Origin of the sequence: Pseudomonas sp. NPDC089534 (genome assembly GCF_044749305.1) — a bacterium.
Lineage (GTDB): Bacteria > Pseudomonadota > Gammaproteobacteria > Pseudomonadales > Pseudomonadaceae > Aquipseudomonas > Aquipseudomonas ekonensis.
Genome location: NZ_JBIVHR010000048.1, coordinates 1 through 46,359, shown reverse-complemented (window position 1 = coordinate 46,359; position 46,359 = coordinate 1). Strand labels below are relative to the sequence as shown.

Here is a 46,359-nt window from a genome sequence, read left to right as displayed (position 1 = left end):
CGCAACCGTAAGGTGTGCGGGGGCTTTTTCTTGGGGCGTGTTGCGATCACTCGGCGGCGGACCGAACTTCGGCTGGACGTTCTACGCGCCGCTGTCCACCACCTACGCGCCGGAAAGCGTGACGTTCTTCATCTTCGCCATCCACCTGATGGGGATCAGCTCGATCATGGGCGCAATCAACGTGATCGCCACCATCCTCAACCTGCGCGCCCCCGGCATGACCCTGATGAAGATGCCGCTGTTCGTCTGGACCTGGCTGATCACCGCGTTCCTGCTGATCGCGGTGATGCCGGTGCTGGCCGGCTGCGTGACGATGATGCTGATGGACATCCACTTCGGCACCAGTTTCTTCAGCGCCGCCGGAGGCGGCGACCCGGTGCTGTTCCAGCATGTGTTCTGGTTCTTCGGCCACCCCGAGGTGTACATCATGATCCTGCCGGCCTTCGGCGCCGTCAGCGCGATCATCCCGACCTTCGCGCGCAAGCCGCTGTTCGGCTACACCTCGATGGTCTACGCGACGGCGAGCTTCGCGTTCCTGTCGTTCATCGTCTGGGCGCACCACATGTTCGTGGTGGGCATCCCGCTGGTGGGCGAGCTGTTCTTCATGTACGCCACCATGCTGATCGCGGTGCCGACCGGGGTGAAGGTGTTCAACTGGGCCAGCACCATGTGGCAGGGCTCGATGACCTTCGAGACGCCGATGCTGTTCGCGGTGGCGTTCGTGATCCTGTTCTCCATCGGCGGCTTCTCCGGCCTGATGCTGGCCATCGCCCCGGCGGACTTCCAGTACCAGGACACCTACTTCGTGGTCGCCCACTTCCACTACGTGCTGGTGCCGGGGGCGATCTTCGGGATCTTCGCCTCGGCCTACTACTGGCTGCCGAAGTGGACCGGCCACATGTACGACGAGACCCTCGGCAAGCTGCATTTCTGGCTGTCCTTCATCGGCATGAACCTGACGTTCTTCCCGATGCACTTCGTCGGCCTTGCGGGCATGCCCCGGCGGATCCCGGACTACAACCTGCAGTTCGCCGACTTCAACATGGTGTCGTCGATCGGCGCGTTCATGTTCGGCGCCACGCAGATCTTCTTCCTGTTCATCGTGATCAAGACCATCCGCGGCGGCGCGCCGGCGCCGGCCAAGCCTTGGGACGGGGCGGAAGGCCTGGAGTGGAGCGTGCCGTCGCCGGCGCCGTACCACACCTTCACCACGCCGCCGGAAATCAAATGAACATACGGCCGAGCCCCTGTGGCGAGGGAGCTTGCTCCCGCTGGCCCGCACGGCGGGCCCGTCGCCGTCAGGGACGCTTCGCGCCCCGGCGGGACGGTGCGACGATTCGACAAGCGCCCTCGCCCCGGGGGTTCAGGCCTGCACGGCTGGAGGACATCAGTCATGGCTGACTCGGTCTCGATGAAAAAACTGGTCACCCGCCTGCTGAGCGTGGTGGTGGCGATGTTTGTCTTCGGCTTCGCCCTGGTGCCGCTCTACGACGTGATGTGCAAGGCCTTCGGCATCAACGGCAAGACCGCCGGGCAATACGAAGGCGAGCAGACCGTCGACACCTCGCGCCAGGTGCGCGTGCAGTTCCTGTCGACCAACACCGCCGACATGCCGTGGGACTTCTACCCCAAGCATGACGAGCTGACGGCCAACCCCGGTGCGGTCAACGAGATGATCTTCATCGCCCGCAACCCCACCGACAAGCCGATGAGCGCCCAGGCCGTGCCGAGCATCGCGCCGAGCAACGCGGCGGCGTATTTCCACAAGACCGAATGCTTCTGTTTCACCCAGCAGGTGCTGCAGCCCGGTCAGCAGATCGAGATGCCGGTGCGCTTCATCGTTGACCGCGACATGCCCAAGGATGTGAAGCACCTGACGCTGTCCTACACGCTGTTCGACATCACCGCCCGTCATCCACCGGTGGCCGCAAGCACTGGCGGTTAAGCGTGCCCGATAAGGAGAACAATAAATGGCGACTCATGAGCACTATTACGTTCCGGCCCAGAGCAAGTGGCCGATCGTGGCGACCGTCGGCATGGTCACCACGGTGTATGGCCTGGCCACCTGGTTCAACGACCTGAAGGCCGCACGCCCGGAATCCCACGGCCCGCTGATCTTCTTCATCGGCGGCCTGCTGCTGGCGTACATGCTGTTCGGCTGGTTCGGCGCGGTGATCAAGGAAAGCCGTGCGGGGCTCTACAGCCCGCAGCTGGACCGCTCGTTCCGCTGGGGCATGAGCTGGTTCATCTTTTCCGAGGTGATGTTCTTCATCGCCTTCTTCGGCGCGCTGTTCTACGTGCGGCACATCTCCGGGCCGGCGCTGGGCGGCGAGGGCACCAAGGGCATCGCCCACATGCTGTGGCCGAACTTCGAGTTCGTCTGGCCGCTGCTGAACAACCCGGACTCCAAGCTGTTCCCGCCGCCCAAGGAAGTCATCAGCCCCTGGGGCCTGCCGCTGATCAACACCATCCTGCTGGTGAGCTCCAGCGTCACCGTGACCATCGCCCACCATGCCCTGAAGAAAGGCCACCGCGGCGCACTGAAACTGTGGCTGGCGGTCACCGTGCTGCTGGGCTGCGGGTTCCTCGCGCTGCAGGCCGAAGAGTACATGCACGCCTACCACGAACTCGGCCTGACCCTGGGCTCGGGCATCTACGGCGCGACGTTCTTCATGCTCACCGGTTTCCACGGCGCCCACGTGACCATCGGCACGATCATCCTGTTCGTGATGCTGGTGCGCATCATGCGCGGGCATTTCGACGCCGAGCACCAGTTCGGCTTCGAGGCGGCGAGCTGGTACTGGCACTTCGTGGACGTGGTGTGGATCGGCCTGTTCGTGTTCGTCTACGTGCTCTGAAGCCGCAGGCGCACAGCATCAGGCCGCAAGAGGGCGCCCGGCGCATTCACCAGGGCGCATGTGAAACGAGCTGGCCGCTCCAGAAGCCCCAGGCGATCAGGCCGACGGTGGCGGCGGCCAGGGTGACCCGAATGCTCAAGGCGATCACCAGACGGTTCGAGCCGCTGTCGTCCTTGACCAGAAAGAACAGGCCGCTGAACAGGCTGATGACCGTGGCGATCAGCATCAGGACGATGGCTGCCTTGAGCATCATGGCAAGACTCCGGGGGGACAGGCGATGCAATTGAGTATAGCGGTCGCGCGCACCGGCTCCGGGGCACGGTCATGAAGCGCTTCCGGCCCGGCGTCGTGCCGACGGTGGCGGTGGTCCTGCTGCTGCCGCTGATGGTGTCGCTGGGTTTCTGGCAGCTGGGTCGCGGCGCGGAGAAGACGGCCTTGCTCGCCAGCTACGCCGAACGCCGCGCCGCCGAACCGATGGCCGCCGCCGAACTGCTGCACAGCGCCGACCCGGCCTTCCGACGGGTGCACCTGCACGGCCGCTTCGATGCCGCCCACAGCCTGCTGCTCGACAACCGCCAGCGCGACGGCCGCGTCGGCGTCGAGCTGCTGCAACCGTTCCAGGACCGGCGCACCGGCCAGTGGCTGCTGGTCAACCGCGGCTGGCTGCCGTGGCCGGACCGGCGCGTTGCCCCGCAGTTCGCCACCCCGGCCGATGCGGTGGATCTGGATGCCTGGGTCTACGTCGCCCCCGGCGCGGCCTTCCAGCTGCATGCCGATCCGGTCAGCGACGCCTGGCCGCAGACCGTCACCGCCGTCGAACCCGCCCGGCTGTGGAAAACCCTCGAGCGCGACGGCTTCGCCTACGAATTGCGCGCAGAACCCGGCCCCGCCAGCTACCGGAGCGACTGGCCGGTGGTGGCGATGGGCCCGGAAAAACACCTCGGCTACGCCGTGCAGTGGTTCGCCATGGCCACCGCCCTGCTCGGTCTCTATCTGTATCTCGGCTGGCACAACGCAAAGGAGAAACACCATGGGAGCGGCCATGAATCCACCCAGCATGTCTGAAGCCAAGCCGGCGGCCGGTCGCCGCCGCGGGCGCATCCAACTGCTGCTGATCGTGCTCGGGGTGGTCGGCCCGATGATCCTCGCCACCGGCATGTACAAACTGCAGTTCTGGGTGCCGGAAGGCCGCAGCTACCACGGCGAGCTGATCGGCAACGGCCAGACCCGCGCCGACCTCGGCGTGGCGGCCGACGAGGAGCGCTGGCAGATGCTGGTGACCGCCCCCGGCGACTGCGCGGCGGACTGCCAGCAACTGGTGTACCTGGCGCGGCAGATCCAGATCGGCCTGGGCCGCGACGCCGGACGCGCCAGCCACGCCCTCGCCGCCGCGCAGCCGCTCGGCGCCGACTACGAAGCCCGGCTGACCCGCGACTACCCGCAACTCAAGCGCTACCCGCTGGACACCGCCGGCCTGCGCAAGACCGCCGGGGACACGTCCGCACCGCAGCTGTGGATCATCGACCCCCACGGCAACCTGGTGCTGCGCTACGGCCCGGACGTCAACGGCAAGGATCTGCTCAACGATCTGCGCCACCTGCTGAAACTGTCGAACATCGGATAGGGACATCGTCATGGCCAAACCCGGATTTCGCCTTGCGCTGTTCGCCACCCTGCTGGCGCTGATCGTGGTGCTGCTCGGCGCCTACACCCGCCTGACCCACGCCGGCCTCGGCTGTCCCGACTGGCCGGGCTGCTACGGCTTCATCAGCGTGCCCAAGAGCGAAGCCCAGCTGGCCCATGCCGAGCTGCACTTCCCGGACTCGCCGGTGGAGGCGCACAAGGGCTGGAACGAGATGATCCACCGCTACTTCGCCGGCACCCTGGGCATGCTCATCGCCGTATTGGCCGGGCGGGCGTGGGTCGACCGCAAGCATCCTGGGCAGCCGCTGAAACTGCCGCTGTTCCTGCTGGCGGTGGTGTTCGCCCAGGCCGCGTTCGGCATGTGGACGGTGACGCTCAAGCTATGGCCGCAGGTGGTCACCGGGCACCTGCTGGGCGGGTTCGCGACCTTGAGCCTGTTGTTCCTGCTGACGTTGCGACTGTCCGGCGTGCTACCGGCCCTGAGCGTACCGCGTCGCCTGCAATATTGGGCGACCGCCGGGCTGGTGCTGGTGATCGGCCAGATCGCCCTCGGCGGCTGGGTCAGCTCCAACTACGCGGCGGTGGCCTGCATCGACTTCCCCACTTGCCACGGCCAATGGCTGCCGCCGGCGGACTTCGCCAACGGCTTCCACCTGACCCAGCACATCGGCCCCAATTACCTGGGCGGCCAACTCGACAGCGACGCCCGCACCGCCATTCACCTGACCCACCGCATCGGCGCCCTGCTGGTGACCCTGGTGCTGCTGGGGCTGGCCTGGCAACTGAAGACGGTGGGCATGACCCGCCTCGCCGGTCTGGTGCTGACCGCCCTCGCCGCGCAGATCACCCTGGGCGTCAGCAACGTGCTGTTCCATCTGCCGCTGCCGGTGGCCGTGGCGCACAACGCCGGCGGCGCCGCGCTGCTGCTGACGATGGTGCTGGTCAACTATCACGCGCGCACCGGCCTGGTGCGGGTCAAGCGGCCGATGCCGGTGGGCTGGCGCCTGAGCCCGCGTAGGCACCCGGCCGCGCCGGCCACCCTCAAAGGAGAGACGCCATGGCGATTCTGATCGGCGAACGCCCTGCCCAAGCGCTGTGGCGCGACTACCTGGAGCTGACCAAACCGAAGGTGGTGGTGCTGATGCTCATCACCTCGCTGGTGGGCATGTTTTTGGCGACCCGGGCCGGCGTGCCGTGGACGGTGCTGGTGTTCGGCAACCTGGGCATCGCGCTGTGCGCCGGCGGCGCGGCGGCGGTGAACCATGTGGTGGACCGGCGCATCGACGCGGTGATGGCCCGCACCCACAAACGGCCGCTGGCCGTGGGGCGGGTGGCGCCGGCGGCGGCGCTGACGTTCGCGTTGGCGCTGGCGCTGGCCGGCCAGGCCCTGCTGCTGGCCTTCACCAATGCGCTGACCGCGTGGCTGACCCTGGCTTCGCTGCTCGGCTACGCGGTGGTCTACACCGGTTTCCTGAAGCGGGCGACCCCGCAGAACATCGTCATCGGCGGCCTCGCCGGCGCCGCCCCGCCGCTGCTGGGCTGGACCGCCGCCACCGGCCACGTCAGCGCCGAACCCCTGCTGCTGGTGCTGATCATCTTCGCCTGGACGCCGCCGCACTTCTGGGCCCTGGCCATCCACCGCAAGGAGGAATACGCCAAGGCCGACATCCCGATGCTGCCGGTCACCCACGGCGAGCACTACACCAAGGTGCACATCCTGCTGTACACCTTCGCCCTGCTGGCGGTCAGCCTGCTGCCTTACGTGATCCACATGAGCGGACTGCTGTACCTGATCTGCGCGCTCGGGCTCGGCGCCCGGTTTCTGCAATGGGCCGTTGTGCTGTACCGTGGCACTCGGCCGCACGCGGCGATCAACACCTTCAAGTACTCTATTTATTACTTGTTCCTGCTGTTCATCGCCCTGCTCGTAGACCACTACCTATTGTTGAACCTATGACTCGAACCCAGAAAACCGTCTTCATCCTCGTCGCCGTGATCGCGCTGATCCTCGGCCTGACCGTCAACAAGGTGCTGAGCGGCAAGGGCCAGGGCGACCCCACCGCGCTGATCGACGCCGGCATCATCCTGCTGCCGCAGAGCCGCAGCCTGCCGGACGTGACCATGACCGACCAGGACGGCAAGGCCGTCACGGTCAACGAGCTCAAGGGCAAATGGAGCCTGCTGTTCTTCGGCTACACGTTCTGCCCGGACATCTGCCCGACCACCCTCGCCCAGCTGCGCCAGATCAAGAGCGAGCTGCCCAAGGACGCGGTCGACAAGCTGCAGATCGTCCTGGTCAGCGTCGACCCCAACCGCGACAACCCGAAACAGCTCAAGCAGTACCTGGGCTATTTCGATCCGCAGTTCATCGGCCTGACGCCCAAGTCGGTGGAGGAACTGCAGAAGGTCGCCAACGCGGTGAGCATCCCGTTCATCCCGGCCGACACCAGCAAACCGAACTACACCGTCGACCACAGCGGCAACCTCGCGGTGATCGGCCCGGACGGCACCCAGCGCGGCTTCATCCGCGCACCGCTGAACAACGCCAAGCTGGTGGCGCAGTTGCCGGTGATGCTCAACCGGCAGTGATGCAAGGCATTGCGGTCAGGGAGCTTGTCGAATCGTCGCACCGTCCCGCCGGGGCGCGTAGCGGCGCCCGTTCCTGAAGGGCAAGGCCTGCTGCGCAGGCCAGCGGGAGCAAGCTCCCTCGCCACAGAAGCAGGCACAAAAAAAGGGACGCCCGAGGCGTCCCTTTTTTCATTGCCGCAGCGTTCAGAACGCCGGCAGCACCGCGCCCTTGTACTTCTCGGTGATGAATTGCTTCACCTCCGGGCTGTGCAGGGCGGCCGCCAGTTTCTTCATCGCGTCGCTGTCCTTGTTGTCCCCGCGGGACACCAGGATGTTCACGTACGGCGAGTCGTTGCCTTCGATCACCAGCGCGTCCTTGGACGGATCGAGCTTGGCTTCCAGCGCGTAGTTGGTGTTGATCAGCGCCAGGTCGACCTGGGTCAGCACGCGCGGGATGGTCGCGGCTTCCAGTTCACGGATCTTCAGGCCTTTCGGGTTCTCGGCGATGTCCTTGACGGTGGACAGGATGTTCTTCGAGTCCTTGAGCTTGATCACGCCGGCCTTGTCCAGCAGCAGCAGCGCACGGCCGCCGTTGGTGGCGTCGTTCGGGATCACCACGTTGGCGCCGCTCGGCAGCTCGTCGAGCTTCTTGTACTTGCTGGAGTAGGCGCCCAGCGGCTCCAGGTGCACGCCGGCCACGGACACCAGGCTGGTGCCCTTGGCCTTGTTGAACTCATCGAGGTACGGCTGGTGCTGGAAGAAGTTGGCGTCCAGGCGCTTCTCGGCCACCTGCACGTTCGGCTGAATGTAGTCGGTGAACACCTTCACCTTCAGGTCCACGCCTTCCTTGGCCAGCGCCGGCTTCACGAACTCGAGGATCTCGGCATGCGGCACCGGGGTCGCAGCCACGGTCAGGGTTTCGGCGGCGTGGGCCGAGAAAGCGGCGGCGGCAGCGAGGGCAACGAACAGTCTTTTCATTCAGCTAACTCCTTGTGGGTATCCGCCGGCGGCGCCTTAGCGCCTGCCGGGGAAGGCCGGCTCATGTTTTTCTGTGACAGGATCGATTATTTGCGCGAGAAGTGGACGACCAGCCGGTCGCCCGCCATTTGCAGCACTTGCACCAGAATCAGCAGCAGTACGACGGTCACGACCATCACGTCGGTCTGGAAACGCTGGTAGCCGAAGCGGATCGCCAGGTCGCCCAGACCGCCGGCGCCGACCACACCGGCCATCGCCGTGTAGGACACCAGTGTAATCGCTGTCACCGTAATCGCCGCGAAGATGCCCGGACGGGCCTCCGGCAGCAGGGCGTTGACGATGATCTGCCGGGTGGTCGCGCCCATCGACTGGGTCGCTTCGATGATGCCGCGGTCCACCTCGCGCAGGGCGGTTTCCACCAGCCGCGCGAAGAACGGCGTCGCGCCCACCACCAGCGGCGGAATCGCACCGGCCACGCCCAGCGAGGTGCCGGTGATCAGCACGGTGAACGGGATCATCACGATCAGCAGGATGATGAACGGCAGCGAACGCAGGATGTTCACCACCAGCGACATGATCGCGTAGACGCCGCGGTTCTCCAGCAACTGGCGCGGGCTGCACAGGAACAGCAGCACGCCCAGCGGCAGGCCCAGCAGGACGGTGAACAGCAGCGAGCCGCCGAGCATCATCAGGGTGTCGCCGGTGGCCAGCCAGATTTCCAGCCAGTCGATGTTTTCGAACAGGGTCTTGAGCAGTTCCATCAGCGGAGCACCTCCATGTGAACGTCGGCGGCGGTGAAGCGGGCGAACGCCGCGTCCATGTCGCCGCCGGTGACGGCGAGGGTCAATTGCCCGTAGGGAACGTCTTTGATGCGGTCGATGCGGCCGGCCAGGATGCTGTAGTCCACGCCGGTCTCCCGGGCGACGGTGCCCAGCAGCGGCGCGTAGGTCGCATCGCCCTGGAAGGTCAGGCGCACGATGCGGCCCGGCACGTGGGCGAAGTCGTCGCGCTGCTCGTTTTCGTCGATCTGCTCGTCTTCCTGGACGAAACGCTTGGTGGTCGGGTGCTTCGGATGCAGGAACACGTCGGCCACCGGGCCCTGCTCGACGATCGTGCCGGCGTCCATCACCGCCACCTGGTCGCAGACGCGGCGGATCACGTCCATCTCGTGGGTGATCAGTACGATGGTCAGTTTCAGCTCGCGGTTGATCTCGGCCAGCAGTTGCAGCACCGAGGCGGTGGTCTGCGGATCGAGGGCGCTGGTGGCCTCGTCGCACAGCAGGATCTTCGGCTTGGTCGCCAGGGCGCGGGCGATGCCGACGCGCTGCTTCTGGCCGCCGGACAGTTGCGCCGGGTACTTTTTCGCGTGGTCGGACAGCCCGACCCGCGCCAGCAGCTCGTCCACACGGCGGTCGATCTCGCTGCGCGACAGTTCGCCGGCCAGGGTCAGCGGCAGCGCGACGTTGTCGGCCACGGTCTTGGACGCCAGCAGGTTGAAGTGCTGGAAGATCATCCCGACCTGCTGACGGAAACGGCGCAGGCCGTTGGCGTCCAGCGCGGTGATCTCTTCGCCGTCGACGGTGATCTTGCCGCCGCTGGAATCCTCCAGGCGATTGATCAGACGCAGCAGGGTGCTTTTCCCCGCGCCGGAATGGCCAATCAGGCCGAACACCTGACCGTTCTCAATCGACAGACTGGTCGGGTGCAGCGCAGTGATGTCCTTACCGGCGACGCGGTAAGTCTTATGGACGTTTTGAAACTCGATCACGTAGCGAACCTTGTGGGGCGCGTTGAAAAGGGTCAGCGGTTAGCCGGGCGCGCATTTTAGCCTGTCCGTATAGAGGTTCTTAGCATTTATTTCGCAAACAACCTTTCTTTTGGCAATAACGCGATCAAAGGTCATCGAAGAACGGGGGGAGCGCCAGGCTGAAGGCCGCCGCTCCCGCAGGACTCGCGCCTTGCCCGCGTCGCCTTACGGTTTGCGCGGGCTCAGCACCATCTGCGCGGGCACGGTGCGCACGGTCTGCTTGCGGATCTGCAGGTCGAAGTCCGGATCGAGCTTCTTCACCCGCTTGGTCAGCAGGGTCGCCAGCCACGGATAGTCGTCGGTGCGCGGCGCCTGGAGGGTCACCGCGCAGTCGTAATTCACCACATCGGCGGCGATCGCATCCAGTTGCCGACGCAGTTTGCGGCTATCGGTGATGTTCAGCGCGACGGTGGTGCTCTCGGCGGCCGGGTCGATCACTCGGGCCTTGGGTTTGGATTCTGCGGCCTGCAACGCCGCTTCAGCCTTTTCCAGCTCGGCCTTGCGGGCCTCGGTGATGGCGCCGTTGACGCCGCCGGTCAGGGCCGGGGCCTTGGGCATGAGGGCGCGGGCACGGCTCAGGGCCATGGCGGCAGCGTTCACGTCGCCCTTCTGCAGCACGATCTGGCTGCGGCGCAGATAGGCTTCGGCCAGTTGCCGCTGGTACTGCTCGAGGGACTGGTCGTTGGGGGTTTCAGCCTGCAAGGCCGCCAATTGGTCTTCGGCGGTGGCCAGTTCGCTGCTGGCCAGGCTTTGCTCCAGTTGTGCGATGGCCGTGGCCCGCGCGTCGGGGGCTTCGGCCACCGGCGGCGTGCTTTGGCAAGCGCCCAGCAGCACGGAAAATGCGACAAGGAGCAGATAACGGGAGGCGAACGGCTTCATTCCTGCGACTCTCTAATTGCGCAAAAAGCGAGCAAGTCTACACCCCTCGACGGGGCAGGACAAAACTGAGCAGAAACAGTGCGGCCGCCGTCACAACGATCGAAGGGCCGGCCGGCGTGTCCTTGAACCAGGACAGCGCCAGCCCGCCGCACACGGCCAGCATGCCCAACAGGCTGGCGCCCAGCGCCATCTGCTCCGGGGAGCGGGCGTGACGCTGTGCCGCAGCCGCCGGGATGATCAGCAAGGAGGTGATCAGCAGCACGCCGACGATCTTCATCGCCACCGCGATCACCACCGCGATCAGCAGCATCAGCGCCATGCGCAGCCCGGCCACCGGCAAGCCTTCGACCTTGGCCAGCTCTTCATGCACGGTGATCGCCAGCAGCGGCCGCCACAGCGTCACCAGCAACGCCAGCACCGCCGCGCTGCCGCCGAGGATCCAGGCCAGGTCGGTGGGGCTGATCGCCAGCAGGTCGCCGAACAGATAGGCCATCAGGTCGATCCGCACTTCATGCATGAAGCTTAGTACCACCAGGCCGAGGGAGAGCGTGCTCGGCGCGAGAATTCCCAGCAGCGTGTCGGAGGCCAGCGGCTGACGCTGCTGCAGCGTCACCAGCACCACCGCCAGCAGCAGGCAGCCGACGGTGACCGCCACGGTCGGGCTGACATCCAGCAAAAAGCCCAGCGCCACGCCCAGCAGGGCGGCATGGGACAGGGTGTCGCCGAAGTAGGCCATGCGCCGCCAGACCACGAACGAGCCGAGCGGCCCCGCGACCACCGCCAGCGCCAGACCTGCAAGCAGGGCGTAGAACAGAAAATCAGCCATGCTTGCAGCCATCTCCGTGAACATGGGGTTGGCCCGCCGGGGCCGCCTTGACCACCGAGCCGTGCAGGTCGTGGGCGTGGTCGTGATGGTGGTGATAGATCGCCAGGCTCGGCGCGTTGTTGCCGAACAGCTCGACGAAGGCCGGGTCGCCGCTGACCTGCTCGGGATGCCCGGAGCAGCAGACGTGGCGGTTGAGGCAGACCACCTGGTCGGTGGTGCTCATCACCAGGTGCAGGTCATGGGAGACCATCAGCACGCCGCAGCCGTGGCGGTCGCGCAGGCGCGTGATCAGGCTGTACAGCTCGGCCTGGCCGGCCACGTCGACGCCCTGCACCGGTTCGTCCAGCACCAGCAGCTCGGGCTCGCGCAGCAGCGCCCGGGCCAGCAGCACGCGCTGCATCTCGCCGCCGGAAACGCTTTGCACCGGGCTGTCGATGACGTGTTCGGCGCCGACTTCCTTGAGCGCCGCCAGGGCCCGCGTGCGGTCGACGCCCGGCACCAGGCGCAGGAAACGCAGCACCGACAGCGGCAAGGTCGGATCGACGTGGAGCTTCTGCGGCATGTAGCCGACCCGCAGCTTCGGCTTGCGCCAGACGCGGCCGCTGTCCGGCTTGAGCAGCCCGAGCACGGCGCGCACCAGGGTGGTCTTGCCCGCGCCGTTGGGGCCGATCAGGGTGACGATCTGGCCCGGCTCGACGCTCAGGTGAATGTTGTCCAGCACGTTCTGCCCGGCGAACCGGACCGCCACCTGCTCGAGACGGATCAGCGTGTCGCTCATCAAGCCCCCCGGCAGCCGGAGCAGAGGCCGACCACTTCGACGGTCTGGGCCTCGACGACGAAGCCGACATCCTTGGCGCCGTGGATGATCGCGTCGCTGATGGCCTTCTGTTCAAGCTCGATGGCGGCGTGACATTGGCGGCAGATCAGGAACTGGCCCTGATGCGCGTGTTCCGGGTGGACGCAGCCGATGAAGGCGTTGAGCGAGGAGATGCGGTGCACCAGGCCGTTCTCCAGCAGGAAATCCAGCGCCCGGTACACGGTCGGCGGCGCGGCGCGGCGGCCGTCCTGCTCGCTCAGCACCGCCAGGATGTCGTAGGCGCCCAGCGGCTTGTGGCTCTGCCAGACCAGCTCCAGCACCCGCCGGCGCAGCGCGGTCAGGCGCAGGCCCTTGCGTGCGCACAGGGCGTCGGCCTCGGACAGAGCGCTGTGCACGCAATGAGAGTGGTCGTGGGGGCGGCTGGCAATCGGTGTAATGGGCATGAGCGGCGACGAGTTTGGCTAGAGACGTTATTATGTTACCCGTTCTCGCCTCCCTGAGTGGTCATCGTGTCCCGACTTTTTTCTGTTTTTGTCGCATTCGTCACCGGTTTCCTGCTGAGCGGCCCGGCCCAGGCCGAGGTCAAGGTGCTCACCAGCATCAAGCCGCTGCAACTGATCGCCGCCGCCGTGCAGGACGGCACGGCGATTCCCGAAGTGCTGCTGCCGCCCGGCGCCTCGCCGCACAACTATGCCCTGCGCCCGTCAGACGTGCGCAAGGTGCAGTCGGTGGATCTGCTGTACTGGATCGGTCCGGACATGGAAGGTTTCCTGCCCCGCGTGCTGAAGGGCCGCACGCTGCCGAGCGTCGCGGTGCAGGATCTGCCCGGCCTGAAGCTGCGCCGCTTCGCCGAGGACAGCCACTCCCACGCCGAAGAGGCGGACGAGCATGACCACGATCACCGTCCGGGCACCCTGGACGCGCATTTGTGGCTGTCTCCGGTGAACGCGCGGGTGATCGCCGACAAAATGGCCGCCGACCTGAGCGCCGCCGACCCGGCCAACGCCCAGCGCTACCAAAGCAATGCCAAGGCGTTCGACGGGCGCCTCGATGCGCTGGACGCACGCCTGAAGAAACGCCTGGCCGGCATCGAAGGCAAACCCTACTTCGTGTTCCACGAAGCCTTCGACTACTTCGAGGACGCCTACGGCCTCAAGCACGCCGGCGTGTTCAGCGTCGCGGCGGAAGTGCAGCCGGGCGCGCAGCATGTCGCCGCGATGCGGGCGCGGCTGCAGGAAGTCGGCAAGACCTGCGTGTTCAGCGAACCGCCGCTGCGCCCGCGCCTGGCGGAAACCCTGGTGGCCGGCCTGCCGGTGAAACTGGCGGAACTGGATGCGCTCGGCGGGTACACCCCGGCGACCGCCCAGGGTTATGAGCAGGTGCTTGAAAAGCTGGGCAATGACCTGGCGGGCTGCCTGGAGTCGCTGTAACGACCGGCATCCGCAGGAGCCGGCCGCCCCATCCGACATCAAGGGCAGCCGGCCCGCCGCTTCCGCGCCACCCTGCGGTGGCTCAAGGCAACAGAATGGTCGAGCCGGTGGTGCGCCGCGCCGACAGCTCGGTCTGCGCCTTGGCGGCGTCCGCCAACGGATAGCGCTGGCCGATCTCCACCTTGAGCTTGCCGGCGGCGATCATCCCGAACAGTTCGTCGGCCATGCGCTGCAGGTTCTCGGCATTGTTGGCGTAGGTCGCCAAGGTCGGCCGGGTCACGTACAGCGAACCCTTGGCCGCCAGGATCCCCAGGTTCACGCCCTCCACCGCGCCGGACGCATTGCCGAAGCTCACCACCAGCCCGCGCGGGGCCACGCTGTCCAGCGAGGCCGGCCAGGTGTCCTTGCCGACGCCGTCGTACACCACCGGGACTTTCTTGCCGTCGGTCAGCTCCAGCACCCGTTGCGCGACGTTTTCGTGGCTGTAGTCGATGGTCGCCCAGGCGCCGTTGGCCTTGGCCAGTTCAGCCTTTTCCTTCGAGCTGACGGTGCCGATCAGCTTCACGCCCAGGGCCTTGGCCCACTGGCAGGCGAGCAGGCCGACGCCGCCGGCCGCCGCGTGGAACAGAATGGTTTCGCCGCCCTTGAGCTCGTAGGTCTGGCGCAGCAGGTACTGCACGGTCAGGCCCTTGAGCATCACGCCGGCGGCGGTCTCGAAACCGATGGCGTCCGGCAGGTGCACCAGGTTGGCTTCGGGCAGGACATGCACGTCGCTGTAGGCCCCCAAAGGGCCGCTGCCGTAGGCCACGCGGTCGCCGACCTTGAACCGGGTCACGGCGCTGCCCACCGCCTCGACGATGCCGGCGCCCTCGGCGCCGAGCCCCGACGGCAGGGCCGGCGGCGAATAGAGGCCGCTGCGGTAGTAGGTGTCGATGAAGTTCAGGCCGATGGCCTTGTTGCTCACGCGGACCTGCTGCGGGCCGGGCTCGGCGGGCGAGTAGTCGACGTACTCGAGCACGTCGGGGCCGCCGTGGGCGCGGAACTGGATACGCTTGGCCATCTGCCTGCTCCTTGAGACATTCGGGAAGCCTGCTATCGAACCCCCAAGCTTGATCTTCGTCAACTGCGGCAGGTTCGCCTGCGATGGTATGCTGTGCGCCCATTTGCGCGGCGTCCCCTGTTTGCGGGGGCCGCGCGCTGTTTTGCCCGATCCAAGGTGATGCCATGACGACCCGCACCGACGCCGTAAAGGCGTATCTGCTCGACCTGCAAGACCGCATCTGCGCCGCGCTGGAGACCGAAGACGGCGGCACGCGCTTCGTCGAAGACGCCTGGTCCCGCCCGGCCGGCGGCGGCGGTCGTACCCGGGTGATCGAGAACGGCGCGGTGATCGAAAAGGGCGGCGTCAACTTTTCCCACGTCTTCGGCAGCGGCCTGCCGCCGTCGGCCAGCGCCCACCGGCCGGAGCTGGCCGGACGCGGCTTCGAGGCCCTGGGCGTGTCGCTGGTGATCCATCCGCACAACCCGCACGTGCCGACGTCCCACGCCAACGTGCGCTTCTTCATCGCCGAAAAGGAAGGCGAGGAGCCGGTCTGGTGGTTCGGCGGCGGCTTCGACCTGACCCCGTACTACGGCAACGAAGAAGACTGCGTGCACTGGCACCGCATCGCCGCGCAGGCCTGCGCGCCGTTCGGCCCGGACGTCTACCCGCGCTACAAGGCCTGGTGCGACACCTACTTCCACATCAAGCACCGCCACGAGCCGCGCGGCATCGGCGGCCTGTTCTTCGATGACCTGAACGAGTGGGACTTCGACACCAGCTTCGCCTTCATGCGCGCCATCGGCGATGCCTACATCGACGCCTACCTGCCGATCGTCCAGCGCCGCAAGCACGAGGCGTTCACCGCCAAGCAGCGCGAGTTCCAGGAGTTCCGCCGCGGGCGCTACGTCGAGTTCAACCTGGTCTACGACCGCGGCACCCTGTTCGGCCTGCAATCGGGCGGGCGCACCGAGTCGATCCTGATGTCGCTGCCGCCGCAGGTGCGCTGGGCCTACGACTGGAAAGCCGAGCCCGGCAGCGAAGAGGCGCGCCTGACCGACTACTTCCTGCAAGACCGCGACTGGCTGGCCCAGGCCTGAGGAGTGTCGATGGACCGTTACGTCGTTTTCGGCAACCCGATCGGCCACAGCAAGTCGCCGATGATCCACAGCCTGTTCGCCGGGCAGACCGGCCAGCAGCTCGACTACAGCACCCTGCTGGCGCCGCTGGACGGCTTCAGCGACTGCGCCAAGGCGTTTTTCCGGGAGGGTCGCGGCGCCAACGTGACTGTGCCGTTCAAGGAAGAGGCCTACCGCCTGGCCGACAGCCTGACCGCCCGCGCGCAACGGGCCGGCGCGGTGAACACCCTGAGCCGGCAGGCCGACGGCAGCCTGCTGGGCGATAACACCGACGGCGCCGGACTGGTGCGCGACCTGACGGTCAACGCCGGTTTCAGCCTGACCGGCAAACGCATCTTGCTGCTGGGGGCCGGCGGTGCGGTGCGCGGCGCGCTGGAGCCGTTGCTGGCCGAGCGGCCGGCGTCGGTGATCATCGCCAACCGCACGGTGGACAAGGCCGAGCTGCTGGCCGAGCTGTTCTGCGACCTGGGGCCGGTGTCGGCCAGCGGTTTCGACTGGCTGCAGGAGCCGGTGGACGTGATCATCAACGCCACCTCGGCCAGCCTCACCGGCGACGTGCCGCCGATCGCCCCGAGCCTGATCGAGCCGGGCAAGACCCTGTGCTACGACATGATGTACGGCAAGGAACCCACCGCGTTCTGCCGCTGGGCCAGCGAACACGGCGCCGGGGTGGTGATGGACGGGCTGGGGATGCTCGCCGAGCAGGCGGCGGAAGCGTTTTTCCTGTGGCGCGGGGTGCGCCCGGATACCGCACCGGTGCTGGCCGAACTGCGCCGCCAATTGGCGCAGTGACCCCACTGCCTGTGGCGAGGGAGCTTGCTCCCGCTCGGGTGCGAAGCGCCCGCCAACAGGCATGGGGCTGCTGCACAGCCCGGCGGGAGCAAGCTCCCTCGCCACAGGGGCGGGTCAGTCCTCGAAGCGGATCGGGCACTTCTGCGGCCCTTCCAGCTTGAGCAGCTCCTCCACCACCTGCGGCCGGGCCCGGCGCAACGTCAGGCAACGGTCCTGGCTCAGCAGGCGCCGCGCTTCCTGGTGCAGCATCTCCACCCCTGAGTAATCGATGAAGTTGATCTGCTGCGCCTCGATCACCACCCGCGCGCCGTGCAGGCGTTGCAGGCGCACCTGCAGGTAGTGGCTGGCGCCGAAGAAGATCGAACCGCCGACCCGCAGCACATCGTCCTCGCCGTCGCGCCAATGCTGCACCCGCGGCTGCGAGGTGCGCTTGAGGTAGAAGAACAGCGACGCCAGCACCCCGGCGTAGATCGCCGTCTGTAGCTCCAGCAGCAGCGTGGCGGCGCAGGTCAGGGCCATCACCGCGAACTCGGCGCGGCTGACCCGCAGCAAGGCGCGCAGGCCGCGATGGTCCACCAGCCCCCAGGCGATCAGCAGGATGCTGCCGGCCATGGCCGGAATCGGGATGTGCGCGATCAGCCCGGCGCCGAACAGCGCGAACAGCGCCACCCACACCGCCGAAAACACCCCGGCCAGCGGCGAGCAGGCGCCGGCCTCGTAGCTCAGCCCCGAGCGGGTGAACGACCCGGCGGACAGCGAACCGGAAAAGAACGCACCGACGATGTTCGACAGCCCCTGGGCGCGGACTTCCTGGTTGGCGTCGAGCAACTGCTGCGAACGGGCGGCGATGGACCGGGCGATCGACAGGCTGGTGACCAGCCCGAGCATGCCCACCGCCACCGCGCTGGGCAGCAGGCGCAGGATCAGGTCCAGATCCAGCGGCAACGCGCTGAACGGCGGCAGGCTGCCGGTGAACGCGCTGACCAGTCGCACATGGCCGAACATCGCCGGCCACAGCCACACCAGCAGGCTGCCCAGCGCCAGGGTGATCAACAGGGTCGGCCAGCGCGGCAGCAGGCGCTTGAGCGCGGCGCCCACCCCCACCGTGGCCAGGCCCAGGGCCAGCGACGGCTTATCCACAGCCCCCAGGTGGCCCAGCAGGTCCGTCAGGCTCGCCAGTGCCGTGGCCTTGGCCGGCAGGTCCAGGCCCAGCAGATTCGGCAACTGGCCGACGGCGATCACCACCGCCGCGCCGAGGGTGAAGCCGAGCACCACCGAGTGCGACACGAAGTTCACCAGGGCGCCGAAACGCAGCAGGCCGAGCAGCCACTGGAAGATCCCGGCCAGGAACGTCAGCAGCAGGATCAGGGTGATGTAGTCCTGCGAGGCGGGGACGGCCAACGGGCTGACGCTGGCGTACAGGACGATCGAGATCGCCGCCGTCGGCCCGCAGATCAGGTGCCAGGACGAGCCCCACAGGCAGGCGATCAGCACCGGGACGATCGCCGCATAAAGACCGTACTCGGGCGGAAGACCGGCGATCAGGGCGTAGGCGATCGACTGGGGCAACGCGAGGATCGCGCCGCTGAGGCCGACGATCAGGTCGCGTCCGACGCTGGCGCGGGTTTGCCGGGGCAGCCAGGTCAGGAAGGGCAAGAGTGAGCGGCGGCTGGGGAGGGCCATGGATCCTCTCGGATGGAATTTTGCGCAAGGGTATCAGGCACACACCCTTACGGGTGGCTTGTGGCTTGTGGCTTGTGGCTTGTGGCTTGTGGCTTGTGGCGAGGGAGCTTGCTCCCGCTGGAGTGCGCAGCGCTCCCAAATCCGGCAGCCCGGCCTTCAGGCTTCGCAACCATTGCGCAGCCCGACGGGAGCAAGCGCCCTCGCCACAGGGTTCAGAGCCGGGCCTTGACCGCAGGCAGCGCGTCTTTGCCGTCCACGGTCTTCACCCCGTCCAGCCACTTCTCCAGCACCGCCGGGTTGGCCTTGATCCACGCCTTGGCCGCGTCGGCGTTGCTGATCTTCTTGTTCACCACCTCGGCCATGATGCTGTTCTCCATCTGCTGGGTGAACGACAGGTTGGTCAGCAGCCGGCCCACGTTCGGGCAGGCCTCGGCGTAGCCTTTGCGGGTCAGGGTGTGCACGCTGCCGGTGTCGCCGAAGTACTTCTCGCCGCCCTTGAGGTAATGCATTTTCAGCTGCACGTTCATCGGGTGCGGCGTCCAGCCGAGGAAGGTGACGAACTTCTGTTTCTTCACCGCCCGCGACACTTCGGCGAGCATCGCCTGTTCGCTGGACTCGATCAGCTTCCACTGGCCCATGCCGAAGTCGTCCTTCTTGATCATCTCCTGCAGGGAAATGTTGGCCGGCGCGCCGGAGCCGATGCCGTAGATCTTCTTGTCGAACTTGTCGGCGTACTTGTTCAGGTCGGCGAAGTCATGCACGCCAGCGTCCCACACGTAGTCGGGCACGGCCAGGGTGAATTCGGTGCCGTCGAGGTTCTTCGCCAGTTGGGTGACGTCGCCGGTGGCCACGAACTTGTCGTAGAACCCCTGCTGCGCCGGCATCCAGTTGCCGAGAAACACATCGACCTGGCCGTCCTTCAGGCCGCCGAAGGTGATCGGCACCGCGAGGGTGTCGACCTTGGGCTTGTAGCCCATGCCGTCCAGCAGGAACCCGGTGATGGCGTTGGTGGCGGCGATGTCGCTCCAGCCGGGGTCGGCCATTTTCACGGTTTCGCAGCTTTGCTCGGCCCAGGCCTGGGCGCTGCCCAGCGTGATCAGGCCGACCGTCACGATTGTGGATAACTTGACCATGGACTTCCCCTTTGCGTTATTGGTTTTGGCAGGGTTGTGGATAACGGGCCTTGCGCTCCAGGTCATCGAGGTCGATGTGGTTGCGCATGTACTGCTGGCTGGCGTCCACCAGCGGCTGGTGATCCCAGCTCTTGAGTGCGCCGAGGGTCAGCGCCCCGGCGACGAAGCGCCGCCGCCGCTGGCTGGCGAGCACGTCCCGCCGGATCGCCGGGACGTCCCAGCGGGCCCGCGCTTCGGCGAGAAAATCGTCGAACAGCTGGCGATGCTGCGGTGAATGGCTGAGTTCTTCCTGTTCACGCGGGTCGTTGTCCACGTCAAACAGCAGGCAAGGGTCGTCTTCACTGTAGATAAACTTGTAGGCACCGCGCCGGATCATCATCAGCGGGCCCACCGTGCCTTCGGCCATGTACTCGCCGAACACTTCGTCGTGCCCGCCCTGCCCTTGCAGGTGCGGCACCAGCGACCGGCCGTCCAGCGGCAGGCCCGGCTCCAGGCTGCCGCCGGCCAGTTCGACGAAGGTCGGCAGCAGGTCGGCGGTGGACACGGCGGCGCTGACGCGGCGGGCGCCGAACCGGCCGGGGGCGCTGATCAGCAGCGGCACCCGGGCGGCCATCTCGAACCAGTGCATCTTGTACCAGAGCCCGCGCTCGCCGAGCATGTCGCCGTGGTCGCCGGAGAACACGATGACGGTGTCGTCGACCAGACCGGTTTCCTCCAGGGTCTGCAGGAGTTTGCCGACGTTGTCGTCGATGTAGCTGCACGCGCCGAAGTAGGCGCGACGGGCGTCGCGGATCTTATCCACAGGCAGCGGCTTGTCCCACAGGTCGTAGACCTTGAGCAGGCGCCGGGAATGCGGATCGAGCGAATGTTGGTCCGGCGTGGCCGGAAGCGGGATGTCGGCATCGTCGTACAAGTCCCAGAAAGCCTTGGGAATCGTGTACGGGTCGTGCGGATGGGTCATCGACACGGTCAGGCAGAACGGCCGGTCGCCGTCCTCGCGGACATGGTCGTACAGGTACTGCCGGGCCTTGAACACCACTTCTTCGTCGAAATCGAGCTGGTTGGTGCGCACGCACGGCCCGGCCTGGAGCACCGAGGACATGTTGTGGTACCAGCTGGGGCGCACGTCCGGCTCGTCCCAGTTCACCGCCCAGCCGTAGTCGGCGGGGTAGATGTCGCTGGTCAGGCGTTCCTCGTAGCCGTGCAGCTGGTCCGGGCCGCAGAAGTGCATCTTGCCCGACAGCGCGGTGCGGTAGCCGAGGCGACGCAGGTAGTGGGCGTAGGTCGGGACGTCGGCGGGGAAATCGGCGGCGTTGTCGTAGGCGCCGATCTTGCTGGGCAACTGGCCGCTGACCAGGGTGAAGCGCGACGGCGCGCACAGCGGGCTGTTGCAGTAGGCGGCGTCGAACACCACGCCTTGGTCGGCGAGACGGCTGAGGTTCGGCAGCTTGACGGGCGACGGGCCGTAGAACGGCAGCATGGGCGCGGCCATCTGATCGGCCATGATGAAAAGAATGTTCTTGCGCTTCATGTGATCGCGGCATTCCATAGTGGAGAGTTATGCGACATTGCTGCGATTGAGCATGGATTCCATGCCCGGTTCGGTAAAGCCCGCGCCGAACAATGACTAGGATAAGCACCGCTTATGTATGAAGCCCTTGGCGACCTTTCGCTGGACCTGCTGCGCGCCTTCGAGGCGGCGGCCCGCCACCGCAGTTTCACCGCTGCGGCGGTGGAGCTGGGCACCACGCAACCGGCCGTCAGCCAGCAGATCAAGCGGCTGGAGGAACAGCTCGGCGCGCGGCTGTTCGACCGGATCTACCGGGGCATCGGCCTGACCGAGGCCGGCGCGTTGCTGTTCGAGCAGGTTGCCCTCGGTTTGCAGAACATCGATGCAGGATTGAGCGCGATCAGCGCACAACAGCAGCATGAAGTGTTGCAGGTCGCCACCGATTTCGCCTTCGCCGCCTATTGGCTCATGCCGCGCCTGCACCGTTTCCACGCGGCCAACCCGCAGGTGGACGTGAGCCTGGTCACCAGCGAGCGCAGCCACAACATGCTGCGCACCGACATCGACGTGGCGGTGCTGTTCGGCGACGGGCGCTTCAAGCAGGGCGAAAGCCACTGGCTGTTCAGCGAGGAAGTGTTTCCGGTGTGCAGCCCGCAACTGCTCAAGGACCGCACCCTGCCCCTGTCGCCCACGGCGTTGCTGGAGTTTCCGCTGCTGCACCTGCGGGGCGAGAACAGCAGCCGCTGGTTCGACTGGAGCGGGCTGTTCCGCGAACTCGGCCTCACCACTCCGCCGGCGCCGGGGCAATTGCGCTTCGACAACTACACGCTGCTGATCCAGGCGGCCATCGGCGGCCAGGGCGTGGCCATCGGCTGGCGCCACCTTGTGGATAACTTGCTGACCCAAGGCTTGCTGTGCCGGCCGATCGCCGAGACCACCCTGTCGCGGCTCGGCTATTACGTGGTGCTGCCCCCGCGCAAGCGACGCGGGGCATTGATTCAACGGTTCGTCGACTGGCTGATGGCCGAGCAGGCCGGCAGCGCGCAGTCGTTGAACGGACTGCCGTTGCCTTCGGTGGCGGTGTGAGCGGTTTTCAATTTCGATGCAGAGGATTGCAGATGCAACAGATCAAGGGTTATCACGCCCATGTCTACTACGATGCCGGCACGATCGAGCAGGCCCGGGCCTTGTGCGAACAGGCCGCGCAACGGTTCCCCCTGACGATGGGCCGGATGCACGAGCGCCTGGTCGGCCCGCACCCGGACTGGAGCTGCCAACTGGCGTTCGGCCCCGAGCTGATCGGCGACGTGCTGCCGTGGCTGGCGCTCAACCGAAAAGGGCTGGTGGTGTTCCTGCACCCTGACACCGGCGACGACCTGCTCGACCATACCGAGCACGCGATCTGGATGGGCGCGGTGCGGCCGCTGGACCTGTCCATTTTCTGATCAGAGGGTTTCTTCCGGTTCCCCCGGCAGGTGCTCGTCCAGGTGCAGCCACGGCAGCCGGCTGTCGGTCCAGATGTGCCGGTCGGCCGGCGCCTGCTCCGGGTGGTCGAGGGTGGCGACGGTGACGTCGATGCTCTCGGGGCTCAGCCGCGTCGCCAGCGCCAGCTGCGCCCCGCAGCGCGGGCAGAAGAACCGCGTGCAGGTGTCCGACGACGCATAGCGCGACGGCGCGCCGGCCAGCCAGCGGAAATCCGCCGCCGGCGCCGTCAGCCACGTGGTGACGATGCCGCCGCTGACCCGCCGGCAGATCGAGCAGTGGCAGTGGGCGATGTCATGCAGGGGCCCGCTGATCTGATAGCGGATGTGTCCGCAGTGGCAGCCGCCGTGGTGCAGTTCGTTCATGACCCTTCCCTCCCGTTCCCGGATCCATTGACTCTAGCCGCATCCGACGGCCGGTTGGCCGTTCGCCCGAAGCTTTCGGCGGCGAAAGCTGGCTGAAAGCTTCCCCGATTAGGATCGCCCCCACTGCCGGCACCAGACCGGCTGGCCAATGCGTGCGCAACGTCGCCCGCCCGGCCCAATTAACAACAACAATGGTGATTCCGATGTCCTCTGCAACCCGCCTCTTCGCTGTCACTCCGCCCGTACGTTCCGTGCTTCCCGTTCTGCGCTGATCCCCCAAGGTCCGCCCATTCCCTAGCCGCGCTACGCCTGGAGTATTCCCATGCTGACTTTCCTTGGCTTCGCCATGGTCATCACGTTCATGTTCCTGATCATGACCAAGCGCCTGTCCGCGCTGATCGCCCTGATCATCATCCCGATCCTGTTCGCGCTGTTCGGCGGCTTTGCGCCGAAGATCGGCCCGATGATGCTCGAAGGCATCACCAAGCTCGCGCCGACCGGCGTGATGCTGATGTTCGCCATTCTGTATTTCGCCCTGATGATCGACTCCGGCCTGTTCGACCCGGCCGTGCGCAAGATCCTCAAGCTGGTCAAGGGTGACCCGCTGAAGGTGTCGGTCGGCACTGCCGTCCTGGCGCTCGTCGTGTCCCTGGACGGCGACGGCGCGACCACCTACATGATCTGCGTGGCCGCCATGCTGCCGCTGTACAGCCGCATCGGCATGAGCCCGCGGATCATGGCCGGCCTGATCATCCTCGCCGGCGGCGTGATGAACATGACCCCGTGGGGCGGCCCGACCGCCCGTGCCGCCAGTGCGCTGCACGTGGACCCGTCGGACATCTTCGTGCCGATGATCCCGGCCATGGCCGCCGGTGTGGTGGCGATCCTGGTCATCGCCTACTTCTACGGCAAGCGTGAACGTGCGCGCCTGGGCGAGCTGCACCTGGTCGGCGACGAGATCGACCACAGCGAGATCAGCGTGTCGCAGTTCCCGGACGCCCGCCGTCCGAAGCTGATCTGGTTCAACGGCCTGCTGACCCTGGCCCTGATGTGCACCCTGATCGCCGGCCTGCTGCCGCTGCCGGTGCTGTTCATGGTGGCGTTCAGCATCGCGATGATCGTCAACTACCCTTGCCTGCAGCAGCAGAAGGACCGTGTCGCGGCCCACGCCGGCAGCGTGCTGTCAGTGGTCAGCCTGATCTTCGCGGCGGGTATCTTCACCGGTATCCTGTCGGGCACCGGCATGGTCGACGCCATGTCCAAGAGCCTGCTGGCGGTGATCCCCGATTTCCTGGGGCCTTACCTGGCGGTGATCACGGCGCTGGTGAGCATGCCGTTCACGTTCTTCATGTCGAACGATGCGTTCTACTACGGCGTGCTGCCGGTGCTGTCCGAAGCGGCCAGCCATTACGGCATCACCGCGGTGGAAATGGCCCGTGCCTCGATCGTCGGCCAGCCCGTCCACCTGCTCAGCCCGCTGGTGCCGTCCACCTACCTGCTGGTGGCCCTGGCCGGGATCGAGTTCGGCGACCACCAGCGCTTCACGCTCAAGTGGGCAGTGCTGGTCTGCCTGTGCATACTGGCGGCCGCGCTGCTGTTGGGGACTTTCCCGCTGTTCAGCACGCTGTAACGGCACCACACTTCCACGTCGCCAGCGCCATGCTGGCGTCGTGGTTTAACACTCGCTCAAAGGAATACACATGGAATGGCTGACCAACCCTGAGATCTGGGTTGCCTTCTTCACCCTGACCGCCCTGGAGATCGTCCTGGGGATCGATAACATCATCATGATTTCGATCCTGGTCAGCCGCATGCCCAAGCACATGCAGGCCCGCACCCGGATCTTCGGCCTGGGCCTGGCCATGATCACCCGGATCCTGTTGCTGCTGTCGATCACCTGGGTCATGCGCCTGACCGCCGACCTGTTCGTGGTGTTCGGCCAGGGCATCTCCGGCCGCGACCTGATCCTGTTCTTCGGCGGCCTGTTCCTGCTGTGGAAAAGCTCCCAGGAGATGTACCACGCGCTGGAAGGCGAAGACGAAAGCGACGACGCGCCTTCGGGCAAGGGCGGCAACTTCCTCTACACGATCATCCAGATCGCGATCATCGACATCGTGTTCTCGCTGGACTCGGTCATCACCGCCGTGGGCATGGTCTCCCACGTGCCGGTCATGGTCGCCGCGATCGTCGTGGCCGTGCTGGTGATGATGCTGGCCTCGGGCAAGATCAGCGAGTTCATCGACAAGCACCCGTCGCTGAAGATGCTCGCGCTGTCGTTCCTGCTGGTGGTCGGCACCGTGCTGATCGCCGAAGCGTTCGACGTGCATGTGCCTAAAGGCTACGTCTACTTCGCCATGGCGTTCTCGCTGGCCGTCGAAGCGGTCAACATCAAGATGCGCGGCGCGATCGCCCGGAAGAAACAGCAGCAGGAGCCGGTGAAGCTGCGCAAGGACATTCCGGGCCAGTAACCCGTCAGGTCATGCGCCACACCCTGTGGGAGCGGGTTTGCCCGCGATGGCGGTCCGTCAGTCGACCCAACGGTCGAACGTGACGGCCCCATCGCGGACAGGCCCGCTCCCACAGTCTTTTGGCGGTGGGCCATTGCTCTGTTTTCATGACACTTTTGTTTCAATCGACGCTTGGGCTGTGCGATGCTGGCGCCCAGACCGTTAGCCGACTACAGCTTAAGTACAACACGTAGAAAACGCGCGGCACCGTTCACTTGCCCCACTGGGGCGCCGTCATCACAGGGGGCCTGCAATGCTCACCCTGCTCAATCTGCTTTCCGCCGTGGCCCTGCTGATCTGGGGCACGCACATCGTCCGCACCGGGATCCTGCGGGTCTACGGCTCCAACCTGCGCCACGTCATCGGCCAGAACATGTCCAAGCGCTGGCTGGCCTTCATCGCCGGCATCGTCGTGACCGCCATGGTGCAGAGCAGCAACGCCACCGCCATGCTCGTCACCTCGTTCGTCGGCCAGGGCCTGATGGCGCTGACCCCGGCGCTGGCGACCATGCTCGGCGCCGACGTCGGTACGGCGCTGATGGCGCGGGTGCTGACCTTCGACCTGTCGTGGCTGTCGCCGCTGCTGATCTTCATCGGGGTGATCTTCTTCCTGTCGCGCAAGCAGACGCGGCTGGGCCAGATGGGCCGGGTCGCCATCGGCCTGGGGCTGATCATTCTGGCGCTGCAGCTGATCGTCGAAGCGGCCACGCCGATCACCCATGCCCAAGGGGTGAAGGTGATCTTCGCCTCGCTGACCGGCGACATCCTGCTCGACGCCCTGGTCGGCGCCCTGTTCGCGATGGTTTCCTACTCCAGCCTCGCCGCCGTGCTGCTGACCGCGACCCTGGCCGGCGCCAGCGTGATCAGCCTGCCGGTGGCGATCGGCCTGGTGATCGGCGCCAACATCGGCAGCGGCGTGCTGGCGTTCATGAGCGCCAGCATGCAGAACGCCGCCGGCCGGCAAGTGGCGCTGGGCAGCCTGCTGTACAAACTGATCGGGCTGCTGCTGATCATTCCGGTGCTCGACCCGTTGGTGCACTGGCTGGACAGCCTGGATTTCAGCGCCCAGGAAATGGTCATCGGCTTCCACCTGCTCTACAACAGCGTGCGCTGCCTGATCCTGCTGCCCAGCGTCGGGCCGATGGCGCGGCTGTGCGCCTGGCTGCTGCCGGAGCGCGAACAGGCCAACGGCACCGCACGGCCCCGCCATCTCGACCCGACGGCGCTGACCACGCCGAGCCTGGCCCTGGCCAACGCCGCCCGGGAAACCCTGCGCATGGGCGACCTGATCGACAACATGCTCGACGCCGCCCTCGATGCGCTGCGCGGCAAGCAGACCGCCGTCACCCAGGAAGTGCGCCGGCTGACCGATGACGTCGAGGCGCTGTACAGCGCGATCAAGCTGTACCTGGCGCAGATGCCCCGGGAGGACCTGGGCGAACAGGACAGCCGCCGCTGGGCAGAAACCATCGAGCTGGCGATCAACCTCAAGCTGGCCGCCGACCTGATCGAACGCATGCTGCGCAAGGTGCAGCAGCAGAAGACCTCGCAGCGCCGTTCGTTCTCCGACGACGGACTGGAGGAGTTGGCCGGGCTGCAGGGCCAACTGATCGCCAACCTGCGGCTGGGCCTGTCGGTGTTCCTCAGCGGCGACAAGGAAAGCGCCCGCCAACTGCTGCGGGAAAAGCGCCGGTTCCGCGCCCAGGAGCGGCGCCTGGCCCATGCCCACGTCAGCCGCCTGCAACGCAAGATCGTGCAGAGCATCGAAACCAGTTCGCTGCACCTTGAACTGATCGCGGACATGAAACGGCTCAATTCACTGTTCTGCGGCAGCGCCTATGTGGTACTGGAGACATCGGACACCGGCGCGCTGGCGGTGGACGACATGACGGACATCACGCATTCGCCTTGAACGTCTGCGGCCGTGGCCAGTCAGTTACAGTGGTTCGGCCTTCAGGCCCTCATCTGAAATGCATGCCCCGGCTGGCGATGAGGGCCTCGCAGACGCCCCGGATCCCCCTTCAGCCTTACGGAAACTCGTTATGCGTTGCCTGCTGTTCGCCTGCCTGCTGCTCGGTTCCCTGCCCGCCCTGGCCCTGGATCGCTTCCAGGTCGAAGGCTACGCCCTGCCCAACGGCCTGCAGGTGCTGCTCAAGCCCGGCACCGAACGCGGACATGTGGCGATCCGGCTGGTGGTCGGGGTCGGCATCGACGATTTCGGCTGCGACGAAAAGGAGCTGCCGCACCTGCTCGAACACCTGCTGTTCAGCGGCACCGACGCCACCGGCGAAGGCGGCCTGGAGGAACGCATGCAGGCACTGGGCGGCGAATGGAACGCCTTCACCAGCAACGCCGACACCACGTTCGTCATCGAGGCGCCGGCGAAGAACCAGCGCAAGGTGCTCGACCTGCTGCTGGACCTGCTGACCCGCACGCGCATCGACGACAACGCGATCAACGCGGCCAAACGCGTGGTCGAACGCGAGGACGGCGGCCATTACACGCACCTGCGCCGCTGGCTCGACCGCCAGGACCTGGGCCACAGCGCGAGCAATCAACTGGCGGTGGAACTGGGGCTCAAGTGCCCGCAGCGGGCCGAGGTCGACGGCCTGACCCGCGAGCAGCTGGAGAAAGTGCGCAAGGCCTGGTACGCGCCGAACAACATGACCCTGATCGTGGTCGGCGAGCTCGACCGGCTGCTGCCGGCCTATCTGGAACGGGCCTGGGGCGCGCTGCAGGCGGTCGACCCCAGCGAGCACCGGCCGTTGCCGGACATCAGCGCCAGCGCCGCCCACGAGCGCACGCTGATGCGCGGCTTCATCGGCAACGGCGCCAAGCTGCACTGGCTGGTGCCCGAGCCGGTGCTGGAAGACCAGTACGACGAGACCTTCGACCTGCTCAAGGAATACCTGGACTGGGCGCTGTACCGCCGCCTGCGCCTGACCCATGCGCTGTCCTACGGCCCGTGGGCCGAGCGCGAGGTGTTCGGCGGCGTCGGCTTCATGAGCCTCAACGCCGACGTGGACCGCGACGACATCGCCGAAGCCGAGCGCGAACTGGAAGGGCTCAAGGCCGACCTGCTCAGGGACGGCCTCGACCCCGACACCTTCGCCCGCCTCAAGCAGGCGGCCATCGCCCACCAGGCCTGGGCCGTGCAGGGCAGCAGCGCGCTGGCCGACTATTACTGGAGCGCCCTGGGCGACTACGAGGACGGCCGTTTCGCCGACCCCGCCCGGGAGCTGCAAGGGGTGACGCTGGAAGCGGCGAACAAGGCCATGCGCGAACTGCTGCTGCAACCGGGCTACCTGCGGATCGAGAAGCCGCTGCTCGGCGACGACCAGGTGCTGTGGCTGCTGGGCGGCGGCCTGGGCGCCCTGCTGCTGGTCCTGCTGGGCTGGCGCCTGCACCGCCGCAAGCCTGACAACCGCTGATCCTGTAGGAGCCAGCCTGCTGGCGATCGCGGTGTGTCATGCAACGGTGATGGGGCCGACACGAAGCCATCGCCGGCAGGCCGGCTCCCACAGGGGCCTGTCCGCTGATTTTACTGATCGGCAGCCTCGCCACGGCGCCCGGCGGGCGGTACTCTGTCGCAGTTTTTTCCTCGACCGCCGCGAACCGCCCCCATGCTCAAACTGACCCGACTGATCCAGCGCATCCTCGAACTGATGAAGCGCTATCCCGGGGTCATTGCGCTCGGCGGTTTCATCTCGGGGGCCGGCAGTTTCATCCTGGTGGACCGCCAGCAGGGGCTGGCCAGCTGGATCGCCACGATCATGCTGCTGAGCTGGATCTGGCTGATGCTGGAAAACAGCCTCACCCAACTGTTCACCCGGATCTTCAAGCGCGAGATCCCCGAGCCGCTGCTGCGCTACGCCACGCAGATGATCCACCAGGAAAGCCTGTTCTTCGTCCTGCCGTTCTTCTTCATCACCACGACCTGGAACAGCGGCCAACTGGTGTTCACCGGCCTGCTGGGCATCGCCGCGTTCATCTCGATCACCGACCCGCTCTACTACAAATGGCTGGCGCGGCGGCGCTGGGCGTTTCTGGCGCTGCACACCCTGACCCTGTTCGCCGCCCTCCTCACCGCGCTGCCGGTGATCCTGCACCTGACCACCTCGCAGAGCTTCAAATGGGCGCTGGGCATCGCCGTGGCGCTGTCGTTCCCCAGCCTGGCGTCGATCTTCCCGATCCGCACCGTGCGCAACGCGCTGGCCATCCTCAGCATCACCCTGGGCATCGGCGCCGTCGGCTGGGTGCTGCGCTCGTGGGTGCCGCCGGCCACGCTGTGGATGACGGACGTGGCGATCAGCACCCAACTGCAGGACCGCACCCCCGGCGACAGCCTCGAAGAGGTCAGCGTCGAGCAGATCCGCAACGGCGGGCTCTACGCCTACACCGCGATCAACGCGCCGCGCGGGCTGGACGAGCGGATCTATCACGTGTGGCAGTTCAACGGCAAAGAGGTCGACCGCATCGCCCTCGACATCCACGGCGGGCGCAAGGAAGGCTACCGGGCGTGGACGCACAAGCAGAACTTCCCGGCCAACCCGGCGGGCAAATGGCAGGTGCGGGTGCTGACCGAAGACGGCCAGATGATCGGCGTGCTGCGTTTCACCGTCCCGGACAGCACACCGGCCAAAGAAAAGTAATCCGGTTCGTGCTATTACGTAGGTTTCCGTAACCGCCGCACACGCACGGAGCCTATGACCAGCAGCCCGATGGCCGGCAACGCCCGGCTGGACACCTCGCTCACCCCTGCCCGCCTGCGGGTCACGGGCGACTGGACGCTGGCCCACTACGCCGGGCTCAAGCACCTTTGCCAAACGCTGCGCGGCCAGTACGGCGCCGACACCCCCATCGACCTCAACGGCCTCGGCACCCTCGACACCGCCGGCGCTTCGCTGCTGGTGGAACTGCTCGGCTCCGAACGCCTGGGCAAGTCCGCCGAACACCCCGACTGCACCCTCTCCGCCGCCGACCGGGCGTTGCTGCAGACCGTGTATTGCTCGCTGAGCGACTTCTGCGTGCCGGTCAAGGAGCCGGAAATCAGCGTCAGCGTGCAACTGCTGACCCGTATCGGCCGGGCGGTGGACACGGTGTGGCAGGACACCCTGCAGCTGCTGGGCTTCGTCGGCCTGATCCTGGAGACCATCGCCCGTGGGCTGCTTAGGCCCAAGCGCTGGCGGATCACCCCGGTGGTGGCCCACATCGAGCAGACCGGCCTCGACGCCGCGCCCATCGTCGCCCTGCTGACCTTTCTGGTGGGCGCGGTGGTGGCGTTCCTCGGGGCGACGGTGCTGGCCAGCTTCGGGGCGAGCATCTTCACCGTGGATCTGGTGGCGTTCTCCTTCCTGCGCGAGTTCGGCGTGCTGCTGACCGCGATCCTGATGGCCGGCCGCACCGCCAGCGCCTTCACGGCGCAGATCGGCTCGATGAAGGCCAACGAAGAGATCGACGCCATCCGCACCCTCGGGCTCGACCCGATGGAACTGCTGGTGGTGCCGCGGGTGCTGGCGCTGCTGGTGGCGCTGCCGATGCTGACGTTCCTGGCGATGCTCTGCGGCATCGTCGGCGGCGGCGTGGTCTGCGCGGTGTCGCTGGGGATCTCCCCGGCGATGTTCCTGTCGCTGCTGCAGACCGACATCGGCGTCCAGCACTTCCTGGTGGGGCTGGTGAAGGCGCCGGTCTTCGCGTTCATCATCGCGGCGATCGGCTGCCTTGAGGGCTTCAAGGTCAGCGGCAGCGCCGAATCGGTCGGCGCCCACACCACCTCCAGCGTGGTGCAGTCGATTTTCGTGGTCATCGTGCTCGATGCGGTGGCCGCACTGTTCTTCATGGAGATGAGCTGGTGAGCCGTCCACCCCGTGCCCCCGCCGAGGCGGTGATCGAAGTCCGCGGCCTGTGCAACCGTTTCGGCCGCCAGAGCGTGCACGAGAACCTGGACCTGGATCTGTACAAGGGCGAGATCCTGGCCGTGGTCGGCGGCTCCGGCAGCGGCAAGTCGGTGCTGCTGCGCAGCATCGTCGGCCTGCGCCGGCCCAGCGAAGGCAACGTCACGGTGTTCGGCCAGAACCTGCCGAGCCTGCCCGAGCATGAGCGTTCGCTGATCGAGCGGCGTTTCGGCGTGCTGTTCCAGAAGGGCGCGCTGTTCTCCTCGCTGACCGTGACCGAGAACGTCGCCCTGCCCCTGATCGAGCACGCGGGCCTGAGCCGCGACGACGCCGAGCACCTGGCGGCGGTGAAGCTGGCGCTGGCCGGGCTGCCGCTGTCGGCGGCGGACAAGTACCCCGCATCCCTGTCCGGCGGCATGATCAAGCGCGCGGCGCTGGCCCGGGCGCTGGCGCTGGACCCGGACATCCTGTTCCTCGACGAACCCACCGCCGGGCTCGACCCGATCGGCGCCGCCGCGTTCGACCAACTGATCCTGACCCTGCGCGACGCCCTGGGGCTGAGCGTGTTTCTGGTGACCCACGACCTGGACACGCTCTACACCATCACCGACCGGGTGGCGGTGCTGGCGCAGAAGAAGGTGCTGGTGGCCGGGCCGATCGACGCGGTCTCGGAAACCGACGACGCGTGGATCCACGAATACTTCCACGGCCCCCGCGGCCGCTCGGCGCTCGGCGCCGCTTCACAGCTCAACGAGGTCTGACATGGAAACCCGAGCCCATCATGTGTTGATCGGCCTGTTCACCGTGATCGTGGTGGCGGGCGCCCTGCTCTTCGGCCTGTGGCTGGCCAAGTCCAGCGTCGACACCGAGTTCAAGGATTACGAAGTGGTGTTCAACGAGGCGGTCAGCGGCCTGTCCAAGGGCAGTTCGGTGCAGTACAGCGGGATCAAGGTCGGCGACGTGGTCAGCCTCAGGCTCGACCCGAAGGATCCGCGCCGGGTGCTGGCGCGGATCCGCCTGGGCGGCGATACGCCGATCAAGGAAGACACCCTGGCCAAGCTGGCCCTGACCGGCATCACCGGCACCTCGATCATCCAGCTCAGCGGCGGCACCCCGCAGAGCCCGAACCTCAAGGGCCACGACGGCAAGCTGCCGACCATCGTCGCCACGCCCTCGCCCATCTCCCGCCTGCTCAACGACAGCAACGACCTGATGAGCGGGGTCAACGAGCTGCTGCACAACGCCAACCAGATGTTTTCGGCGCAGAACGTCGAGCGCATCAGCAACACCCTCGCCCACCTGGAACAGACCACCGGCGCGATCAACGACCAGCGCGGCGACCTGCGCCAGGCCATGCAGCAACTGGCGGCGGTGGGCAAGCAGGCCGGCAGCATGCTCGAACAGACGTCGGCGCTGATGCGCAACGCCAACGGCCTGCTCAACGATCAGGGCAAGCAGGCCCTGGGCAGCGCCGAGCAGGCGATGAAGTCCCTTGAGCAAAGCAGCGCCACGATCAACGGCCTGTTGAGCAAGAACCAGACGTCCCTGGACAGCGGCCTGCAAGGCCTCAACGGCCTGGCGCCGGCGGTGCGCGAACTGCGCGAGACCCTGAGCTCGCTGCGCGCCATCTCCCAACGCCTGGAGGCCAACCCCAGCGGTTACCTGCTGGGCAACGACAAGAACAAGGAATTCACCCCATGAAGCCGACCCGCCTCGCCCTCCTCGCCGGTTGCATGCTGGCCGCTTCGTGCTCGATCCTGCCCAAGCCGGAGCCGCTGGACCTCTACCGCCTGCCCGCCGCCCAGGCGCCCGCCCCGGGCGGCCCGGCGGCCGTCCAGCACTGGTCGCTGCGCCTGAACAAGCTGCAGGCCAGCGAAGCGCTGAACCGGCCGGGCATCGCCGTGATCCCCCAGGGCGATGTGATCAGCACCTACAAGGCCTCGCGCTGGAGCGACCCGGCGCCGGTGCTGGTGCGCAACCGCCTGCTCGACGGCTTCCAGCGTGACGGCCGGGTGCCGCTGCTGAGCACCGACGACAGCAACTTCCAGGCGGACCTGGAGCTGGGCGGCAGCCTGCAAGCGTTTCAGACGGAATATGAGGGCAACGGCGCCAGCGTCGTGGTGCGCCTGGATGCGCTGCTGGTGCGCGGCTACGACCAGCGCATCCTCGCCAGCCGCCGCTTCGAGGAGCGCCAACCGCTGATCGACGTGAAGGTGCCGGCGGCGGTGGCCGGGTTCGGCCAGGCCAGCGACCGCCTGACCGCGAAGGTGGTGGCGTGGGCGGTGGAGCAAGGTCAGAAGGCCGTCCTGCAAAGGCCCTGAACCTGCTGGGACGCCTGTGGCGAGTGAGCTGCTGTGGCGAGGGAGCTTGCTCCCGCCGGGGCGCGGAGCGGCCCAAAAAAGGGCCAGCAGCGCAGTCCGGCGGGAGCAAGCCCCCTCACCACAGGACGATCAGCCGAAGAACCAATAGCACACGCCGATGGCGCCGAGCACGCCGGCCAGCTCCGCCAGCAGCGCACACCCCACCGCGTGCCGCGCACGCTGGATGCCCACCGCGCCGAAGTACACCGCCAGCACGTAGAACGTGGTCTCGGTACTGCCCTGGATCGTCGCCGCCACCAGCGCCGGGAAACTGTCCACGCCGGAGGTCTTCATGGTCTCGATCAGCATCGCCCGCGCCGCGCTGCCGGAGAACGGCTTGACCATCGCCGTCGGCAACGCATCGACGAAACGCGTGTCCCAACCGGCCCACTGCACCAGGTGGCGGATCCCGTCGAGGCCGAAGTCCAGTGCCCCGGAGGCCCGCAGCACGCCGATGGCGCAGAGCATCGCCACCAGGTACGGCAACAGGTTCTTGGCCACGTCGAAGCCCTCTTTGGCCCCTTCGACGAACGCTTCGTAGACCTTGACCTTGCGCAGCGCACCGATCACCAGAAACAGCATGATCAGGCCGAACAGCGTCAGATTGCCGAGGATCGACGACAATCCCGCCAATGCCGTCGCCGACATCGTCGCCAGCAGCGCCATGAAGCCGCCGAGGATCAGCGCGCCGGGCAGCAGATAGGCCAGCACCACCGGATCCCAGATGCGCAGGCGCTGCATGACCGCCACCGAGAGAAAGCCGACGATGGTCGAGCAGCTGGTGGCCAGCAGGATCGGCAGGAACACCAGGGTCGGGTCCGGCGCGCCTTGCTGGGCGCGGTACATGAAGATGGTGACCGGCAGCAGGGTCAGGGAGGAGGCGTTGAGCACCAGGAACAGGATCTGCGCGTTGCTGGCCACGGTGGCGCTGGGGTTGAGCTCCTGCAGGGCCTTCATGGCCTTGAGGCCGATGGGGGTGGCGGCGTTGTCCAGGCCCAGGCCGTTGGCGGCGAAATTGAGGGTGATCAGGCCGATGGCCGGATGGCCCGGCGGCACTTCCGGCATCAGGCGCAGGAACAGCGGGCCCAGGGCCCTGGCCAGCCATTCGACGATGCCGGCCTTCTCGGCGATGCGCAGGAAGCCCAGCCACAGGGTGAGGGTGCCGAACAGCAGCACCATGACCTCGACCGACAGCTTGGCCATGGCGAAGATGCTTTCGACCATCGCCGCGAAGATCCCGGCGTTGCCGCCCACCAGCCACTGCGCCAGCGCCGACACGGCCGCCACGATGAAGAAGCCAAGCCACAGGCCGTTAAGCATCAGTCAAATCCCCCCGGAAGATGCGGCGAATGATAGCGGGGCTGCCGAAAACGACAAACCCCGGAAATGATCCGGGGTTCGTTTGTGCGGCCACTGACTGTAGGAAGCCAGCAGGGCTTGTGTCAGTTCTTGGTGGCCTGGGCCGCCGGAACCTTGTCCTTGCTGCGCCAGTGCGGCAGGGAGTTCCAATAGCGCTGGCCCTTGGCGTCGTCGTACATGCCTTCCCAACGGGCGATGACCAGCACGGCCAGGGCGTTGCCGATTACGTTCAGGGCGGTGCGCGCCATGTCCATGATGCGGTCGACGCCGGCGATGAACGCCAGGCCTTCCAGCGGAATGCCGACGCTGCCCAGGGTGGCCAGCAGCACCACGAAGGACACGCCCGGCACGCCGGCGATGCCTTTGGAGGTGACCATCAGGGTCAGCACCAGCAGCAGCTGCTGGCTGACCGACAGGTCGATGCCGTACAGCTGGGCGATGAAGATCGCCGCGATGCTCTGGTACAGGGTCGAACCGTCGAGGTTGAACGAGTAGCCGGTCGGCACCACGAAGCTGCAGATGGCCTTCGGCGCGCCGTAGGCTTCCATCTTCTCGATCACGCGCGGCAGCACGGTTTCGGACGACGCGGTGGAGTAGGCCAGCACCAGCTCATCCTTGAAGATGCGCATCAGCTTGATCACCGAGAAACCGAACAGGCGGGCGATCAGGCCCAGCACCACGAAGCCGAAGAACGCGATGGCGACGTAAACCAGGATCACCAGCTTGGCCAGCGGCAGCAGCGAGGCGAAGCCGAAGTTGGCCACGGTCACCGCGATCAGGGCGAACACGCCGATCGGGGCGTAGTTCATGATCATGTGGGTGACTTTGAACATGCTTTCCGAGACGCCCTGGAACATCGTCACCAGCGGCTCGCGCAGGTCCGACTGCAGGCTCGACAGACCGAGGCCGAACAGCACGGAGAAGAAGATGATCGGCAGCATCTCGCCACGGGCCATGGCCGCGAAGATGTTCGACGGGATCAGGTTGAGGATGGTCTCGATGAACGCATGTTCATGCTGTACTTCGGCGGCGGTGGCCTTGTACTTGGAGATGTCCACGGTGCCCAGGGTGCTCATGTCGATGCCGGCGCCCGGATGGAACACGTTGGCCAGCAGCAGGCCGACGACGATGGCGATGGTGGTGACGATTTCGAAGTAGATGATGGTCTTCAGGCCGATGCGCCCGAGCTTCTTGGCGTCGCCCACGCCGGCGATGCCGACGATAAGGGAGGAAATGACGATCGGGATGACGATCATCTTGATCAGACGGATAAAGATATCGCCTGCCGGTTGCAGGACGTTGCTGATCCACCAGGCCTTTTCGGCGCTGAAGTGGTTGAGCAATGCACCGATTGCAATCCCCAACACCAGACCGATGAGGATCTGCCAGGCGAGGCTGAGCTTTGCCTTCTTCATATTCTTTACCCTTACTTGCGTTTGACACAGGCACATGCAGGAACTGGAACGCGCATTGGCGGAAAAGTCTTTGCATCTGCCTCCGTATAAGGTGCCCGGGGCGCGCGTTCGCGGCTCTCCGGCGGGCGAAAAAAGGCGCAACTATTCCGATGCGGGGTTGCGACGTCTAATGCCGTAAGCGACTACCCTATGCCGAATCGGCATGAGATTTTTCAATTGAAACTGGCGTCCCAAGCGGTTCGATTGCGACATTCAGGCAGGCATAAGCGCCGTGAACCGGCCATTTCAGCGTAGCTTGGATAGTTTTCAGACGATCTCAATCAGCGGAAAATTTGGGAAAAAGCCTACGTTGGAGAGAGAAAACTCCCGATGTTTAATTTGGCTCTTTCTCGATATACGGTCGCCAGGAAACACCGCGAAACGGTTTTCGCGTCAGTCTGAACGATTGAACGGCGAGCAGGACGCTCTAGATCAACGTTTGGCGTGATTGAAGCGCTCGGCAAGTCCGTCGGCCCCCACCGGGCCGGCGAACCTGCGCGCGGCTTCATTGCCCTGGCCCGGCCCTCATCGCAGGCACTCCCTGTACCCGTAGGTCACTCCGACCCTGCAACAGTCAGAACGTCCCGGCCCCTTGGCCATGCGCCGGCCTTCCTCGGGCGGGCGCAATAAAGGGCAGCGCGGGGCTGCCCTCATGTTCAGTACCAGTTCGGATCCTTCTTCAGCGTTTCCGTCAGCAGGCCCTGCATGCCTTGATCCGGCTCGCCGAGGAAACGGAAAGTGGCATGCCGCGTCGGCGACTTGTCCGCCGGCAGCCCCTCCGGCACGTCGACCAGCAGGGCATAGGCGTGTTTCTTGTCGAAGCTGAAAGCGACGATCAGGCGGTGGTTCAGGCACGTCTGCTCGGTTTCGCACAGCGGCCCGACCAGGTACTGGTCGCCATCCTCTTCAACGGCATTCATCTGTTGCTGCGGCGCACCGGAGAGGTTCATCACCCATTCCGGCAGGCGCTCCTCTTTTTTCACGACCTTCTGCCACGTGTCCCGGTATTGCGGGTCGGCATTGAGCAGCTCGTTGACGCGCGTCTGGCCGTCATTGGCCGCCATCGCCATGGCGCTGCCGCCCAGGAGCAGGGCGGCAGCCATTGTCTTCAAGGCGCCCATGGTCAGCCTCGACCGCGGCGGCCAAAGATGAAGGAGGCGATGAACATCACCAGGAACACGACAAAGAGAATCTTGGCGATGCCCGTGGCGGTGCCCGCGATACCACCGAAGCCCAGCACGGCGGCGATGATGGCAATGATCAGGAAGGTGATTGCCCAGCTCAACATGATGATTCTCCTTACTTCTGTTTAAGGGTGTTGCCCGTCTCGGCGTTCAGGCGCCCAGATTCGTTCAGAAGACCCAACGTTCCTCGCGTGGCGCGCTGTCCAGCGGTTGGGGCTGGCCGACGTCGACCATGCGCAGCGCACCGTCTTCGGCGTGCCGGCTGCCGGCGGCGCTGAAGTGGGTCTGCACCGGGTGCTGCATCGAAATCAGGGGTTCGGGGGTCTGGCTCAGCTCCCAGCGCAGGTATTGCTGGCAGGCGATCAAGGTCACCAGCAGCGCGAGCACGCCGAACAGGCCTTGCTGGATGTGCCGTGACGAGAGGCGTACTGCGGTGGCGCTTGGGCGAGTCATCGGGAGTCCTCACTCTTATTCGTTGGGGCCGTTCAACATCTGCCCGGTCTGGAGGAGGTATTGCAGAGCGCATGCCAGCTTTTTTGTTGAAAAATATCCAATAAAATCAACAAGATATAAAAACAAAGAAAAGAGATGGCGACGCATCCTGCACGATGCCCGCCTTCTGCGTCGTGCGAATTGCACGACCGATCCGACAGACATTTCATTCTTATTGAATGGATGACCGGATGCGGATGTCAGAAAAAGAGGCGGGAGGTGGTGGCAGAACTGGCTTCGATCGCAATTGCCTGAGAAATCAGCGCATTAGCCGTGAGGGCGGGAGAGAGCTACCCTGCCATGGGCGGAATCGATCAGAATCAACCATGCAACTTGCCCGATTTTTCTGTGACTAAACCAAGACATTCACTTATGGAGCGTAGGAAAAATGGAATCAGCCACTGAGCACCAAGGCCGCATTCTGCTGGTGGACGACGAGTCCGCCATCCTGCGAACCTTCCGCTACTGCCTCGAAGACGAAGGCTATACGGTGGCCACCGCCACCAGCGCGGCCCAGGCCGATGCGCTGCTGCAGCGGCAGGTGTTCGACCTGTGCTTCCTGGACCTGCGCCTGGGCGAGGACAACGGGCTGGATGTTTTGGCACAGATGCGCGTCCAGGCGCCGTGGATGCGGGTGGTGATCGTCACCGCCCACTCGGCGGTCGACACGGCGGTGGATGCGATTCAGGCCGGTGCCGCCGATTACCTGGTCAAGCCCTGCAGCCCCGACCAATTGCGCCTGGCCACCGCCAAGCAACTGGAGGTGCGCCGGCTCTCGGCGCGCCTGGAGGCCCTCGAAGGCGAAGTCCGCCAATCCAAGGACGGCCTCGATTCCCACAGCCCGGCCATGAAAGTCGTGCTGGAAACCGCCCGCCAGGTGGCGGGCACCGACGCCAACATCCTCATCCTCGGCGAGTCCGGCACCGGCAAAGGCGAACTGGCCCGTGCCATCCACGGCTGGAGCAAGCGCGAGAAGAAATCCTGCGTCACGATCAACTGCCCGTCGCTGAACGCCGAGCTGATGGAAAGCGAGCTGTTCGGCCACAGCCGCGGCGCCTTCACCGGCGCCAGCGAAAGCACGCTGGGACGAGTCAACCAGGCCGACGGCGGCACGCTGTTTCTCGACGAGATCGGCGATTTTCCCCTGACGCTGCAACCGAAGCTGCTGCGTTTCATTCAAGACAAGGAATACGAGCGGGTCGGGGATCCGGTCACCCGCCGCGCCGATGTGCGCATCCTGGCGGCGACCAACCTCAATCTTGAAGACATGGTGCGCGACGGACGCTTTCGCGAGGATCTGCTGTATCGCCTGAACGTCATCACCCTGCACCTGCCGCCCCTGCGTGAACGCAGCGAAGACATCCTCACCCTGGCCGAACGCTTCCTGGCCCGTTTCGTCAAGGAATACGCGCGTCCGGCCCGGGTGTTCAGCGACGAGGCCCGCGAGGCGATGCTCGGCTACCGTTGGCCGGGCAACATCCGTGAATTGCGCAACGTGGTCGAGCGGGCCAGCATCATCTGTCCGCAGGAACGCGTTGAGATCAGCCACCTCGGCATGGCCGAGCAACCGGCCGGCAATGCGCCGCGGATCGGCGCCGCCTTGAGCCTCGACGAACTGGAGCGGGCCCACATCGGCGCGGTGCTGGCCACCGCCGGCACACTCGACCAGGCCGCCAAGACGCTGGGGATCGACGCGTCGACCCTGTACCGCAAGCGCAAGCAATACAACCTGTGAGCGGTTGACGATGAAACTGGCGATGAAGTTGCGCACCCGTCTGTTCCTGAGCATTTCCGCGCTGATCACCGTGGCCCTGCTGGGGCTGCTGCTGGGCCTGGTCAGCGTGATGCAGATGGCCGGCAGCCAGGAAGCGCTGGTGCGCAACAACTTCGTCAGCCTCGACCTGGGCCTCAAGCTGCGCCAGACCCTGGGCGACCAACTGATCATGATGCTGTCGGCGAAGCGCGACCCTGTGGCGTTCGAAGCCTCGCGCCAGCATTACCGCGAGCTGCTGGAGGAGGGCATCGCCCACGAGCGGCAAAGCGAAGGCAGCCCGGGCGGGTTCGCTCAGGTCAAGGCCGATTACCTGAGCTTCATGGAGGCGTATGACCGGTCGGGCACCTCCCTGAGCGAAAGCGGCGACCTGCGCGAGCGCTTCAACACCCTGCGCAACGGCTTGGTCACCGAGCACAAGCGCGCACTCGAAAACATCAACTCGGTGCAGCAGGCCGCCCGTCAACGGGCGCTGCTGATCGCCGGCCTGCTCGGGCTGGTGGGCCTGGCGGTGCTGGTCATCGGATTCATCACCGCCCACGGGATCGCCCGGCGCATCGGCGCCCCCATCGAAGCCTTGGCCAAAGCGGCCGACAGCATCGGCCAGGGCAATTTCGAGGTGACCCTGCCGATTTCCCCCGCGCTGGAACTGAACCAGCTCACCCGGCGTTTCGGCTTGATGGCCCAGGCCCTGCGGGAACACCAGGCCACCAACGTCGACGAGCTGCTGGCCGGCCAGCAGCGCTTGCAGGCGGTGCTCGACAGCATCGATGACGGCCTGCTGATGATCGACCGCGACGGGCATCTGGAACACCTCAACCCGGTGGCCCAGCGGCAACTGGGCTGGGACAGCGACCGCTGCGGCCAGGGCCTGGGCGCGGCGCTGGGCCGGCCGGAGCTGGATGCCCATCTGCAACTGGTGCTGCGCGGCGGGACACTGGAGCGCGCACCGGAGGACCTGAGCGTCGAAGTCGACGGCGAATCGCGCCTGCTGACGTTCAGCCTGACCCCGGTGAGCCACACCCAGGGTCACATCCTCGGCGCGGTGATGGTGCTGCATGACGTGACCGAACAGCGCGCCTTCGAGCGGGTGCGCAGCGAGTTTGTCCTGCGCGCCTCCCATGAGCTGCGCACTCCGGTCACCGGCATGCACATGGCGTTCGGCCTGTTCCGCGAACGGGCGAAGTTCGCCGAAGACTCCCGCGAATCCGACCTGCTGGACACGGTCAACGAAGAGATGCAGCGCCTGATGCAACTGATCAACGACCTGCTGAACTTCTCGCGCTACCAGAGCGGCCTGCAGAAGCTCTCGCTGGCGCCGTGCTCGATCGAGGATCTGCTGGAGCAGGCGCAGTTGCGTTTCGCCGGCCCGGCGGCGGACAAGGGCGTGGCGCTGAACGTGGAAGTGCAGGGGCCGTTGCCGCGCCTGCAGGTCGATCAGGCGCAGCTGGACCGGGTGCTGGACAACCTGATCGACAACGCCCTGCGCCACACCGCCCGCGACGGGCTGATCCGCCTCCAGGCACGGCGCCATGGCGAACGGGTGATCATCAGCGTCGAGGACAACGGCGAAGGCATCGCCTACGGCCAGCAGGGGCGGATCTTCGAGCCGTTCGTCCAGGTCGGGCGCAAGAAGGGCGGCGCCGGACTCGGCCTGGCGCTGTGCAAGGAGATCGTCCAGCTGCACGGCGGCCGGATGGGCGTCTATTCGCGGCCGGGGCAGGGCACGCAGTTCTACATGGCGCTGGCGGTCTAGGCTTCGTCGTCGATCCGGCGCCCGGCCAGGCGCCGGCCGCGGGTGATCAGCTCGATGAACTGCACCGCGCTCAGGGCGTGGGCGAACAGCCAGCCCTGGCCGAACTTCACGCCTTCGCTGCTGAGCAGCGCCGCCTGGGACTCAAGCTCGATGCCCTCGGCGATCACCTTGAGATCCAGCGCCTGCGCCATATGGATGATGTGCGGCGCGACTCCGCTGCTGGCGGCGTCGTGGCCGAGGGCGTCGATGAACGCCTTGTCGATCTTCAGGCAGTCCACCGGCAGGGTCTGCAGGTAGGCCAGGCTGCAATAGCCGGTGCCGAAATCGTCGATCAGCACTTGGTGCCCCACATCGCGCAGCGCTTGCAGGTTTTCCCGCGCCACCACCACGTCGATCAGACCGCGTTCGGTGACCTCGAACGCAATCTGCCGCGCCGCAACCCGGTGCAGGGCCAGCAGCCGGGCCATGACCTGGCCGATACGCGGCACCATCACGTCGCAGGCCGCCAGGTTCACCGAGATGTACAGCTGCGGATTGGCCCGCAGCAACTGGCCCAACTGCTCCAGCAGGCGCTGCAGGACGAAGTCGGTCATCTGCCGGATCTGCCCGGTGTTCTCCGCCATCGGAATGAACAGGTCGGGGCTGGTCAGCGTACCGTCCGGCCGGCGCCAGCGCAGCAGGGCCTCGGCGCCGACGCAGTTGCGGCTGTCGAGGTCGAAGATCGGCTGGTACAGCACCTGCAGTTCGCCCCGGCGGATCGCGCCGTGCAGCTCGGCGTCCAGCGACTGACGCTGGCGCACCAGCCAGAACACCAGCAGGCCGACGAAGGCGCCGAGCATCAGGCACAGCGGCACCATCCACCACCAGAGCTCCGGAATGTGCATGCCGGTGCGCGGGGTGATCAGCACCAGTTGGTACTCCGGATTGTCGGTGGGCATGCGGTAGATCAGGCGAGTCTGGGTCACCTGCAGCGCGTCCGGGTTCTTCGGCGGCCAGGGGTCGGTGGGCGGCCAGGCCTGCGGCACGCCGAGCACCGGAATCGCCCGCGAACCGTGATCCAGCACCACCAGCAGGCTGCTGCCGGGCGACAGGTCGACCATGTCGGTCAGGTGCCCGCGGGACGTGGCCACGCGGAAGTTGCCGCGGCCGAGCATCAGGGCGGCGCGGTTCTCGTCGGGTTCGGTGGTGGTGTTGAGCCAGTAGCTGTAGGTCGGGCCCTTGATGTCCGGCGGGCGCACCACCGACAGGGCATCCTGGCGCGGACGGTTGGAGCAGATCCGCGAAGCGTCCATGTAGGCGGCTTCGTAGACGAAGCGGTAATTGAAGGTGACCTGCTGCAGGGTGGCGATCATTTCCTCGTCGCAGCTGCGCAGGGGTTGGGCCTCCAGGTCGTCGAGGCTTTCGCGCAGCTGGCCGAACAGCTGCTCGAGGCGGGCGAGGAAGCGGGCGCCTTGGGCGTTCATCTCCTGGCTTTCGTTCTGTTCGACCTGGCGCACCGCCACGAACAGTCCGCCGGTGATCAGCAGGCTCGCACTGAGGACAGCCGCGAGCATCGCCAAAAACCACGGGCGATAAAACCAGCCACGCAACGTCTCTCGGGTAGCTACCATCATGGATATCCGAAGAATTACCAATGAGTTATAGCTGCTGATTGCGATTTCGCCCTGACCGTCGGGCGGGCGTCATTATTTTGTCTGGTTCAGCACCACCAGCAACGCTGCCGTTTGCGCGTCCGGCGTGCCGTCGAAGCGCGAAGGGCGGTAATGCATCTGGAACGCCGCGAGCACGTGGCGGGTCGCCACATCCAGCTCGCCGGTCTGCGGGGTGGCGTAGCCCAGCCGCGCCAACTGCATCTGGAACCAGCCGATGTCCGGCAGCTGCGCATCGAACTGCGCCTGCCGCTGGGCGACCGCCTGTTCGTTCGGCCACAGGCCCAGCCCTTCGGCGGCCAGGCGCTTCCAGGGGAACAGCGGGCCCGGATCGAGCTTGCGCAGCGGTGCGATGTCGCTGTGGCCGATGATGTGGCGCGGGTTGATGCCGTTGCGCTTGCTGATGTCCTTGAGCAGCACGATCAGCGACTGCACCTGGGCTTCGCTGTACGGATACCAGACGCGGCCGTTCGGGGTGTCCCGGAAGCCGGGGTTGACGATTTCGATGCCGATGGAGCTGGAGTTCAGCCAGGTGCGCCCTTGCCACTCGCTTTCGCCGGCGTGCCAGGCGCGCAGGTTCTCGTCCATCAGTTTGTAGATGGTCGCCTTCTTGTCGTCGCCGATCAGGTAATGGCTGCTGACTTCGCCGCGGGTCAGCAATTGCAGCGAGCGCTCCAGCGAGGCGGTGGTGTAGTGCACCACCACGTACTGGATGCGGCTGTCGTGGTTGGCCGAAGGATGGCTGGTGTCGAACCGCGGGCCGCTGGCGCAACCGGCCAGCACGAGCAGCGATACGATGAGGGCAAGGAATTTCATGGCAGGGAGCAGTACACGCAGGACAATAATGCAACAGTGTAACGTATTGCCCGGCCCGCCGACGGCCATCGGCCCGATTTAAACAAAATGGAACAATTGCCCTCAGCCGACCTCCACCCGGTTGCGCCCGGCGTTTTTCGCCCGGTACAGCGCCTGATCGGCTCTTTTCAGCACCTGATCGCTGCGCTCTCCCGGCCTGAACGCCGCCAAGCCCATCGAAATGGTGATCGTGACCCGCTCCCCTTTGAAGTGGAACGGGCAGGCCTCGATGGCGGCGCGCAAGGTCTCCAGCAACCGGGCGCCGACCGCCGGGGTGGTGGCCGGCAGCAGCAGGACAAACTCCTCGCCGCCGAAGCGGGCGATGAAATCCGTGCCGCGCAGGCGCTTGCGCAGCACCGTGGCGATGATCTTCAGCACCTTGTCGCCGGCCAGGTGGCCGTAGTTGTCGTTGATCCGCTTGAAGTGGTCGAGGTCGAGCATGGCCAGGCTCAAGGTGTTGCCGTGTTGCTGCCACTGGGTCATTTCCTGCTCGAGCCGCTCGCTCCAGGCGGCGCGGTTGGGCAGGCCGGTGAGGGGATCGATCAGGGCCTTCTGGCGTTGCTCCTCGAGGTGCTCGCGGTAGCCGAGCGCTTCCTGCTCCATGTGGGCCACGCGCTCGGCCAGGCTTTTCAGGCGTGCAGCCACTTCCCGCTCACGGGCGTCGCGCTGCTTCTGGTGCTGGTCCATGGTGCCGAGCAGGCCTTCCAGGTGGTTTTCCAGCACTTGCTTGAGGTCGTCCAGGTCGGCGGCTTCCTGCACGCTGTTCTGCAGGCCGTCGACCTGCTCACGGATCTGCGTGTCCATGGCCCGGGCGGCGGAGCTGTTGTCGGCGTGGCCTTCGCTGGCGGCCTTGAGGTTGCTCTGGAACGCTTCGAGGCGTTCGTTGAGCTGTTGCAGGTACACCTCGAACTCGTGCTGGCCGCTGTCGGTGATGGCCAGCATCAACGTCGCCAGATCATCGAGGATCGGCAGCAGTTCGTACCAGTTCAAGCCATTTTTCAACCGGTCGCGCATCGCCTCCGCTTGCGGGCGGTGGCGTTCGGGCAGCGTCAGGTCGTCCAGCAGACCGATCAGGGTGTCTTCGATGTGCCGGGCCACCGAGCTGTAGGACGGCTCAGGGGAATCCGGCAGGGCGTAGAGGATGTCGTGCTCGGCCTGTTCAGGGTCGATGGCCGCCAATGCCAGGGCGATGGGCTCGGGCAGGGGCAGGCTGTCGAGGATCATCGCGGCGGTGTTTTCGCCGGGGTGGATCAGCTCGTCCGGGTTCACCGCAACGGGGGCGGGCGGAGCAGGCGCCGGCACGTTGGCGGCAGGCTCGGTGACCGTCGGTTCGGGTTGCCGTGGATCAGGATCGGCGGCGGCAGGCGGCGGAGTGAAGGCGAACACTTCCGGCTCTGGTTCTGGCTCTGGCTCTGGTTCCGGCTGGATGGCCCGGATCGGCGGCGGTGCGGGTGCCACGGTCTCGGTGGCGTGGCTGGCCGCCGACGGTTGGCTGACGGGCGCGGCCTCGTCGGGGACAGCGGCGCTCTGGGCGGTTTCCTGACGCAGCTCGGCAGGAACGATCTGCGAGGGTTCGGCGTGCTCGACAGCGGCGGGCGCGGGCGCCAATGCCTCCGCCTCAGGCTGTTCTTCAATGTCCCGGGTGCCGAACAGGCGTTGCAGCAGTCCGGGGCGGCCCGGCTCCGTTGGCGTCTCCAGTTGGCTCAGGGCCTTGCCTTGCAGGCCGCTGAGTTCGCTGAGCAGCAGCGGCATTTCCCGGGCCTGGCCGACCCGTGTGTCGAGTTGCTTGGCAAATTTCTTCAGGGGCCGGGCGACCTCCCGCGGCAACGGCAAGGCCTGCAACTGGGTGACCAGCGCATTCAGCGCGGTGCTCACCTGATCGATCCGGGTCTCCCGGCGCTGCTCGGAGTCGAGCACGGCCTTCTCCAGGCGCGGCAGCAGGGCGGCGAGGCCGGCGTCCATGTCGTCGGTGCGCACCACGTCGCGCATCTCTTTCATGCACTGGTCGACCACCCGGTCGGTGCCTTCGGCCGCCAGGGTGCTGCGCACCAGGCCGCGGCGCAGCAGGTCGAGCCGGGCGTCCCAACGACGTTCGAGCTTTTCCTGTTGTTCGATGCTTTTGAGCTAT

At 66.3% G+C, this 46,359-nt stretch carries 45 protein-coding genes; 24 read left to right on the top strand and 21 right to left on the bottom strand.

What is annotated here, in order from left to right; genetic code table 11:
- The 3 genes from ACIP0B_RS16325 to ACIP0B_RS16315 form a co-directional block, all read left to right on the top strand.
- Positions 1-1,231: cbb3-type cytochrome c oxidase subunit I (locus tag ACIP0B_RS16325; RefSeq protein ID WP_400833657.1), on the top strand; the 1,231-nt coding region annotated here is incomplete at its 5' end.
- A 162-nt stretch (positions 1,232-1,393) separates the two neighbouring features.
- On the top strand, positions 1,394-1,945 hold the full coding sequence (locus ACIP0B_RS16320) for a cytochrome c oxidase assembly protein (RefSeq protein WP_085579430.1): 552 nt from the start codon (positions 1,394-1,396) through the stop codon (positions 1,943-1,945).
- Positions 1,946-1,970: 25 nt separating this feature from the next.
- The gene (locus ACIP0B_RS16315) at positions 1,971-2,858 is read left to right on the top strand and encodes a cytochrome c oxidase subunit 3 (protein ID WP_400833655.1); all 888 of its coding nucleotides are present in this window, start codon (positions 1,971-1,973) and stop codon (positions 2,856-2,858) included.
- A gap of 46 nt (positions 2,859-2,904) precedes the next feature.
- Here the strand turns inward: ACIP0B_RS16315 and ACIP0B_RS16310 are convergent, their stop codons facing one another.
- Positions 2,905-3,108, bottom strand: a complete 204-nt coding sequence (locus ACIP0B_RS16310; RefSeq protein WP_400833662.1) for a twin transmembrane helix small protein — start codon at positions 3,106-3,108, stop codon at positions 2,905-2,907.
- 74 nt (positions 3,109-3,182) lie between these two features.
- Between ACIP0B_RS16310 and ACIP0B_RS16305 the strand changes: the two genes are divergently transcribed.
- The 5 genes from ACIP0B_RS16305 to ACIP0B_RS16285 are packed head-to-tail and all read left to right on the top strand — an operon-like array spanning position 3,183 to position 7,091.
- Positions 3,183-3,923, top strand: coding sequence for an SURF1 family protein (locus ACIP0B_RS16305; protein ID WP_400833652.1), 741 nt, complete (start codon positions 3,183-3,185; stop codon positions 3,921-3,923).
- Positions 3,889-4,482 carry a hypothetical protein gene (locus ACIP0B_RS16300; protein WP_400833649.1) on the top strand — a complete coding sequence of 198 codons (594 nt, stop codon included), beginning with the start codon at positions 3,889-3,891 and terminating at the stop codon, positions 4,480-4,482. The genes ACIP0B_RS16305 and ACIP0B_RS16300 overlap by 35 nt, the downstream gene beginning before the upstream one ends.
- A gap of 10 nt (positions 4,483-4,492) precedes the next feature.
- Positions 4,493-5,572 carry a heme A synthase gene (locus ACIP0B_RS16295; RefSeq protein ID WP_400833647.1) on the top strand — a complete coding sequence of 360 codons (1,080 nt, stop codon included), beginning with the start codon at positions 4,493-4,495 and terminating at the stop codon, positions 5,570-5,572.
- Positions 5,560-6,459: a heme o synthase gene (cyoE, locus tag ACIP0B_RS16290; protein ID WP_400833645.1), complete on the top strand. Its 900-nt coding sequence runs from the start codon at positions 5,560-5,562 to the stop codon at positions 6,457-6,459. The genes ACIP0B_RS16295 and cyoE overlap by 13 nt, the downstream gene beginning before the upstream one ends.
- Entirely contained in the window at positions 6,456-7,091 is a 636-nt protein-coding gene (locus ACIP0B_RS16285) for an SCO family protein (RefSeq protein ID WP_085655953.1), read from the top strand. Before cyoE ends, ACIP0B_RS16285 begins: the two co-directional genes overlap by 4 nt.
- Before the next feature lie 183 nt (positions 7,092-7,274).
- Here ACIP0B_RS16285 and ACIP0B_RS16280 read toward each other — a convergent pair whose 3' ends face one another.
- From ACIP0B_RS16280 to zur, 7 genes are all read right to left on the bottom strand, one after another.
- Positions 7,275-8,048 (bottom strand): MetQ/NlpA family ABC transporter substrate-binding protein, encoded by a 774-nt coding sequence (locus ACIP0B_RS16280; protein WP_400833641.1) that lies wholly within the window; start codon positions 8,046-8,048, stop codon positions 7,275-7,277.
- Positions 8,049-8,134: 86 nt separating this feature from the next.
- On the bottom strand, positions 8,135-8,809 hold the full coding sequence (locus tag ACIP0B_RS16275; RefSeq protein WP_400833638.1) for a methionine ABC transporter permease: 675 nt from the start codon (positions 8,807-8,809) through the stop codon (positions 8,135-8,137).
- Positions 8,809-9,816, bottom strand: coding sequence for a methionine ABC transporter ATP-binding protein (locus ACIP0B_RS16270; protein ID WP_400833636.1), 1,008 nt, complete (start codon positions 9,814-9,816; stop codon positions 8,809-8,811). The genes ACIP0B_RS16275 and ACIP0B_RS16270 overlap by 1 nt, the downstream gene beginning before the upstream one ends.
- Before the next feature lie 204 nt (positions 9,817-10,020).
- Positions 10,021-10,734, bottom strand: a complete 714-nt coding sequence (locus ACIP0B_RS16265) for a PA5502 family lipoprotein (RefSeq protein ID WP_400833633.1) — start codon at positions 10,732-10,734, stop codon at positions 10,021-10,023.
- A 37-nt stretch (positions 10,735-10,771) separates the two neighbouring features.
- Positions 10,772-11,560: a zinc ABC transporter permease subunit ZnuB gene (gene znuB, locus ACIP0B_RS16260; RefSeq protein WP_085579404.1), complete on the bottom strand. Its 789-nt coding sequence runs from the start codon at positions 11,558-11,560 to the stop codon at positions 10,772-10,774.
- Positions 11,553-12,338: a zinc ABC transporter ATP-binding protein ZnuC gene (gene znuC, locus ACIP0B_RS16255; RefSeq protein ID WP_400833631.1), complete on the bottom strand. Its 786-nt coding sequence runs from the start codon at positions 12,336-12,338 to the stop codon at positions 11,553-11,555. The genes znuB and znuC overlap by 8 nt, the downstream gene beginning before the upstream one ends.
- Positions 12,338-12,820, bottom strand: a complete 483-nt coding sequence (gene zur, locus ACIP0B_RS16250; protein ID WP_400833628.1) for a zinc uptake transcriptional repressor Zur — start codon at positions 12,818-12,820, stop codon at positions 12,338-12,340. The genes znuC and zur overlap by 1 nt, the downstream gene beginning before the upstream one ends.
- 57 nt (positions 12,821-12,877) lie before the next feature.
- Between zur and ACIP0B_RS16245 the strand changes: the two genes are divergently transcribed.
- Positions 12,878-13,807 (top strand): zinc ABC transporter substrate-binding protein, encoded by a 930-nt coding sequence (locus tag ACIP0B_RS16245; RefSeq protein WP_400833626.1) that lies wholly within the window; start codon positions 12,878-12,880, stop codon positions 13,805-13,807.
- Positions 13,808-13,889: 82 nt separating this feature from the next.
- Here the strand turns inward: ACIP0B_RS16245 and ACIP0B_RS16240 are convergent, their stop codons facing one another.
- On the bottom strand, positions 13,890-14,867 hold the full coding sequence (locus tag ACIP0B_RS16240) for an NADPH:quinone reductase (protein ID WP_400833623.1): 978 nt from the start codon (positions 14,865-14,867) through the stop codon (positions 13,890-13,892).
- A 164-nt stretch (positions 14,868-15,031) separates the two neighbouring features.
- Here ACIP0B_RS16240 and hemF point away from each other — a divergent pair, with 164 nt between their 5' ends.
- Positions 15,032-15,946, top strand: a complete 915-nt coding sequence (hemF, locus tag ACIP0B_RS16235) for an oxygen-dependent coproporphyrinogen oxidase (protein WP_217894350.1) — start codon at positions 15,032-15,034, stop codon at positions 15,944-15,946.
- A gap of 9 nt (positions 15,947-15,955) precedes the next feature.
- Positions 15,956-16,777 (top strand): shikimate dehydrogenase, encoded by an 822-nt coding sequence (gene aroE / locus ACIP0B_RS16230; protein WP_400833621.1) that lies wholly within the window; start codon positions 15,956-15,958, stop codon positions 16,775-16,777.
- A gap of 114 nt (positions 16,778-16,891) precedes the next feature.
- On the opposite strand, the gene ACIP0B_RS16225 is transcribed toward aroE, so the two are convergent.
- From ACIP0B_RS16225 to betC, 3 genes are all read right to left on the bottom strand, one after another.
- Complete coding sequence (locus ACIP0B_RS16225; protein WP_400833618.1) at positions 16,892-18,460, bottom strand: SulP family inorganic anion transporter; 1,569 nt, start codon at positions 18,458-18,460, stop codon at positions 16,892-16,894.
- A gap of 212 nt (positions 18,461-18,672) precedes the next feature.
- Positions 18,673-19,593: a choline ABC transporter substrate-binding protein gene (gene choX / locus ACIP0B_RS16220; RefSeq protein ID WP_400833616.1), complete on the bottom strand. Its 921-nt coding sequence runs from the start codon at positions 19,591-19,593 to the stop codon at positions 18,673-18,675.
- 16 nt (positions 19,594-19,609) lie between these two features.
- A complete protein-coding gene (gene betC / locus ACIP0B_RS16215) occupies positions 19,610-21,124 on the bottom strand; it encodes a choline-sulfatase (protein ID WP_400833614.1) in 1,515 nt (504 codons plus the stop codon).
- Between the two features lie 114 nt (positions 21,125-21,238).
- Between betC and ACIP0B_RS16210 the strand changes: the two genes are divergently transcribed.
- On the top strand, positions 21,239-22,189 hold the full coding sequence (locus tag ACIP0B_RS16210) for a choline sulfate utilization transcriptional regulator (RefSeq protein WP_400833611.1): 951 nt from the start codon (positions 21,239-21,241) through the stop codon (positions 22,187-22,189).
- A 32-nt stretch (positions 22,190-22,221) separates the two neighbouring features.
- The gene (locus ACIP0B_RS16205) at positions 22,222-22,548 is read left to right on the top strand and encodes a DOPA 4,5-dioxygenase family protein (protein WP_400833609.1); all 327 of its coding nucleotides are present in this window, start codon (positions 22,222-22,224) and stop codon (positions 22,546-22,548) included.
- Here ACIP0B_RS16205 and ACIP0B_RS16200 read toward each other — a convergent pair whose 3' ends face one another.
- Positions 22,549-22,950 (bottom strand): GFA family protein, encoded by a 402-nt coding sequence (locus tag ACIP0B_RS16200; RefSeq protein ID WP_400833607.1) that lies wholly within the window; start codon positions 22,948-22,950, stop codon positions 22,549-22,551.
- Positions 22,951-23,272: 322 nt separating this feature from the next.
- On the opposite strand from ACIP0B_RS16200, the gene ACIP0B_RS16195 reads away from it, so the two are divergent.
- The 9 genes from ACIP0B_RS16195 (at position 23,273) to ACIP0B_RS16155 (ending at position 33,672) form a co-directional block, all read left to right on the top strand.
- Entirely contained in the window at positions 23,273-24,580 is a 1,308-nt protein-coding gene (locus ACIP0B_RS16195; protein WP_085579342.1) for a CitMHS family transporter, read from the top strand.
- A 70-nt stretch (positions 24,581-24,650) separates the two neighbouring features.
- Positions 24,651-25,418 carry a TerC family protein gene (locus tag ACIP0B_RS16190; RefSeq protein WP_400833604.1) on the top strand — a complete coding sequence of 256 codons (768 nt, stop codon included), beginning with the start codon at positions 24,651-24,653 and terminating at the stop codon, positions 25,416-25,418.
- A 292-nt stretch (positions 25,419-25,710) separates the two neighbouring features.
- Entirely contained in the window at positions 25,711-27,369 is a 1,659-nt protein-coding gene (locus ACIP0B_RS16185) for a Na/Pi cotransporter family protein (protein WP_400833601.1), read from the top strand.
- A 130-nt stretch (positions 27,370-27,499) separates the two neighbouring features.
- On the top strand, positions 27,500-28,888 hold the full coding sequence (locus ACIP0B_RS16180) for a M16 family metallopeptidase (RefSeq protein ID WP_400833598.1): 1,389 nt from the start codon (positions 27,500-27,502) through the stop codon (positions 28,886-28,888).
- A 192-nt stretch (positions 28,889-29,080) separates the two neighbouring features.
- A complete protein-coding gene (locus tag ACIP0B_RS16175) occupies positions 29,081-30,109 on the top strand; it encodes a DUF5924 family protein (protein ID WP_400833596.1) in 1,029 nt (342 codons plus the stop codon).
- A gap of 54 nt (positions 30,110-30,163) precedes the next feature.
- Positions 30,164-31,312: an MlaE family lipid ABC transporter permease subunit gene (locus ACIP0B_RS16170; RefSeq protein WP_400833593.1), complete on the top strand. Its 1,149-nt coding sequence runs from the start codon at positions 30,164-30,166 to the stop codon at positions 31,310-31,312.
- Positions 31,309-32,112, top strand: coding sequence for an ABC transporter ATP-binding protein (locus ACIP0B_RS16165; protein ID WP_400833590.1), 804 nt, complete (start codon positions 31,309-31,311; stop codon positions 32,110-32,112). Before ACIP0B_RS16170 ends, ACIP0B_RS16165 begins: the two co-directional genes overlap by 4 nt.
- A gap of 1 nt (position 32,113) precedes the next feature.
- Entirely contained in the window at positions 32,114-33,052 is a 939-nt protein-coding gene (locus ACIP0B_RS16160; RefSeq protein ID WP_400833588.1) for an MlaD family protein, read from the top strand.
- Positions 33,049-33,672, top strand: a complete 624-nt coding sequence (locus tag ACIP0B_RS16155) for an ABC-type transport auxiliary lipoprotein family protein (RefSeq protein ID WP_400833586.1) — start codon at positions 33,049-33,051, stop codon at positions 33,670-33,672. The genes ACIP0B_RS16160 and ACIP0B_RS16155 overlap by 4 nt, the downstream gene beginning before the upstream one ends.
- 129 nt (positions 33,673-33,801) lie before the next feature.
- Here the strand turns inward: ACIP0B_RS16155 and ACIP0B_RS16150 are convergent, their stop codons facing one another.
- From ACIP0B_RS16150 to ACIP0B_RS16130, 5 genes are all read right to left on the bottom strand, one after another.
- Positions 33,802-35,031, bottom strand: coding sequence for a nucleoside recognition domain-containing protein (locus ACIP0B_RS16150; RefSeq protein WP_217894334.1), 1,230 nt, complete (start codon positions 35,029-35,031; stop codon positions 33,802-33,804).
- Between the two features lie 122 nt (positions 35,032-35,153).
- Positions 35,154-36,485, bottom strand: a complete 1,332-nt coding sequence (gltP, locus tag ACIP0B_RS16145; protein WP_400833584.1) for a glutamate/aspartate:proton symporter GltP — start codon at positions 36,483-36,485, stop codon at positions 35,154-35,156.
- A gap of 695 nt (positions 36,486-37,180) precedes the next feature.
- Positions 37,181-37,645 (bottom strand): inhibitor of vertebrate lysozyme family protein, encoded by a 465-nt coding sequence (locus tag ACIP0B_RS16140; protein WP_400833582.1) that lies wholly within the window; start codon positions 37,643-37,645, stop codon positions 37,181-37,183.
- Between the two features lie 2 nt (positions 37,646-37,647).
- Positions 37,648-37,812 (bottom strand): DUF1328 domain-containing protein, encoded by a 165-nt coding sequence (locus tag ACIP0B_RS16135; RefSeq protein WP_085579366.1) that lies wholly within the window; start codon positions 37,810-37,812, stop codon positions 37,648-37,650.
- 64 nt (positions 37,813-37,876) lie between these two features.
- On the bottom strand, positions 37,877-38,161 hold the full coding sequence (locus tag ACIP0B_RS16130) for a hypothetical protein (RefSeq protein ID WP_400833579.1): 285 nt from the start codon (positions 38,159-38,161) through the stop codon (positions 37,877-37,879).
- 427 nt (positions 38,162-38,588) lie between these two features.
- On the opposite strand from ACIP0B_RS16130, the gene algB reads away from it, so the two are divergent.
- Both algB and ACIP0B_RS16120 read left to right on the top strand, forming a co-directional pair.
- Positions 38,589-39,935 carry a sigma-54-dependent response regulator transcription factor AlgB gene (algB, locus tag ACIP0B_RS16125; RefSeq protein WP_400833577.1) on the top strand — a complete coding sequence of 449 codons (1,347 nt, stop codon included), beginning with the start codon at positions 38,589-38,591 and terminating at the stop codon, positions 39,933-39,935.
- Between the two features lie 10 nt (positions 39,936-39,945).
- Positions 39,946-41,727: an ATP-binding protein gene (locus tag ACIP0B_RS16120; protein ID WP_400833574.1), complete on the top strand. Its 1,782-nt coding sequence runs from the start codon at positions 39,946-39,948 to the stop codon at positions 41,725-41,727.
- On the opposite strand, the gene ACIP0B_RS16115 is transcribed toward ACIP0B_RS16120, so the two are convergent.
- The 3 genes from ACIP0B_RS16115 to ACIP0B_RS16105 all read right to left on the bottom strand — a co-directional run bounded on the left by ACIP0B_RS16115 (position 41,724) and on the right by ACIP0B_RS16105 (position 46,346).
- Positions 41,724-43,340, bottom strand: coding sequence for an EAL domain-containing protein (locus ACIP0B_RS16115; RefSeq protein ID WP_400833571.1), 1,617 nt, complete (start codon positions 43,338-43,340; stop codon positions 41,724-41,726). The genes ACIP0B_RS16120 and ACIP0B_RS16115 overlap by 4 nt on opposite strands.
- Before the next feature lie 72 nt (positions 43,341-43,412).
- Positions 43,413-44,192, bottom strand: coding sequence for an N-acetylmuramoyl-L-alanine amidase (locus ACIP0B_RS16110; RefSeq protein ID WP_400833569.1), 780 nt, complete (start codon positions 44,190-44,192; stop codon positions 43,413-43,415).
- A 102-nt stretch (positions 44,193-44,294) separates the two neighbouring features.
- Complete coding sequence (locus ACIP0B_RS16105; RefSeq protein WP_400833659.1) at positions 44,295-46,346, bottom strand: GGDEF domain-containing protein; 2,052 nt, start codon at positions 46,344-46,346, stop codon at positions 44,295-44,297.
- Positions 46,347-46,359: the final 13 nt, after the last annotated feature.

Coding starts and splice junctions, on each gene's coding strand:
- ACIP0B_RS16320 (WP_085579430.1), top strand. CDS start 1,394: ATGGCTGACTCGGTCTCGATGAAAAAACTGGTCACCCGCCTGCTGAGC.
- ACIP0B_RS16175 (WP_400833596.1), top strand. CDS start 29,081: ATGCTCAAACTGACCCGACTGATCCAGCGCATCCTCGAACTGATGAAG.
- ACIP0B_RS16180 (WP_400833598.1), top strand. CDS start 27,500: ATGCGTTGCCTGCTGTTCGCCTGCCTGCTGCTCGGTTCCCTGCCCGCC.
- ACIP0B_RS16200 (WP_400833607.1), bottom strand. CDS start 22,950: ATGAACGAACTGCACCACGGCGGCTGCCACTGCGGACACATCCGCTAT.
- zur (WP_400833628.1), bottom strand. CDS start 12,820: ATGCCCATTACACCGATTGCCAGCCGCCCCCACGACCACTCTCATTGC.
- ACIP0B_RS16115 (WP_400833571.1), bottom strand. CDS start 43,340: ATGATGGTAGCTACCCGAGAGACGTTGCGTGGCTGGTTTTATCGCCCG.
- ACIP0B_RS16310 (WP_400833662.1), bottom strand. CDS start 3,108: ATGCTCAAGGCAGCCATCGTCCTGATGCTGATCGCCACGGTCATCAGC.
- ACIP0B_RS16170 (WP_400833593.1), top strand. CDS start 30,164: ATGACCAGCAGCCCGATGGCCGGCAACGCCCGGCTGGACACCTCGCTC.
- ACIP0B_RS16240 (WP_400833623.1), bottom strand. CDS start 14,867: ATGGCCAAGCGTATCCAGTTCCGCGCCCACGGCGGCCCCGACGTGCTC.
- ACIP0B_RS16190 (WP_400833604.1), top strand. CDS start 24,651: ATGGAATGGCTGACCAACCCTGAGATCTGGGTTGCCTTCTTCACCCTG.
- ACIP0B_RS16265 (WP_400833633.1), bottom strand. CDS start 10,734: ATGAAGCCGTTCGCCTCCCGTTATCTGCTCCTTGTCGCATTTTCCGTG.
- ACIP0B_RS16300 (WP_400833649.1), top strand. CDS start 3,889: ATGGGAGCGGCCATGAATCCACCCAGCATGTCTGAAGCCAAGCCGGCG.
- hemF (WP_217894350.1), top strand. CDS start 15,032: ATGACGACCCGCACCGACGCCGTAAAGGCGTATCTGCTCGACCTGCAA.
- ACIP0B_RS16130 (WP_400833579.1), bottom strand. CDS start 38,161: ATGACTCGCCCAAGCGCCACCGCAGTACGCCTCTCGTCACGGCACATC.
- znuC (WP_400833631.1), bottom strand. CDS start 12,338: ATGAGCGACACGCTGATCCGTCTCGAGCAGGTGGCGGTCCGGTTCGCC.
- ACIP0B_RS16195 (WP_085579342.1), top strand. CDS start 23,273: ATGCTGACTTTCCTTGGCTTCGCCATGGTCATCACGTTCATGTTCCTG.
- ACIP0B_RS16225 (WP_400833618.1), bottom strand. CDS start 18,460: ATGGCCCTCCCCAGCCGCCGCTCACTCTTGCCCTTCCTGACCTGGCTG.
- ACIP0B_RS16155 (WP_400833586.1), top strand. CDS start 33,049: ATGAAGCCGACCCGCCTCGCCCTCCTCGCCGGTTGCATGCTGGCCGCT.
- ACIP0B_RS16280 (WP_400833641.1), bottom strand. CDS start 8,048: ATGAAAAGACTGTTCGTTGCCCTCGCTGCCGCCGCCGCTTTCTCGGCC.
- ACIP0B_RS16160 (WP_400833588.1), top strand. CDS start 32,114: ATGGAAACCCGAGCCCATCATGTGTTGATCGGCCTGTTCACCGTGATC.
- betC (WP_400833614.1), bottom strand. CDS start 21,124: ATGAAGCGCAAGAACATTCTTTTCATCATGGCCGATCAGATGGCCGCG.
- ACIP0B_RS16140 (WP_400833582.1), bottom strand. CDS start 37,645: ATGGGCGCCTTGAAGACAATGGCTGCCGCCCTGCTCCTGGGCGGCAGC.
- ACIP0B_RS16120 (WP_400833574.1), top strand. CDS start 39,946: ATGAAACTGGCGATGAAGTTGCGCACCCGTCTGTTCCTGAGCATTTCC.
- gltP (WP_400833584.1), bottom strand. CDS start 36,485: ATGAAGAAGGCAAAGCTCAGCCTCGCCTGGCAGATCCTCATCGGTCTG.
- algB (WP_400833577.1), top strand. CDS start 38,589: ATGGAATCAGCCACTGAGCACCAAGGCCGCATTCTGCTGGTGGACGAC.
- ACIP0B_RS16150 (WP_217894334.1), bottom strand. CDS start 35,031: ATGCTTAACGGCCTGTGGCTTGGCTTCTTCATCGTGGCGGCCGTGTCG.
- ACIP0B_RS16315 (WP_400833655.1), top strand. CDS start 1,971: ATGGCGACTCATGAGCACTATTACGTTCCGGCCCAGAGCAAGTGGCCG.
- ACIP0B_RS16285 (WP_085655953.1), top strand. CDS start 6,456: ATGACTCGAACCCAGAAAACCGTCTTCATCCTCGTCGCCGTGATCGCG.
- ACIP0B_RS16185 (WP_400833601.1), top strand. CDS start 25,711: ATGCTCACCCTGCTCAATCTGCTTTCCGCCGTGGCCCTGCTGATCTGG.
- ACIP0B_RS16210 (WP_400833611.1), top strand. CDS start 21,239: ATGTATGAAGCCCTTGGCGACCTTTCGCTGGACCTGCTGCGCGCCTTC.
- aroE (WP_400833621.1), top strand. CDS start 15,956: ATGGACCGTTACGTCGTTTTCGGCAACCCGATCGGCCACAGCAAGTCG.
- ACIP0B_RS16110 (WP_400833569.1), bottom strand. CDS start 44,192: ATGAAATTCCTTGCCCTCATCGTATCGCTGCTCGTGCTGGCCGGTTGC.
- ACIP0B_RS16275 (WP_400833638.1), bottom strand. CDS start 8,809: ATGGAACTGCTCAAGACCCTGTTCGAAAACATCGACTGGCTGGAAATC.
- ACIP0B_RS16205 (WP_400833609.1), top strand. CDS start 22,222: ATGCAACAGATCAAGGGTTATCACGCCCATGTCTACTACGATGCCGGC.
- choX (WP_400833616.1), bottom strand. CDS start 19,593: ATGGTCAAGTTATCCACAATCGTGACGGTCGGCCTGATCACGCTGGGC.
- znuB (WP_085579404.1), bottom strand. CDS start 11,560: ATGGCTGATTTTCTGTTCTACGCCCTGCTTGCAGGTCTGGCGCTGGCG.
- ACIP0B_RS16295 (WP_400833647.1), top strand. CDS start 4,493: ATGGCCAAACCCGGATTTCGCCTTGCGCTGTTCGCCACCCTGCTGGCG.
- ACIP0B_RS16305 (WP_400833652.1), top strand. CDS start 3,183: ATGAAGCGCTTCCGGCCCGGCGTCGTGCCGACGGTGGCGGTGGTCCTG.
- cyoE (WP_400833645.1), top strand. CDS start 5,560: ATGGCGATTCTGATCGGCGAACGCCCTGCCCAAGCGCTGTGGCGCGAC.
- ACIP0B_RS16135 (WP_085579366.1), bottom strand. CDS start 37,812: ATGTTGAGCTGGGCAATCACCTTCCTGATCATTGCCATCATCGCCGCC.